The organism is uncultured Chloroflexus sp., assembly GCF_937951745.1.
Classification (GTDB): Bacteria; Chloroflexota; Chloroflexia; order Chloroflexales; family Chloroflexaceae; genus Chloroflexus.
Window position 1 is genome coordinate 1 of sequence record NZ_CALFBQ010000038.1, and the last position, 57,671, is coordinate 57,671.

44 protein-coding genes (1 of these 44 running past the window's edge) are annotated in these 57,671 nt (G+C 58.6%); 23 read left to right on the forward strand and 21 right to left on the reverse strand.

The genetic code is table 11. The features are described from left to right. Positions 1–181: 181 nt before the first annotated feature. Positions 182–793, reverse strand: coding sequence for a LysE family transporter (locus Q1A59_RS09590; protein WP_366144868.1), 612 nt, complete (start codon positions 791–793; stop codon positions 182–184). Positions 794–905: 112 nt separating this feature from the next. Here Q1A59_RS09590 and glgA point away from each other — a divergent pair, with 112 nt between their 5' ends. Beyond that, positions 906–2,120 carry a glycogen synthase gene (gene glgA, locus Q1A59_RS09595; RefSeq protein ID WP_298407035.1) on the forward strand — a complete coding sequence of 405 codons (1,215 nt, stop codon included), beginning with the start codon at positions 906–908 and terminating at the stop codon, positions 2,118–2,120. A 39-nt stretch (positions 2,121–2,159) separates the two neighbouring features. Here the strand turns inward: glgA and Q1A59_RS09600 are convergent, their stop codons facing one another. The 4 genes from Q1A59_RS09600 to Q1A59_RS09615 form a co-directional block, all read right to left on the reverse strand. Next, positions 2,160–3,146 (reverse strand): ABC transporter permease, encoded by a 987-nt coding sequence (locus Q1A59_RS09600; RefSeq protein ID WP_298407033.1) that lies wholly within the window; start codon positions 3,144–3,146, stop codon positions 2,160–2,162. 24 nt (positions 3,147–3,170) lie between these two features. Beyond that, complete coding sequence (locus Q1A59_RS09605) at positions 3,171–4,193, reverse strand: ABC transporter permease (RefSeq protein WP_298407031.1); 1,023 nt, start codon at positions 4,191–4,193, stop codon at positions 3,171–3,173. Positions 4,194–4,227: 34 nt separating this feature from the next. Continuing rightward, positions 4,228–5,727 carry an ABC transporter ATP-binding protein gene (locus Q1A59_RS09610; RefSeq protein ID WP_298407029.1) on the reverse strand — a complete coding sequence of 500 codons (1,500 nt, stop codon included), beginning with the start codon at positions 5,725–5,727 and terminating at the stop codon, positions 4,228–4,230. Between the two features lie 63 nt (positions 5,728–5,790). Next, positions 5,791–7,008 carry a BMP family protein gene (locus tag Q1A59_RS09615; RefSeq protein ID WP_299644910.1) on the reverse strand — a complete coding sequence of 406 codons (1,218 nt, stop codon included), beginning with the start codon at positions 7,006–7,008 and terminating at the stop codon, positions 5,791–5,793. Between the two features lie 423 nt (positions 7,009–7,431). Between Q1A59_RS09615 and Q1A59_RS09620 the strand changes: the two genes are divergently transcribed. From Q1A59_RS09620 to malQ, 4 genes are all read left to right on the forward strand, one after another. Further along, complete coding sequence (locus Q1A59_RS09620; RefSeq protein WP_298407025.1) at positions 7,432–7,935, forward strand: hypothetical protein; 504 nt, start codon at positions 7,432–7,434, stop codon at positions 7,933–7,935. 9 nt (positions 7,936–7,944) lie between these two features. Next, entirely contained in the window at positions 7,945–8,112 is a 168-nt protein-coding gene (locus Q1A59_RS09625; RefSeq protein ID WP_298407023.1) for a hypothetical protein, read from the forward strand. Positions 8,113–8,148: 36 nt separating this feature from the next. After that, entirely contained in the window at positions 8,149–8,364 is a 216-nt protein-coding gene (locus Q1A59_RS09630) for a hypothetical protein (RefSeq protein WP_298407021.1), read from the forward strand. Between the two features lie 69 nt (positions 8,365–8,433). Next, a complete protein-coding gene (gene malQ, locus Q1A59_RS09635) occupies positions 8,434–9,948 on the forward strand; it encodes a 4-alpha-glucanotransferase (RefSeq protein ID WP_298407019.1) in 1,515 nt (504 codons plus the stop codon). On the opposite strand, the gene recF is transcribed toward malQ, so the two are convergent. Both recF and fni read right to left on the reverse strand, forming a co-directional pair. Beyond that, entirely contained in the window at positions 9,930–11,108 is a 1,179-nt protein-coding gene (recF, locus tag Q1A59_RS09640; RefSeq protein ID WP_299644911.1) for a DNA replication/repair protein RecF, read from the reverse strand. The two genes, malQ and recF, sit on opposite strands and share 19 nt — an antisense overlap. A gap of 18 nt (positions 11,109–11,126) precedes the next feature. Next, positions 11,127–12,167 carry a type 2 isopentenyl-diphosphate Delta-isomerase gene (gene fni / locus Q1A59_RS09645; RefSeq protein WP_298407016.1) on the reverse strand — a complete coding sequence of 347 codons (1,041 nt, stop codon included), beginning with the start codon at positions 12,165–12,167 and terminating at the stop codon, positions 11,127–11,129. A gap of 236 nt (positions 12,168–12,403) precedes the next feature. Here fni and Q1A59_RS09650 point away from each other — a divergent pair, with 236 nt between their 5' ends. Then, positions 12,404–13,780 carry an FAD-binding oxidoreductase gene (locus Q1A59_RS09650; protein ID WP_298407014.1) on the forward strand — a complete coding sequence of 459 codons (1,377 nt, stop codon included), beginning with the start codon at positions 12,404–12,406 and terminating at the stop codon, positions 13,778–13,780. 405 nt (positions 13,781–14,185) lie between these two features. Here Q1A59_RS09650 and Q1A59_RS09655 read toward each other — a convergent pair whose 3' ends face one another. The 7 genes from Q1A59_RS09655 to Q1A59_RS09685 all read right to left on the reverse strand — a co-directional run bounded on the left by Q1A59_RS09655 (position 14,186) and on the right by Q1A59_RS09685 (position 23,535). Further along, positions 14,186–15,364 (reverse strand): serine hydrolase, encoded by a 1,179-nt coding sequence (locus Q1A59_RS09655; protein WP_298407011.1) that lies wholly within the window; start codon positions 15,362–15,364, stop codon positions 14,186–14,188. Between the two features lie 132 nt (positions 15,365–15,496). Beyond that, entirely contained in the window at positions 15,497–16,321 is an 825-nt protein-coding gene (locus Q1A59_RS09660; protein ID WP_299644912.1) for a lipoyl protein ligase domain-containing protein, read from the reverse strand. Continuing rightward, on the reverse strand, positions 16,312–17,427 hold the full coding sequence (locus Q1A59_RS09665) for a winged helix DNA-binding domain-containing protein (protein WP_299644913.1): 1,116 nt from the start codon (positions 17,425–17,427) through the stop codon (positions 16,312–16,314). Before Q1A59_RS09665 ends, Q1A59_RS09660 begins: the two co-directional genes overlap by 10 nt. Beyond that, complete coding sequence (locus tag Q1A59_RS09670) at positions 17,424–19,922, reverse strand: glycosyltransferase family 39 protein (RefSeq protein WP_299644914.1); 2,499 nt, start codon at positions 19,920–19,922, stop codon at positions 17,424–17,426. The genes Q1A59_RS09665 and Q1A59_RS09670 overlap by 4 nt, the downstream gene beginning before the upstream one ends. Positions 19,923–19,973: 51 nt before the next feature. Then, a complete protein-coding gene (locus Q1A59_RS09675) occupies positions 19,974–20,888 on the reverse strand; it encodes a DUF4032 domain-containing protein (RefSeq protein ID WP_298407001.1) in 915 nt (304 codons plus the stop codon). A 445-nt stretch (positions 20,889–21,333) separates the two neighbouring features. After that, positions 21,334–21,966 carry a metallophosphoesterase gene (locus Q1A59_RS09680; RefSeq protein WP_298406998.1) on the reverse strand — a complete coding sequence of 211 codons (633 nt, stop codon included), beginning with the start codon at positions 21,964–21,966 and terminating at the stop codon, positions 21,334–21,336. A 15-nt stretch (positions 21,967–21,981) separates the two neighbouring features. Further along, entirely contained in the window at positions 21,982–23,535 is a 1,554-nt protein-coding gene (locus Q1A59_RS09685; protein WP_298406995.1) for an ATP-binding protein, read from the reverse strand. A gap of 301 nt (positions 23,536–23,836) precedes the next feature. Here Q1A59_RS09685 and Q1A59_RS09690 point away from each other — a divergent pair, with 301 nt between their 5' ends. Continuing rightward, positions 23,837–24,310 carry a glutathione peroxidase gene (locus tag Q1A59_RS09690; RefSeq protein ID WP_298406992.1) on the forward strand — a complete coding sequence of 158 codons (474 nt, stop codon included), beginning with the start codon at positions 23,837–23,839 and terminating at the stop codon, positions 24,308–24,310. Positions 24,311–24,498: 188 nt separating this feature from the next. Here the strand turns inward: Q1A59_RS09690 and Q1A59_RS09695 are convergent, their stop codons facing one another. The 3 genes from Q1A59_RS09695 to hypF form a co-directional block, all read right to left on the reverse strand. Next, entirely contained in the window at positions 24,499–27,855 is a 3,357-nt protein-coding gene (locus Q1A59_RS09695) for an ExeM/NucH family extracellular endonuclease (protein WP_299644915.1), read from the reverse strand. A gap of 336 nt (positions 27,856–28,191) precedes the next feature. Then, the gene (locus Q1A59_RS09700) at positions 28,192–30,579 is read right to left on the reverse strand and encodes an Eco57I restriction-modification methylase domain-containing protein (RefSeq protein WP_299644916.1); all 2,388 of its coding nucleotides are present in this window, start codon (positions 30,577–30,579) and stop codon (positions 28,192–28,194) included. After that, the gene (gene hypF, locus Q1A59_RS09705; protein WP_299644917.1) at positions 30,579–32,906 is read right to left on the reverse strand and encodes a carbamoyltransferase HypF; all 2,328 of its coding nucleotides are present in this window, start codon (positions 32,904–32,906) and stop codon (positions 30,579–30,581) included. The genes Q1A59_RS09700 and hypF overlap by 1 nt, the downstream gene beginning before the upstream one ends. 366 nt (positions 32,907–33,272) lie before the next feature. Here hypF and Q1A59_RS09710 point away from each other — a divergent pair, with 366 nt between their 5' ends. The 16 genes from Q1A59_RS09710 (at position 33,273) to Q1A59_RS09785 (ending at position 49,588) form a co-directional block, all read left to right on the forward strand. Next, positions 33,273–34,136 carry a DUF1641 domain-containing protein gene (locus Q1A59_RS09710; protein ID WP_298406981.1) on the forward strand — a complete coding sequence of 288 codons (864 nt, stop codon included), beginning with the start codon at positions 33,273–33,275 and terminating at the stop codon, positions 34,134–34,136. 102 nt (positions 34,137–34,238) lie between these two features. Then, positions 34,239–34,583, forward strand: coding sequence for a hydrogenase maturation nickel metallochaperone HypA (gene hypA / locus Q1A59_RS09715; RefSeq protein ID WP_298406979.1), 345 nt, complete (start codon positions 34,239–34,241; stop codon positions 34,581–34,583). Next, positions 34,580–35,254 carry a hydrogenase nickel incorporation protein HypB gene (gene hypB, locus Q1A59_RS09720; protein WP_298406976.1) on the forward strand — a complete coding sequence of 225 codons (675 nt, stop codon included), beginning with the start codon at positions 34,580–34,582 and terminating at the stop codon, positions 35,252–35,254. Before hypA ends, hypB begins: the two co-directional genes overlap by 4 nt. Positions 35,255–35,376: 122 nt before the next feature. Further along, complete coding sequence (locus Q1A59_RS09725) at positions 35,377–36,348, forward strand: hydrogenase (RefSeq protein ID WP_299644918.1); 972 nt, start codon at positions 35,377–35,379, stop codon at positions 36,346–36,348. Positions 36,349–36,366: 18 nt separating this feature from the next. After that, positions 36,367–38,004: a nickel-dependent hydrogenase large subunit gene (locus Q1A59_RS09730; protein ID WP_298483039.1), complete on the forward strand. Its 1,638-nt coding sequence runs from the start codon at positions 36,367–36,369 to the stop codon at positions 38,002–38,004. Between the two features lie 311 nt (positions 38,005–38,315). After that, complete coding sequence (locus tag Q1A59_RS09735; protein WP_298408448.1) at positions 38,316–38,837, forward strand: hydrogenase maturation protease; 522 nt, start codon at positions 38,316–38,318, stop codon at positions 38,835–38,837. Next, entirely contained in the window at positions 38,818–39,129 is a 312-nt protein-coding gene (locus Q1A59_RS09740; RefSeq protein WP_298408445.1) for a hydrogenase maturation protease, read from the forward strand. The genes Q1A59_RS09735 and Q1A59_RS09740 overlap by 20 nt, the downstream gene beginning before the upstream one ends. Then, entirely contained in the window at positions 39,126–40,349 is a 1,224-nt protein-coding gene (locus tag Q1A59_RS09745; protein WP_298408443.1) for a hypothetical protein, read from the forward strand. The genes Q1A59_RS09740 and Q1A59_RS09745 overlap by 4 nt, the downstream gene beginning before the upstream one ends. Positions 40,350–40,533: 184 nt before the next feature. Beyond that, positions 40,534–40,896 (forward strand): hypothetical protein, encoded by a 363-nt coding sequence (locus tag Q1A59_RS09750; RefSeq protein WP_298408441.1) that lies wholly within the window; start codon positions 40,534–40,536, stop codon positions 40,894–40,896. Between the two features lie 61 nt (positions 40,897–40,957). Next, on the forward strand, positions 40,958–41,815 hold the full coding sequence (locus Q1A59_RS09755; RefSeq protein ID WP_298408438.1) for a NifU family protein: 858 nt from the start codon (positions 40,958–40,960) through the stop codon (positions 41,813–41,815). Further along, positions 41,812–42,915 (forward strand): NHL repeat-containing protein, encoded by a 1,104-nt coding sequence (locus Q1A59_RS09760; RefSeq protein ID WP_298408435.1) that lies wholly within the window; start codon positions 41,812–41,814, stop codon positions 42,913–42,915. The genes Q1A59_RS09755 and Q1A59_RS09760 overlap by 4 nt, the downstream gene beginning before the upstream one ends. Positions 42,916–43,080: 165 nt before the next feature. Next, entirely contained in the window at positions 43,081–43,347 is a 267-nt protein-coding gene (locus tag Q1A59_RS09765; protein WP_298408433.1) for a HypC/HybG/HupF family hydrogenase formation chaperone, read from the forward strand. 168 nt (positions 43,348–43,515) lie between these two features. Beyond that, entirely contained in the window at positions 43,516–44,637 is a 1,122-nt protein-coding gene (hypD, locus tag Q1A59_RS09770; protein ID WP_298408430.1) for a hydrogenase formation protein HypD, read from the forward strand. 38 nt (positions 44,638–44,675) lie between these two features. After that, positions 44,676–45,731, forward strand: a complete 1,056-nt coding sequence (gene hypE, locus Q1A59_RS09775; protein WP_298408422.1) for a hydrogenase expression/formation protein HypE — start codon at positions 44,676–44,678, stop codon at positions 45,729–45,731. A 322-nt stretch (positions 45,732–46,053) separates the two neighbouring features. Continuing rightward, positions 46,054–49,056 (forward strand): leucine--tRNA ligase, encoded by a 3,003-nt coding sequence (locus Q1A59_RS09780; RefSeq protein ID WP_298408419.1) that lies wholly within the window; start codon positions 46,054–46,056, stop codon positions 49,054–49,056. Positions 49,057–49,162: 106 nt separating this feature from the next. Beyond that, on the forward strand, positions 49,163–49,588 hold the full coding sequence (locus tag Q1A59_RS09785) for a hypothetical protein (protein WP_299644919.1): 426 nt from the start codon (positions 49,163–49,165) through the stop codon (positions 49,586–49,588). Here Q1A59_RS09785 and Q1A59_RS09790 read toward each other — a convergent pair. The 4 genes from Q1A59_RS09790 to Q1A59_RS09805 all read right to left on the reverse strand — a co-directional run. Continuing rightward, on the reverse strand, positions 49,585–51,132 hold the full coding sequence (locus tag Q1A59_RS09790; RefSeq protein WP_299644920.1) for a Calx-beta domain-containing protein: 1,548 nt from the start codon (positions 51,130–51,132) through the stop codon (positions 49,585–49,587). The two genes, Q1A59_RS09785 and Q1A59_RS09790, sit on opposite strands and share 4 nt — an antisense overlap. Next, positions 51,113–53,845 (reverse strand): ATP-binding protein, encoded by a 2,733-nt coding sequence (locus Q1A59_RS09795; RefSeq protein ID WP_298483045.1) that lies wholly within the window; start codon positions 53,843–53,845, stop codon positions 51,113–51,115. Before Q1A59_RS09795 ends, Q1A59_RS09790 begins: the two co-directional genes overlap by 20 nt. Positions 53,846–53,984: 139 nt before the next feature. After that, on the reverse strand, positions 53,985–56,156 hold the full coding sequence (locus Q1A59_RS09800) for a GAF domain-containing protein (RefSeq protein ID WP_299644921.1): 2,172 nt from the start codon (positions 56,154–56,156) through the stop codon (positions 53,985–53,987). A 5-nt stretch (positions 56,157–56,161) separates the two neighbouring features. Continuing rightward, positions 56,162–57,671, reverse strand: partial view of a GAF domain-containing protein gene (locus Q1A59_RS09805; RefSeq protein WP_299644922.1) — the 3' portion only. The gene runs 476 nt beyond the window's last position; the window shows 1,510 of its 1,986 coding nt (coding positions 477–1,986); the start codon falls outside the window, past its right edge; its stop codon occupies positions 56,162–56,164.

Genomic DNA, 57,671 nt, shown 5'->3' on the forward strand with positions numbered 1-57,671 from the left:
CCATCAGCAGCGATCAGCCGCTCGGCAGCCGCTAGCTGATGCCGGTATGGCGATAGATCAAGCCCCGGCGCATTGGCTACGATCACAACGTACATCATGCTCAACCTTACATCGTCCGGGTGTAGCGGCGCTGCGCCCCCCGCATGATGCGAAGTGTACAATACAGTACTGCTGTGCCCCCTTATTTGACAAGCAAAGCTGCCACCCCAAACCCGCCAATCACCACTCCCGATACCACATTGATCACCCGCAACATCGGTGGCGTAACACGTCCACGCACCAAACCTACCCCGCCGCTCAGGATCGTCCACCAGAGCGCAGAGCCAAGCGCAACCCCTGCCACCAACGCCCATCCGGCCAAGCCGCCGGCGCCGGTGCTCAGACCGAGACCAGCGAAGATCACCGTAAAAATCAAGATCGTCGCCGGGTTGGTAAGGGTCAAGCAGAGGGTAGACACATACGCACCAAGGAGTCCACGGCGCGACGGTTCCGGTTGGGCAACGATCGGCTGCGGTCGCGCCAGCATCGTGCTCAGACCGATCCAGAGCAACACCACACCACCTACCATACGTAGGATTGGACTAATGCCGAGTAACCACAGACTGAGCGCCTGCAACCCCAACGCCGCGATCGAACCATAGAGGGCATCAGCCGTTGCTGCACCCAACCCGCTGACAAAGCCGGCGACTCGACCATCAGCAATCGTCCGTCGAATGCACAGTACGCCAATGGGGCCAACCGGCGCTGCAATCGTCAACCCAAACAGCACACCGCGAATGAACAGCTCGATCATCATCTTCCCTTCTTTTCGGCGCATTATACGCGATCTCGTCTGATTTGCGCTCGACAAAAGGATGTATACTGAAGATATTGGTTCACCGTTGCACTAGTTCAAGAGGCTCACTATGCCTGAACTACGCCGCGTGGCGATCTTTACCAACGAATACCCGCCGTACATCTACGGCGGGGCCGGAGTGCATGTCGAATATCTGAGCCGAGCGCTCTCACGGATTGTACCTGTCGAAGTACGTTGTTTTGGCGATCAGCGGGTTGATGATCCGAATCTGACCGTACACGGCTATCCGCGTTGGGAAGAGGCGGGCCAGAACACAGACCCGCGTTTTGCCAGTGCGGTTGATGCGGTGGCCCGCTCGTTGGCGATGGCGAAAGACAATCTCGATGCTAGTGTGGTGCATTGCCACACGTGGTACACCGATCTGGCCGGTCTCTTCGCCAGCAAGCTGTGGGGTATTCCGTATGTGTTGACGATTCACTCGCTCGAACCATTGCGACCGTGGAAGATTGAGCAATTGGGCAACGCCTACCACCTCAGCTCGTGGATCGAACGCACTGCAATCGAGCAGGCCAACGCGGTGGTGGCCGTCTCGCAAGAGACGCGGAATGATATTCTGCGGCTGTTTAACATCGATCCGGCCCGCGTACATGTCATCTACAACGGGATTGATCTGAACGAATACCGTAAAACGAGCGCGACCGATGCGCTCGAACGGTACGGAGTTGATCCTAGTCGGCCCTTTGTGTTGTTTGTCGGGCGGATTACCCGTCAAAAGGGAATTATCCATCTGGTCAATGCCATTCCACAGATCGATCCATCAGCGCAGGTGGTGCTCTGTGCCGGTGCTCCCGACACGAAAGAGATTGGCATCGAGATGGAAGATCGAGTGGCGGCAGTGAGCGCGCAGCGGTCCGGCGTGATCTGGATTCGTGAGATGCTACCGCGCCAAGACGTGATCCAGTTCTATTCGCACGCCGCCGTCTTCTGCTGCCCCAGCGTGTACGAGCCGTTTGGCATTATCAATCTGGAAGCGATGGCCTGCGAGACGGCAGTGGTCGCTTCAGCGGTGGGCGGGATCAAAGAGGTCGTCGTGCCTGAAGAGACCGGTCTCCTAGTTGATCCCAACCTCAAACCGGGCAGTTTCGATCCGGTCGATCCGGCAGCGTTTTCGGCAGAATTAGCCGCGGCGATCAACCGGTTGCTGGCCGATCCCGCGCTGCGCGAACGATTCGGCCAAGCGGGCCGGCGGCGGGTCGAGCAGGTGTTCAGTTGGGATGCCATTGCACAACAGACGGTAGCCCTGTACCGGTCGTTGTTATCGTAGAGCCGTGCTAAAGGGCACAGCGGTGCTGTGCCCGTACTTTTATGGCCGTTCGAATGGCTGACCGAGGGCGGCGGGTGCGGTGGCGCGCAGGCGGTTAATCGCGCCGAGCAACGGCCGTTGCCAAATCTGCGGCAACGTTGCCGCCCGGCGCATTGCCGCCGGTGATGAAGCCAAATTGACCAAAGCCAGCACAAAGATCATCAGTACAAATGGAGCAACCTGTATGATCTGGGTAGGAAAGTTCGGTAATGCGCTCTGCGAGCGGGTGGCGACAATCTCGAGCACAGCGAAGAGATAGCATCCCAACGCAACCCGCCACGGTCGCCAGCCGCCAAAGATCACGATCGCCAGCACAATCCAGCCGGCACCGAAGGTATGGCGATAGCTCCAGCCTTGCTTGAGATCGAGCGAAAAAGCGGCGCCGGCAATGCCAACCAATGCGCCACCGGTGATCAGCATCGCGTAACGCCAGCGGATGACATCAATGCCACGGGCATACACCGCCGCCGGACGCTCGCCGAGCGCACGCACAATCAAGCCAAGCCGGGTACCGTAGAGCAGATACGCCGTAGCCGGAATGATCAGAAAACTCGCGTAGATCACCGGGTCGTGACGAAAAAAGAGCGTCCCCAACACCGGCACATCGGCCAGCGCGGGAATCGGCGTAAAGGGTACCGCCGGGCCGGGCACCCGCACAAAGGGCGCGCCAAGAAACGACGAGAGATCGGTGCAGAGCAGCGCCAACACAAAACCAACTGCGGTCTGTGATTGGCCGAGGGTGAGGCTGAATAGGCCGAGCACCGCAGCAATCGCTGCGCCGACCAGCGCTGCCGCAGCAAAACCCAACAGCAGATTGCCGGTGGTCAACGCCACTGCAAAGCCAGTCATCGCCGCTAACAGCATCGTCCCATCGAGCGAAAGGTTAATCACGCCAGCCCGCTCGCTGAGCGTCTCACCCATCGCGGCGATCACCAGCGGCGCAGCAGCGGCCAGCACAGCGGCGAGATCGATCCAGAGTTGATCCATAGCAAACTCACGATGATGTGACGGCTAACGCACCCGCGCGCGAGCGACCAACGCAAACAGCACCAGCGCCCCCTGTAAGACCCCGGCAATTGCGCTATCGATCCCCAACGTCAACGGTAATTGAATACTGCCAACGGTAAAGGAAGCAAATGCTACCGCAATCGGCAATAGCCAGCGCGGATCGGCCCGCGCCAACAACGCCACCAGCAATCCCAACAACCCAATCCCGCTCGAAATATTGGGGATCAACGCGTGATGCACTGCCACCACCTGCAACATCCCAGCAATACCGGCCAACGCGCCGCATGCTGCGAGCGTTTCAGCCATCCGGCGCGCGGCAGCCACGCCCAACCTCCCAGCCGCCGCCGGATTGAGACCAACTGCGCGCACCTCTAACCCCCAGCGCGTTTTGGTCAATGCCCACCAAACAACTGCTAATGCAAGCAACGCGATCAACGGCGCGGCGGGAGCCAAGCGCAGCCGGTCGATCGTCGGCAGCCAGAGATCGCGCGGCAACAGATCGGTGCCCGATAGCGAAGCCGAAGTCTGCCGCCGCCACGGTCCCAGCACCATATAGAGCGCCAGTCCGCTGGCGAGAAAATTCATGCCCAAGCCGGCGAAGATCTCGCTGACGTTGGCATACTGACGTAAAGCGCCGATCAGCAAGGCCCACACCACGCCACCGGTAGCACCGCTCAGTCCAGACAGCAGCCAAAGCAGGAGCGGCGGCCAATCTGGCCAGAGGCGCAACGGCACCATCGCCGCAATCGCGCCGGCGATCATCTGGCCCTCGACGCCGAGATTGTACAGCCCGCCGGCAAAGGTAATACTCAAGCCTACCGCGCACAACAACAGCGGCGCGGCCAGCATAATCATATCGCTCAACCGCACCGGGGTGCTGAACGCGCCGAACAGCACGAGACGGTATGCCTCCAATGGCGAGACACCGGTGCTGAGCAGGGCCAGCGTGGTGAGCGCAAAAGCGGCAACCAAAGCTAACACGGGCCGAGTGAGGCTGGCCACTAATTTCAACCGATCTGTACGCATCCCATCCATCCGTGGCAACTATCCGTGACCGCCATTATCGCGCCACATTAACCAGCGCATCAAAGCCAACCCCGCCGATCAACTCGGCCAAGCGGCTAGCCGAGAGCAATGCGCGCGGTATCGGCGGCCCGATCCGTCCGGCAAAACAGACGATTACCTCGTCGCTGTATTCCATGATTTCATCGAGATCGGGCGAGGAGAAGATAATACAACACCCATCATCACGGCGCGCTTGCAACCGGCTCCAGATCGCGCGCGCCGAGGCGACATCAAGACCACGGGTCGGTTGTTCGGCCAAAATGCCGCACGCAGTAGGTGGAATGAGGGCGAGCATCGCTCGCTGCTGATTGCCGCCAGAGAGTGAGGCAATCGGTGTCACCGGCGTTGCCTTGATCTGATAATCGGCAATCGCCTGCCGGGCTAGCTCTTCGGCGCGGCGGCGATCGACCAACAACCCATCGCGTTGGAGCAACGCAAAGTGATCGGCCAACGACAACGCGCCAATCATGCCATCGTGCAATCGGTCAGCCGGCAGATATTCCACCCCGGCTTGGCGAAACGCAAGCGCTCCTGCGCCGGTCAAATCACGTCCATTCACCAACACCTGCCCGCGATCAGGCGCTTGCTGGCCGGCGAGCAGGCGCAACAAGACTTGCTGGCCGCTACCATCGAGGCCGGCTAAGCCGATAATCCGCCCAGCAGGAAAGCGGTGGTTCAGCTCAACCAAGTGCAATGCCCCACTGCGCACGGTAATATTGCGCAGTTCCCAGACTGGCGGCGCATCAATAGCCGGCAAGGGGCGATAGATCGGCGGCGCAGCGCCGGACTCGCCAAACATCAATACCAGCAGATACTCTTGGGGTTGCGGCATAGGCAACTGGCCGGGAGGCACGACTTGGCCGTTGCGCAAAACGGTCACGGTATGGCAGAGCTCAGCTACCTCTTCCAGCTTATGCGACACAAACAGCACGGTGCGGCCTTCGGCGGCAATCTGGCGCAACGCCGCAAACAAAGCCCGCGCCTGTGCGGCAGTAATGCCAGTCGTTGGTTCGTCGAGGATGAGTACCTGCGCGCCGCACAATAGCAGGCGCATAATCTCAACTTGTTGGCGCTGTCCAATGGTCAACTGGTCGAGCCGCGCCGCCGGATCAACCGGAAAACCCAACCGTCCGGCCAGCTCAAGCAGCGCCGTCTGTGCGGCACGGCGCGAACGAAATATCCCCGGTGGGGCCGCGCAAAGCAGATTTTCCAGCACGGTAAACGCCGGAATATCGAGTGGCTCTTGCTGCACCATTCCCACGCCAGCAGCCAACGCATCACCCGGCCCGCGCAGACGACGGGGCATATCATTAAACACAATCCGCCCTTCGTCAGGCTGAATGTAGCCGGACAACAGCTTCATCAGCGTGCTCTTGCCGGCGCCATTCTCGCCCAGCACGCCGTGGATTTGGCCGGCGGCAAAGGAAACCGTCAACCGGTCGTTTGCGCAAACCGAGCCAAACCGTTTGGTCAGATGTTCAACCGCGATGTGCATGATTCCATAAAAAATTAAGAATGTAGAGACGGACGAACGTCCGTCTCTACATTATTTTATTGATTACGGTGCGCTTTGGCCCTCGATGCCGGCCAACAACTGCTGGGTATACCAAATCGTCTTGTCGTCGGCAACCTGCCCTTCCGGCACGAACACGGTGCCGTCCTGATAAAACAGTGGACCGGTGAACAGGTTCAGGCTGCCGTCGGCCAGCTTGGCGATAAACTCATCAAGCTTGGCCGCATTCTCGGCGCTGAGGGCAGGGCCTTTGACAAAACCGATCATGCTGGTGTCAGGATCGTTGAGATTGCTCCAATTCGGCCCCGTCCACTCCCATGCCGGTTCCCACTTGCCGGCGCGGGCCAGCTCCACCAGCCGCTTGTAGTCAGGCCCCCAGTTGAAGTAAGGCACACCGAGACACACTGCCTCACCCTGCGCGCACGCACCCTTAAAATCGTAAGGCACGGCAAATACCCGCTTGCCAGCTTGGGTTGCCTTATTCGCTTCAACAATCCCCTCGGTAGTGTCAATGCCAGAGAGAATCACATTGTACCCCTCATTGATGAAGTCGTTCGCCACCTTAGTCGGGTCGAGGGTCACGCCGGGAATGTTGAACCAGAAACCGATCCACGTCACCTTAAAAGCTAGCTCGCTGGCTGGGCGGCCACGGTAGGTTTCCCAGCAATAGCGCGCGCCGAGGTAGGTTGAGTTGACCAAGCGGCGAGTTTCGGGGTCGATCAAGGGACCGAGGTAGGCCAGCTTGCCGGCTTCGGTAGTCAAGGCAGCCGCGCAACCGGCAATCATCTTGCCGTACTCCATGCGGCCCATCAGATTGCGCACGTTCGGCGGCGCTTCGCCGGTCAGCACCTTATCGCCGGAGGCGTGGATAGAGAACACATCAGGATGCGCCGCCGCCGCGATATTCGTGCCATCAGCAAACTCAGCCGAGTTGGTGATGATCAAACGCGCCCCTTGGCCAATCAGTTCTTCGATCGCCTGTTCAACCTTCACATTCGGACGATCGGCAGGATTGACCTTGTCGATGTAGATGAACTTGACGCCGGGTACTTTTTCGACCACATATTGGGCGCCTTCGTAGTGAGCCTGATTCCAACCACCATCATTGATCGGCCCCACTAGCACCATGCCGAAGGTAAACGCTTCGGCAGGCGCAGCCGGAGTAGCGGTTGGCTCGGCAGCTGGCTGCGTGCCACATGCCGTCAGGATCAGGCTGAGCAGCGTGAGGGCCAACACCAGCCAACGAACAGAACGGTTTCTCATCGGTCGTCTCCTTGGTAGCATCTGCAAACCTTGCACCATAACAACGAAGCGGCGCAACCGATGACGACAATGGTCATCGCTGCGCCGAGACGGTTTTGCGCAGATTCGCACCTCTGACGGGGAGGGCTCCCTGCCGGCTACATTGCCGATCAGGACGCTATCTGGAGCGCCCGATTACGGGTCGAGTATAGCCGAGATAGAAGTGACTGTCAATTGCGCAGGGAGGGCGGGGAAGGGAAGTGCCAGCCGGGCATCTTTAGGCGAACCGTTAAGCCTGTGCTATACTAGCGGTGCGACTTCAACCGGAAAGGGCCGCTTATGAATAGTCACTTGTTGCCTCTTGCGGTCCTGCTGTGCATCTTTCTCGCCCCCTCAACTCTATACATACAGCCGGTCCAATTTGTTTCGAGGACGTTGCGGAGTGTGTCGACGCATCCTTTGCCGATTTTTGGCAGCGCACCGACCGCGACGCGATCGGTGGCAGAGTGGGAACGCCCTTCGTCTCTTTGGCTACCCGGGTCGGCGCGGAGCGAGACAGTTGGTGGTACCGCCGTCTTGACCCAACCCTTCGAGCGCGTCATGATGCAGCAGCCGTTAGGCAACACCGATCCGGCCAACATCACACTCCAAATGACCGGCTGGGAACGGCTCACCCAGCTTAACCGCACCCTCACCCTGCCAGCTAAGCCGCCGGCGAGCGTACCGCCGGATTGCCGGCTCTTTGCTGAGACCGGTTTCACCCTCTGCGGCGAGTTTCGGAATTTTTGGGAAAGCAATGGTCTTAACCTCGACAACGAACGTGAATACACTGATGCCGAGCGGATTGCATTCTTCGGGTTGCCAATCAGCGCTGTTAGTCGTGAGCAGGTAGCTGAAGGCAGCAATAACTGCTACCTTACCCAGTGGTTCGAGCGCGCCCGCTTGTAGATCGCCGGTATGACCAGACAAATCGTTGTGACGCTATTAGACCGTGATGTGACGAGTAATCGCGCCAACCCGCCACCGTTGCCGCGCAATATGGGGGTGATGGTCATCAATCCTACCACGCTCACCGCCGGAAGCGCGCTTGCTGCGCGCGGTAGCGGCTACAGCCACGACCGCTAAGTCAGCCTCACTACGTTTCGAGCTGACGGCAGTAGGGTGCCGGTTGCTAAGCGGGTTAATCTGACGAGCGGCAGCTTTACCGAGACCTACTGTCACCTCATACCAGCCGATGCACTTCCCGCCACTTGGGCGATTACCTTTGACAGCGTTGATAGCGGGCAGCGCACGATAGGCTTTTTCCGCGTGGTGGCAACCGGTGAACCAAACCGCGCCTGCCTTAAGATCATCGCGCCCTTGCCGCGGAGCCGGTGATATTGATTGCATCTGCAACGGTATGCTACAATACCGGCTAGTTCGTTCTTTAGGCATTGGGGTACCGTTATGCAACTGCCACGCGCAAGCGGCATTTTGCTCCATCCCTCATCGCTCCCCGGCCCATGGGGTATTGGCGATCTGGGACCGATGGCGTACCGGTTTGTCGATTTTTTGGCGGCAGCAGGGCAAACACTCTGGCAGGTGTTACCCCTCGGTCCAACCGGTTACGGAGATTCGCCTTATCAGTGTTTTTCGGCTTTTGCCGGTAATCCGTTATTGATTAACATTGATGATCTGATCGATCACGGTTTGCTGACTTCAGCCGAAGCGCGGGCGACGCTCGGCAGCTTGCCGAGCGATCGGGTGGATTTTGGCGCGCTTATCCCGGCCAAACAAGCGTTGTTGCGCAGCAGCTTTGAGCGGTTCCGCAGCGGGCACGGCACCCGGTTCCACCAAGCATATACCGCCTTTTGCGCCGCGAATGCTGAATGGTTGGCCGATTACGCCTTATTCATGGCTATCAAAGAGGCGCAGGGCGGCGGAAGCTGGCACGACTGGCAACCCGAACTGCGCGACCGGCAGCCGGCGGCGCTGGAGTGTATGCGCCGCGAGTTGGCCGGCGCGATTGAGTATCACCAGTACGTGCAGTTTCTCTTCTTCCGCCAATGGCAGGCCTTGAAAGAGTATGCCAATCAGCGCGGCGTGTTGATCATCGGCGATGCACCGATCTTCGTCGCCGATGATAGCGCTGACGTATGGGCCAACCGCGACCTCTTTTTTGTCGATAGCAGCGGGATGCCGACAGTGGTGGCCGGCGTGCCACCGGATTATTTCAGCGCCACCGGCCAACGGTGGGGTAATCCGCTCTATCGCTGGGATAAGATGGCTGAAACCGGCTACCGCTGGTGGGTAGCGCGGATGCGGCAGGCGTTCACGCTGTATGACGTGCTGCGCCTTGACCATTTCCGCGGCTTTGAAGCCTACTGGGAAGTACCGGCCAGCGCGCCGACGGCGGTCGATGGCCGCTGGGTGCAAGGGCCGGGGGCTGATTTGTTCAAGACATTACAGGCTGAGTTGGGTGATCTGCCGATCATTGCCGAAGACCTTGGCCTGATTACGCCGGAAGTTGAGGCGCTGCGGTGCGCGTTTGACCTGCCCGGCATGAAGGTCTTACAGTTTGCGTTCGGCGATGACGCAGCCAATCCGTACTTGCCGCACAACTACACCGCAAATTATGTCGTCTATACCGGCACGCACGATAACGACACGAGTGTGGGGTGGTTTGCAACGCTCGATGTCAACACCCGCGCCGCCGTGCTAACCTACCTTGGCCGCGATGAGCAGACGGTTGACATTGCGTGGGATCTGATGCGGCTGGGGTTGATGTCGGTTGCGAATTACGCGATTACGCCACTACAAGATGTGTTGCGACTGGGTTCAGAGGCGCGCATGAATACCCCCGGCCGGTTAGGCGGCAATTGGGCATGGCGCTGTGCGGCAGCGGCATTAAGCGAGGAGTTGGCGCACCAATTACGCAGCCTCACCCGCGCCTACGGGCGGCTTCAACCGGCAAAGACCTGACCGTCTTCGATGCGAAAGCGGCGGGCAGCAGTCAGAAAATCGGCACTGAAATCGCTGAGATCGGTGGCGGTGAGCAGCGTCTGCTGGCCGGGACGCTGGATAAGGTCGAGCAGGTGCGCGCGGCGTTGGGCATCGAGTTCACTCAACACATCATCGAGTAGCAACACCGGTGCATCACCGCCGCGCTGGCGCATCAACTCGGCCTCGCCAATTTTGAGCGCCAGAGCAATCGCGCGTTGCTGGCCGCGCGAGCCGTATCGGCCCAGATCGACCCCGGCCACCCGGAAGATCAGGTCATCGCGGTGCGGCCCGCAGAGCGTCTGACCACGTGCCAATTCATCGGCGCGCTGTGCCTCGAATGCTTGTCGTAGCCGATAAGCCAAGCTACCGGCGTCGTGGTCTTGGCCGAGATCGACACTTGCTGCATACTCAATCTGCACCTCGTGCTCGCCACCGCTGATCGCGCGATAGAGCGGGCCGGCCAAGGCGCCTAATTCAACCACGGCCCGCAACCGCTCGGCCAACAGATAGCCGCCGGCAGCGGCCAGTTCCTGATCCCAAAAAGCTAATTCGGTATTGACATTGCGCGGCAACCGGCGCTGTTCGCGCCACGCGCGCAGCAGGCTGTTGCGCTGAAGTAACAGCTTTTGGTAGTGGGCCAAGGTGCGTACATAGTGCGGATCGAGCTGCGAGAGCGTAATGTCAAGGTAGCGCCGCCGTTCGGCGGGCGGACCGTCCACTAGCATGAGGTCGGTCGGCATAAACAGCACCACCCGCAACTGACCAATCAGATCAATTGCCCGTGCCGGTCGCTTATCGATCCGCACCAGTTTCTGAGCGCCATTGATCAACTGACCGTCATCATCAGTACGACGCTGCACCAGCACCTCGAGCTGTACCGCCCCGATTCGACGCTCGACATCAGCAGCGATACGAGCAAAAGGTGGCGTTCCTGCTTCACCAACTGCCTCCCATCGCACCAACTCGCGATCACTGCTGAGACGGGGCGAACGAGTTGTAGCAAGGTAAAAGATCGCTTCGAGCAGGCTCGTCTTACCGGCAGCGTTGGGGCCGTACAAGAGGATCGTTGCCGGCGGCAAAGCTAGATCTTGCCGCCGATAATTGCGGAAATCGCGCAAGGTAAGGTGATGAACGAACATACACTGGTGCGATGCGGGCTAACCGCGTTCGCCGAGGCGCAGATTGCGCAAGGCGCGCAAGTTCGCACAGCCGCTACAGAACATCGCCACCCGCAGCTCGCGAATAAAAGCACTTAGCCCCTCGATCACCGCCTCAGCGCCACGTTCATTAATCGCATCAAACAGAGCCGGACGGGCCGTACCGGCAAGATCGGCGCCAAGCGCGATCGCTTTCGCGACATCAACCCCACTCCGTATCCCGCCCGACGCAATTAACGTCACGTCGGGTAATGCCGCCCGCACTTCACGTATACACTCGGTCGTCGGCAAGCCCCAATCGGCAAACGCGCTGGCCACCCGGCGGCCAGTATCGTTGGGTTGGCGGAAGCGTTCCACCTCGCTCCAACTGGTGCCGCCGGCGCCGGCCACATCGATAATCCGCACGCCGACCTCGTAGAGCCGGATCGCGTCGGCAGCGCCGATCCCATTGCCGACTTCCTTGACAATCACCGGCACTTCGAGTCGGTGGCACACCTCTTCGATCTTATTCAGCAATCCCTTGAAATTGACATCGCCTTCGGGTTGCACGGCCTCTTGCAGCGGGTTGAGATGCAAAATCAGCGCGTCAGCCTCGATCATCTCAACCGCGCGGCGGCAATGATCGACGGTAAAACCATAGTTGAGCTGCACCGCGCCGACATTGGCCAGCAACGGAACACGCGGCGCAACTCGACGCACCTGATAGGTGCTGGCGAGGCGCGGATCCATCACTGCGGCCCGTTGCGAGCCGACCCCCATCGGCAGGCCGAGATACTCAGCAGCTTCGGCTAAAGCAAGATTAATCCGCTCGGCACTGGACGTACCACCCGTCATCGAGCTAATCAGCAACGGTGCAGCTATCGACTTTCCAAGAAACGTAGTGCGGGTGTCAACCTCGTTAAGATCGAGTTCGGGCAACGCGCGGTGGGGCAGACGGTAAGCGGCGAAACCGGTGACGACACCCTTGGCAGCGACATCTTCGTTTAGCACAATCCGAATATGATCAACTTTGCGCGATTCGGTTTTGTCATCACCGGGCATAGGGAACTCCTGAGGCAAACAAGGGGGAAGGAAACCGGCAATTTCACCCCTTTAGAGCGATCATACCAACAAAAGAGAGGTGAGTCAAACGAGGGGGTGAGAAGTAGGGAGTGGGGAATAGGCAATAGGGTACGGATTGGCACGGTTTAGGTGAAGATGCTCAGGTAGGCCATTGCGTTATTTCGGCTACAATAGCCTTAGTGTCCGCATCGTGGCGTAATGATCGTGAGGCGAATATGGCGTCTACAGCCACCGTTGTCATCTGTGGAGCGGGGATTGCCGGGGTTGCGCTGGCCCATCAATTAGCGGTTACGCATGGGTGGCGCAGAGTGGTGCTGGTTGAAGCCGGTGATCCGCTGGCGCTAACCAGCGATAAATCAACCGAATGTTACCGCAACTGGTGGCCCGATGCAGCGATGGTAGCGTTGATGAACCGCAGCATTGACCACTTGGAAGCGTTGGCACTTGCGAGCGCGAATCGGATTCGGCTTAACCGACGCGGTTACCTCTACGCAACGGCTGATCGACAACGGGCCGAGCAGTGGCAGACACAGGCAGCAATGATTGCACGCAACGGGGCCGGTCCACTGCGGATTCACAACCGAATCGATGCCGATTACCAGCCCTACACCGGTCACGACTGGCGGGATGCACCGGATGGGGCCGATCTCTTGCTCGACCCTGATCTTATTCGGCGACACTTCCCCGCCCTCAGTCCAGCGACAGTAGCAGTACTGCATCCTCGTCGCTGCGGCTGGTTGAGCGCGCAACAACTAGGAGCGCTGCTGCTAGAAGAAGCCCGCAACGCCGGGGTGTTGCTCATTCGCGGGCAAGTAACCGCAGTAGCGCAAACTGGCGGCCGTGTGAGCGGAGTTGCAGTGGCTACTCCCGGCGGTACCCAACTGATCGCTACGCCGCGTTTCGTCAATGCTGCCGGCCCGCATCTCGCGGCAATCGGCGACCTGCTTGGCATTGAGCTGCCAGTACACAACCAGCTCCACCTCAAAGCCGCCTTTAGCGACTCACTTGGTGTTGTGCCACGAACTGCGCCGTTACTGATTTGGAGTGATCCAATTCAGCTTGACTGGAATGAAGCAGAGCGACACGAGCTGCGGGCCGATCCGGCCACGGCATGGCTAGCTAACCCGCTACCGGCAGGTGTACACTGCCGACCCGAAGGCGAGGGCAATAGCCAGCAGGTACTCTTGCTGTGGGATTATCATCCACACGACCACTATACGCGAACAGCGCACTTTCCCGTGCCGCTTGATGATACCTTCTTTGAGATTGCGCTGCGCGGCATGACGGTGATGCTGCCTAGCTTGCGCGCCTATCGTGACCGCCTCCCCCGTGCCTACCTCGATGGCGGCTACTACACCTGCACACCGGAAAACCGGCCTCTGATCGGGCCGCTACCGCTTGAAGGCGCGTTCGTTATTGGTGCTCTGGCCGGTTACGGCATTATGGCCGCCGTAGCGGCCGCCGAACTGCTCGCCGCTCATATTGTCGGTGGGCCGTTACCGGCATACGCTGCCGACTTTCATCCGGCCCGCTACGCTGACCCGGCCTATCGGGAGCAACTGGCGCACTGGAGCGAGACCGGACAGTTGTGAGGGGGGATGCGCTGGGGCGGTGTTCGCTTGGCATTGCGCGGGCGCGCTGCGCCGGCAGCAAGCACCTGCTCAAGCAGGAGCCATCGCTCAGAATCCATCTCCCGCTCTTGCGGGGGATTGCTTTGTCACCTTTGGCGGCTCGCGATGACAATGGCTCGGCTTGATGAGACCCATTCCATTGACAAATAAATATAGCATTTTTCCGGCTATCATGCACTGGCAATGCCTATTAGCCGGAAATGTCACATCTACGCCCCGCACGCTCGAAGTGTATCTGCGGTAGCCAGCCAACCCTTGCCGGTGGTTTTGCAGACTGGGGCACGACAGGTGGGCCAGACAACGCCGCTGCGTCACGGGATCCAGCCTGATCGTGGGCATGTACCTCTTTGAGACCGTTGCCTTACCTCACGGTAGCATCGCGCCGATGGTCGCGGCAATCGCGTCGGCATTGGTGCGTTCCATGTTGCTCAGGACGATCACCACGCTCTGCGTGTCGGGGTAGTAGGCGAGATGGGTGACAGCCCCTGACATAAAGCCGGGGTGGTAGATCACCCTGCGCCCGTTGCGATCTTCGATCTTCCAGCCATAGCCGTAGTTGTTGCGCACTGGTGTATACATCTGCGCCAGTTCGGTAGCAGGTAGCAACTGCCCACTGTTGAGCGCAGTCACAAATCGGTAGAGGTCTTCGACGGACGAGTAGAGGCCGCCGGCACTGTAGAGATTGCTGGTATCAATTGGGATGGCCCGTTCCGCCCCCGGCCCGATATAGCCAACCGTACCGTTGAGGGCCGAGGCGTCGCCGCTGTCATAGCCGCTGTCGGCCATGGCCGCTGGCACGAAGATGTTGGCGCGGATATAGTCGGCGTAGGATTGGCCGCTAACCGCTTCGATCACCAACCCCAGCACAACGTAGTTGGAATTGCCGTAGCGAAAGGCACTGCCCGGTGCGAAGTCGAGCGGTAGATTACGAAAGCGAGCAACGAGCTGGGTGGGTGTGACCGGTGAGCGTTCGAGTTGCTCGAAGTCGCGGAAGTCGGTGTAGTTGGGGATGCCGGCAGTGTGGGTGAGCAGATGGTGGAGCGTGATCGGTTGCCATACCGGCGGGCAGTCGGGCAGGTAACGGCACACCGATTCGTTGACGTTAAGTTTGCCCGCCACTTGCAATTGCATAATCGCCAGCGCCGTGAACGGCTTGGTGATCGAAGCGATGCGGAAGCGGCTCTGGGCCGTATTGGGCAAATCGCGCTCGACGTTGGCCTGCCCGTAGCCACGCGCCACCAAGATGCGCCCCTGTGTGGCTGCCAGCACCGACCCGCGGAATTGGCCTTTTTCGGTCAGATCGCGCAAGTAGAGGTCAATGTGGGTGGCAATATCAACCAAGCTCGGGGTGGGAGTCGGGCGCACCGGTTCCATCACCGCCACTAACGGCGTGCTGGCAGGCAGTGGACGGTCAGGAGTGACGCTGGGCAAGATGGTCGGCTGTGGCCCAACCGGTGCCCATGCCGAGATAACCGGATCGCGCTGACCGCAGGCGGTCAGTGCGATGATGGCGAGCAGAGATAGCGCGATGGTCAAGCAGCGCATAGACATACCAAGACGCAAAGCTCGCAAAGCCGCAGAGTCGTCAAACGCAACGGCGTGAAGCGCGTAAAGGGGCGCAAAGGATGGGATCCACTTCCGCGCACCTACGGCCTCAGCGGGAAATCCTTCCCCACTTCACCCGCCCAACGGCGCAAACCGGGTCTGCGCCGCCGCCATCACTGCCAATTCCGCTGCCGTCCAAGCGGAGGGCGCGATAGTTACATCGTACCGCTGATGGAGCGCGGCGGCAAATGCGTTAGCCAAGGATGCTAGACCGGGCGGGTTGGCGCAGACAGACGCCAAATCGGTCACGCGGTCCGCCAGCCGCTCCGTCAAGCGGCGGCGTTCAGGCTCAGAGATAGCCAACAGCGCCACCAATTGCGCTCCCGGCCAATGGGTGTAGAGGCCAACTTGAAACAGCATCCCTTCGCGCCGGCGGATCTGAGCGAAGCCAACCAGTTTGCGTCCGCCTACCAGCAATTCGTAAGGCGATTGGCCGCCAAAACACGCGCGCGCCACCAGCGGATCGAGTGTCGCCCGGTCAGCGCGGGCGGCAGCGATCTCGATCACGGTTGTTGCTACGCCAAACTGGGCCAAGGTCGCTTGCCACACCTCACCCAACCAGCGGTACGACTCGCTCACGTCGAGGTGGGCAAGTGGATGTGTCACCGGGAGTACGATGTCTTGCATCAAAAAACCGGGCACAAAAAGCACAGCCGTGCCGCCGCTCGCTCGCCGGTGGAGCGTGATACCGGCTTGCGCCAATGCTGCTCGATCAATATCGCTCAATTTCTGACCAGAACCGATCACCAGCGCTGGGTTGGCAGCGGCTGCGTACCAGCGAATGGCCGGTTGCTGCGTTGTGACCAACCCGGCCAGCATCGCGGCACTGGCGGCTAATTCACTGGCCGGATCGCCCTGCGCCGGCGGTAACAAACGCCACTCATTCATCACACCCATACCCATTCCCTTAATGGTGCGGCGAAATGGGCGGCAACAGCAGCCGCCAACATCTCGATCTGCGTCCGTACCGCTGGCGGCAGAGGAGCGAACGGACGGAGCGTCACAACCATCGCCGCTCCACGCCAATCGTACCGCCATGTTCCGGCAATTCGCCCCGCGAGGAGAATGGTTGCCTCAACGTGACCGGCTGGCCGCCAAACCTGTTTGTAGTCAACCGCATCGACCAACCAACTTCGATCGCGGGTTGCGAGCAAGAGTGGATCGAACCGACCAAGCAGATGCGGCGGCAATTCAGCCGGCTCCGGCAATTCATGCAGACGAGCCAGTTGGCTCTGTAACCACCACGCCGGCTTACCGGCAACCGTCATCTTCACCACCTCATCACCCAACAGTGCCAACCAACGCTTGATCTCGGCCTGCGTGCGCCCACGCCAGCAAGTCATATCGGCCAGCGTTGCCGGCCCAAATGCAGCCAGATAGCGGCGCATCAACTCGGCATTGGCCGTCTCGGTTGCCGGCGGATCCCAGCGAAGATCAGGCCGCCAGCGCAGTCGGTGAGCCATACGGGCTTCACCACCAGTTGGTGCAGCGTTACAAGCTAGACCACGCCGCGTGAGAATCGCAAAGATGCCGCCCCAGCCTGATAAATGGCGATCATCAATCTCGGGGACGAGACGGCGCAAATCGCTGCGCCCCATCGTCTCGTGCTCGGCCAACCAGCGCGCAACGCGTTCGATAAACGCCTCATACTCTGCCGCATCCCAGCCATCGCGCAGCGCCTCTTGCTCCCAATAGGTGGCGCGGCCCGCCTGCGCCGCGTAAATCAGCGGCCAATCAGTCGCCGCGTAGAGATGCAACGTCCCACGCTGGCCCCACAACCGCACCAGTAAACGTTCGTGGTAGAGCAGATGATCCAGTTGAGCCGCCGTGAACGCCGGCACGCGATTCCATAGCGCCAACCCAGCGGCAGGCAACATCTGGGCCTGCACCCCAGCGAGGTGGATAGCGGCAGCTTCCGGGCTGATAAACGGTGTCAGCAAGCCATTGTTCACAAACCGGGCCACTGTTGCTTGGGCAACACGCAGATCAACCGCCGCTTTCATGGCGACCTCATCACAGCACGGGCGGCCGCACCGCGAGCAAAGACGCGCACCAGCGGTTCGGCGTTGGCGGGAATGGTAGGGGTTGGCACAATCTCGACGGCGGTTGGGCCAAGTGCGCTCAAGACTGCAGCAACTTCATCAGGATTGGCAAAAGCAGGCAAGATGACCAGCGCATCGCTGTCAGGATCAAGCGTGCCGCGCCAAATTCGTGGCCGTTGTTCTAGCGGTAAATGTGCTGTCAGAAACCGCACAGTATCGCTGAGCGCCCACTCGCGCGGCAGATAGACGGGCACGGTCTGAGCGGCATCATGAGGCGCAGCAGCGCGACGCACAAGCTGGGCCATCACCGTCTCGGCTCGATCAAACTTGCCATACACTCGTGGGTCGTGCGGCATCTGACCGAAGTAGACCCACAGGTTCACGGCCAAACTTGCCGCCAGCGCGGCGGGGATTAACCAGTGCCGCCACTGCGCACCGGCTGCCAACCGGCTCAGCCCCCACCCGGCCAGCGCGCAGGCCGGTGCGAGGGTGCCGAGCGAGCGCATCGCATGCGGCGCGTTGAAACTCAACAAGCCCGGCAGGTAATACAGCAGCCACAGCGCCAGCAATACAACTGCCGACGTGCGCCGCGCGCGCCACGCCAAGCCCACGCCGATTAGCAAGAGCAGGCCAACCACCGGATCAACCATCGGCACCAGCGGCAAATGGTGGCGACCATTGGCTTCACCCTGCACGTGCCACATCAAGCCGTAGCGAACAATGTTCTCGGCAAGAAAATCAAGTGGACGGTGACGGTAAAGATCACTCGCTTGGAAAATTGAGACTATGCCAACGCGCTGATTAAAACCGGTGCTGTCATTGAGAATGTACCAGACGAGGGGTGCAATGACGAGTGCCCCCAACAGCGCTGCCAGCACCAACCGCGACCAGACCAGCCGCCAGCGTGTTGGATCGCGGCCCAACCGAATGAGCACCACGACTATCAATGCCACCGGTGCAAGCCGTCCGGTGTGATAGGTATAAACAGCCAGCCCCCCTAACGCCGCTGCACCGGCTACGTACCACCACCAACCGCGCCGCACCGGATCAAGGCCACGCCACAGTAATCCAGCCGCCGTCAGCACCAGCAGATGATCGAGCGTGGCAGGGAAGGCCCAGCGGCTCATACTTAATGACCACGAGGCCCAAGCCAGCAAGGCTGCACCCAACATTGCCGCTCGCCGGCCAATCAATGGCGCAGCAAACCAGTAGAGTGCCAGCGGTGTCAAGGCGCCGGCAACTGCGCTCACTAGGCGCACACTCCACATATTTGGTCCCAGCATCCCCACCACCGGCGCCATCAGATAAAAGAGCAGCGCTGGTAGATCGGCGAAACCCGGCACATAAATCGGACGAAAGGTTGGCTCTGTCCAAATCTGCAAAGCGAGCAGCCCATGACGTGCTTCATCACGCCACAACGCCAGTGGCATTTGCTCGAGCCCTACTAGTCGTGTTGCTAAGGCAATACCAGTGATAACAACCAGTAACTTACCAATCGGCCATGAAGACACATCCTCCTGATTGGTGAAGAGCGGCCATGCCACACCGACACCGACGATGGCAAGCGGTAGGAACAGCCATACAGATGCGCCAGCGCGTAAGACTAGGATACTCGCAAAGGCGATTGCCAGCCCACTCCAGCCTACTAACGGTCGAGACGCAACCCATAGATGAACAGGACGCCACATCAAATACCAACCACCAGTAAGCACAGGCCACATCACCAATACCAGCAATGGAACCACTGGCCACCACGGCCACGGTAACATTGGCAACCAATACTCAGCCGTAACCGGCCACCACGCTAACCCAACTGCTGGCAACAGGGCTAAACATGCAGCACAATCGCGCCAATAAGGTGGCCAACGCCAAGCAATACCTACCATCCATGCCAGCAATGGCAGAATACTCCAAGTAATCGTCTGAGCACTGAGCGGGGGACGATCAGCCAAGGGTACCTGACTCACACTGCTTAATACCACGCCCAACTCACGTACATCAGGCAACGCAACGTATGGTTGAGTTTCCCAGCGCAGGGTGGTCTCGCCAATAGGATTGGTCGGAACGAGGAAATGATAGCGCCGCCAATACGGTGCTACTGTCGTAATGCCTAATGGCCCATCTTGAGACGAAAAGGTTACCTGTTCGTGAGAAACACCCGGCTGGCGCGGCGCAGCCAAGCGCAACTCGACCAGTGCCGGCACGCCGCGATAGCCGTAGAGAAATAATGCAGCCCGCGGTTGCGACCAACGAAAAAGGTCAGTCTCATTCTGCTCGTTGGTATAAAAACCAACAAGCACCGGCTCGTGATCTTCACCAACGCGCCAAGCGTGTGAGGTACGAATAGGCGAGAAGCATAACAAACCAATGGCGATGAGCGTCAACGCCACTGGCAACAACAAGGCTGGTTGGAACGAAAAGGTTGGGCGTGCAAGCGTTCTAATCACGCTGCGCATTATAGCTTCCTATCGGAAACGGCGCAACCGCGGCTGCGAGAGATTAATCGCTTAGATTGCACCGGCAGCCTTCCCCCGCAACGCACCCAACAGCCAATCGGTAATCGCCGCCAAACTGCGCCGGCCAAAAAGCCGTACATAATCCGACGCTGCCACCAACGGCCCCGGATCGGCGCCGCCGTTGCGTTCACGCAGATACCAGCGGTGATCCATGATCCAGCGGTAGAGGTCGGCCTCGGTGCGACCGGGGAAGTAGCGTAGCGCATTCTGCGCCCGGATAACCTCAATCACCGGCATGTAGACGTTATCGTACCAACTCGCCACCGCCTCCTCGCGCGATATTGGCCGCCCCAACTCTTGGCCCAGATAGTAGCGATGGGCATTAATATGGCGCACCAAATCGAGATAACCACCGGGTTCGCTAAACTCGATCCGCTGATCGGGGCGCAAATTGGCTAGACCAGTCCACTCTAGAAAGTCGCTATACTCCTCTTTCAAGAGCAAATCGCGCAAGCTGAGATTGGGATCGAGCGGCACATCAACCACCAGCTCGGTGACAATCGCGTCAATCTCGCGCTGGCCTTGAAAGCGCGCCACCGAGATACGGTGATGGCCGTCTTTTACAAAATAAATATCACCCAATTTATACAGTTCGACTGACGGCAACGGTGTTCCTTCGTGATGAGCACGATCGATGCTCATCCAGCGGAATCGATTAGCATTATGTCGAGGCGCAAACTGACGGTCGAAATCGCTGTACCGGCCCTCGCTGCCGATGATCTTATCGAGCGGCACCGTCTGATGACCAAGGTAGTGTTGGCCACGGACATTTAGCCGCGCTCGCACCTCATCGAACGGCAACAGCTCGTTGGGACGGCGCGTAATCAGCGCCAGCAGCTCGCGCAGCATCTGGTCGCGGCGAATGCGGGTGAATTCGTCGTGAACGATCGCTTGAATGGCTGACATTGGCCACTCCTTTCGGTCTCATGATAACCCTATTAGGTGATCGACCGACAGCGTCGGCGGCCGTTGTCACGGGTAGCGTACCATGGGATGGATGTGATTGCAACATAGAAGGTTGCTCAGAAAACTGTCTTGGTAAGGTAGGGACGGATTGCAAACCCATCCCTACGGTGTCCACGCCCTACCAAAAACACCATTCCCCTCTCCCCCTGCGGGAAGAGGGGGGAGGGGCAGAGTAAACACCACCCTGCGGAAATAAGTTGCCCTAATTGGAGGGCGGCATTTATGCCGCCATATGATAGATAAGTTACTCTAACTGTAGGGCGGCATTTACTCCGCACTCTATAATATAATGGATGGAACAAATGCCGCCCTACGCCGTGCGCTCTGCTCGCGAGGGTATTCGATAGGCATACTGACAATCACCCCTACGATACCCTGCTCAACTTCACACCACAATATCGAGTACCCGATAGCCGGCCGTATTGATGACCAGCGTATCTCCATACTTCGTTTCAGTCGTGTGACCAAACCCGTAGGAAAGATGGATGTGACCATGGATGAGGTAGCGGGGACGGAACCACTGCATCATGAACAACAATGCCCGAAAGCCGCGATGGGGATAATCGGGGCCGTTGTGAATACCGAGTGGAGGGGCATGGGTGAGCAGGATGTCGAGATAGCGACCGTAGCGCAGCCGGTTGAGCAATAAGCGCGGCACCATTTGCCATACCCGCAGCATCATCTGCGTTTCAGTGTATTGGTGATGACCATCGGGCTTGTAGCGGATCGAACCGCCCAAACCGCCGATCAACAGTCCTTGATGGTAGACTACCCGATCTTCCACGCAGAGTGCACCGCGCGCATAACTGACAACTTGTCCATCAGCCTGCACTTCTGGCGAGTCGTGATTACCCCAGACGTAGAAGCAAGGCTGGCCGAGCATTGTCACCACAAACTCGAGATAGTAGATCGGTAGATCACCGCAGGCCAGCACGAGTTGGACATCAGCGAAGCGTTGTTTGATATTCAGACTATAGACAGCAGGGACGACTTCGTCGCTAATCGTAAGCGTGCGCATGCCGCCTATTGTACTCTATTCTGCGCCAGACAACGCAACCGGATCGGGCAACGGCAAATAGATGGCGAACGTGCTGCCGCGCCCCACTTCGCTCGCCACTGTCACATAGCCACCGTGCGCTTCGGCGACCCACTTCACGATCGACAACCCCAACCCGGCCCCGCCGCTATGGCGCGAACGCGAGCGATCAACCCGGTAGAAGCGGTCAAAAATATGGGTAAGTTCAGCTTCGCTGATGCCAACACCGGTATCGGCTACGCTCAGACAGGCAAACTGCTCGTAGCGTTCGAGACCTAACACCACCAACCCTCCCGGTGGGGTGTATTGCAACGCATTCACCCCTAAATTCAACAACGCCTGCTTAATCCGATCACGATCGCCATAGACCAATATCTGATCCTCAGCGCCGATCCGTAACCGCACTTGACCGGCTAGCGGGCGCAGCTCGCGAAACACCTCAAGCAGCAAGGTGTCAAGCTCAACCGGCTCGTGGCGCAACGCGACATGCGTCTCGCTTTGGGCGAGCAGCAACAGATCATTCACCATGCGGATTAAACGTGCTGTTTCGCGCCGCATATCGCCGATCACCTCTTTGAGCAAAGCCGGATCATCGCCGGCACCACGATCGAGCACTTCGAGATTGCCCTGCATCACCGTCAAGGGTGTGCGTAACTCGTGGCTAACGTCGGCCACAAACCGCTGCTGCGTGGAAAAGAGCTGTTCAAGACGCGATAACAACTCGTTAATTGTCACGGTCAATTGGTGAAGCTCATCGCGTTGGGCCGGTTCGGGAATCCGGCGACCGAGATCCTCGGCCCGCACAATGCTCTGCGCGGTCAAAGTGATCTGCTCAATTGGGCGTAACGCTCGCTTCGACAGATACATCGCTCCAATACCCGTTACGATCAAGGCAATCATCCCGCCGCCAAGCAGAATTTGCTGCAAGAGCGTCAACGTATCAGCTACATCATCAAGCGGGCGGGAGACTTGCAAGAAACCGAGCAATTGCCCATCACGTAAGACAACCGGAGTAATCAGTGATTTGACCGGTACGCCGTTGACATCGCGCACAATGGTGATCCCGTTCGTATCGGTTGAGGTTAATTGCAACGCTTCCGGCGGCAACGGCAGCATATATGGTTCGAGATTCGGAGTGTTGCTCACCAACGTACCATCAGGCCGAAAAAATTGCGCGCCGATATTGCGATTAGTAAAAAGCTGAATGAAATCCCGATCGAGAAAGAGTTGCAACTGGCCACTCGGGGTGCGAATGCTTTGCAACCCAACTGCGTTAAGGATTGCTCGCACTTGTTGGGTCGCCGACGTGAGATCACGTTGGACGCCGGAGTAGAGTGCTTGCGCCACCGCAAAATGCACACCAATCCCAATCACAAGCAGCGCAAGTGAGAAGAGACTGGTGTAGAGCAACGTCAACCGCACCCGAAACGGGACAGCGACCAAGCTCTGTCGCAAACGCTGCCACGGCAGCCAGCGCACTGGCACCGCCGGAGATTGGTCGGGGGTAGAGGCAAGGGTAGTTGGGGCAAGTTTGTCGTTGATATCAGTCATACACCTACGATACGAAATTTAAGTAAATTGATAAGAGTTTTTTAGGCTGTCTGTACAGAATTTCTCGTTTGTTATTGCATGAAAAGATTGCTGCGGGATCAATCCTCGTCGCTCATCACTTATCCTCACGAGCCGCCGCCGGCGGCGAAGCCATCACCCTCGACAGCGGGAGCGATGCCTGTACCGATTGCCATCAGCATACCACATTGCCCGCCGGTATGACGGGTTGACAATTCGGCGAAATCCGATCATACTATTTAGGGTTCATTTTTGAAATTTCAAATATTTAAAGCCATCGCTGATGAGCATCTACGAATTCTCAGCCTACACTAGCGACGGTGATCTGCTCGCCCTTTCGGTTTATCGCGGCAAAGTATTGTTGATCGTCAATGTTGCCAGCCACTGCGGTCTTACCCCCCAATACGGTGATCTCGAATCGCTCTACCGGCGCTATCGCGAGCGCGGGTTGGTAGTGCTTGGGTTTCCGAGCAACGATTTCAATCAAGAACCTGATGATGAAGCGACGATCAAATCCTTTTGCGCCCGCAATTATGCAGTAACGTTTCCGCTCTTTGCGAAGATCCACGTGAATGGGCCAGACACCCATCCGCTCTTTGCTTATCTCAAAGAGCAGCAGCCGGGGTTGTTCGGCAGCACTGCCATCAAGTGGAATTTCACGAAGTTTCTGATTGACCGTAACGGTCGTGTGGTGCGCCGCTTTGCGCCGACCGATACTGTTGGCGTGGTTGAGCGCGAGATGGTAGAGTTACTATGATGAAATGATGGGATCTTGGCGGTTGCTCATGTGGCATGCGGCAGCCAAGCTGCCGCATGCCATTTTCACATCCCGTCTCTATTCTCTCGCTAGTGGCACTGCCGCACTACATACCGAGATGTTGTGTTCCGCTAGATTGCGTTGTGGAATGCGGCAGTTTGACTGCCGCACTCCATATTGTTCCAACCTTATGGCACGAGATCGCCGCCGCCGAAGTCATCAAATCCGGCGCCGCCGCTGTTGTAGAACCAGACGCCGATCCGGCCACCAGTGCCTACGTAACGGTTACCGGCAGCAGGTCGGGTATCAGCCACACCGATCCGTGCACAGCGCACAAAAACCTCAACGGTGCCATCGGCCCGTGCCCGCGCACCGAGAGTGTCACCGTTAGCAACAGTTGCAGCAAAGGTGGCAACAGTCACGAAACCCTGTCCCGGTACGAAGGCCTCGACGACCACGTGTTGGTTGACCGCATCGTAACTCACCAACAGCGCGCCATTCCGTCCGCCACTCCCGCGCACCTTCAGGGCCAGCGTGTGGTGCTGACCATTCGGGTCGATCGCCGTCAACCGCATGAAGGCTTCTTGATCTGGCCCAAACATAGTTGGCCGCCACAACGCAAGCCCGCCCTTCTCGACTGTCACCGCATTGCCATCAATCCGGTACTGGTCAAGCTGGGTTGCGCCACTCCAGTTCGATCCCAAGCGACCGTTGGCCCGGTCGAACGTATCAAGGGTAGGTGAACCCGGAAAGGGACGCACCTCCACTGTAACGGTTTGTACTGGTTCAACATTCCCGGCTCCATCGCGGGCAAAGAACTCGACCGTGTAGGTACCCTCGCCGCTGAGCGTGAACGGATCGGTGTAGGGCTGGAACGTACCACCATTCACGCGGTAGGTGATCGCAGCCACACCTGACCGATCATCGGTCGCACTCAGCGTGATTGTGACGTTACCAGCGTAGCAGTTGGCCGGGCAGAGCGGATTCGTTGGGCCGTTGATGCTAGCCGCCGTGACCGGCGGTGTACCATCAAGGTTGAGACCAACAACCACTGGATCGTGATCCGAGGTGCGGTAAAAGTCGGGTGCATAGAGCGTGTTGATCTGGTTGGCCGATTTGAAGTTCGTGTTGTAATCGAGGACCGACGGCTCATCGGCATTGATATGCCATTCAGCTACACCGCTCACTTGGGCGCTCAGGCTGGCGTTTGCCAGTGCGTAGTCGAGATAGCCCCACTGACCGTTGAAGACATACGAATACGCATTTGGCCCGCCGAAGCGCTCGATCACATTTTCGTAGCCTTGCGCCTCCAGCGCCCGGATGGGATCCTCTTTGGCATAGCTGTTGAGATCGCCGATGATCAACACGTCTGGATCGTTCACCCCGGTTGGGTCAGTTGCCAACCATGCTGCCAGCTCGTTGGCCGCATTGGTGCGCACGATGTTGCAGTTACCTTGCCCATCACCGGCATCAGGGGTATCGCAGGCGCTGCCCTTGCTCTTGAAGTGGTTGACCGTGACTACAAACCGTGCGCCACTGGCATTCTCGGCAAATGCTTGCGCCAGCGCCGCCCGATTGCGTGGTGCGCTGTCGCCGCCGGTGATAAATGCCGGCGTGTTGAGCGCCGCCGTCTGGCCAACCGGCGTGACTAGCGCTGGCTGGTAGATGATACCGACCTTGATCGCATCGTTCCCCAACGCATCAACCTGCCCGGTTGCTGCGTCCACATCAATAAACGCATACGTCCCCGGCGCAGTCACTGCATTGAGCCGGTTGACCAGATCGGCGATGGCGCTATTCGGGCCATAGCCGTCATTCTCTATCTCTATCACACCTAGCACAGTAGGGTTGAGTGCAACAATGGCCGCGACAGTCTTGTTTGTCTGGCGGGCAAACTCAGTAGCATTCTCGGCTCCGCGGCAACCGGTTGGACTACCGGTCAGCCCATTGGTGCAGCCGCTGAAGGTATTGAAGTAGTTGAGGAGGTTCATACCGACGACGGTGATGCTACCGCCAACGCTGGGAGGTGCAGTCGGTCGCGGATTATCGGCGGCAAAAGCCGGCACGCCACCCCCCGGCCACAGATCGCTTAGATCGCCGACCGGCCGTACTCGGTAGGCATTACCGCTCGCCGCATTGCCCGACCACGTATAGGTCATCACCCCGATGAGACCGGTCACACTATCACCGCCGCGTAGCGTATTGCTCGCGCTGAGCGGATTACCGCCGCGACCAAACAGGATCGGGTCGGGGTTCTGGTTTTGGAGATTGTCATCGACAATGATCCGGTTCAAGTCGTTAGCCGCTTGCACTGCCGCTGCCAACGGCCCCGGCGGGTAAAGGCTGGTCGGCTGGTAGAGGCGTGCTTCCGCTGACATCACCACCTGCCCAAACCGACCAAGCTGGAAATGCTCAGTAACGACCAACTTCATCGGGAAGCGCACCAGCATGCCCTCGTAGCGTTCGAGATAATCGGCGCTGGGGAAAGGCATCGTTACATCAACGGGATCGACGGTACCGGTGCCGACGACGGTGATCTGCGTGGCGCTGATCTGGGTTTGGCCCTGAAATTCGCTGACTGTGCCACGTACCCGCACCAGATCGCCGAGGTTCACGTTATTGTTGTTGTCGTTGAAGACAAAGATACCCTCTGACGTCAGTGGGTCAGCGTCCCAATCGGCAACCTCTTCTTGCACGTAAAAGCCGCGCAGATTGGGTGATGGCCCTTCAAAGTCACCGACCACGACGCCTTCAACCAGTACCTCTTCACTCACACAGGGCGAAATGTCGATCGTGCCCTGAATCTGGCTGATCAGGCTCACATTCGGCACATCGGGACAATTGCCCGTCATCGGCGGCGGAGGCGGTGGCACGCTACACGGATTGGCCGGACTACTGGTATTGCGCGGATTGGGTGGCCCGGCGCTGAAATCGCTCGCGTTGTTATCGGTCTCGACACAACCATTGCCGTTGCGCAGCGCAGCCGTGGTATTGCTTAGCGTTGGCGCAGGCGCACCTTCAAAAAAGTTCGCATTGCCGTAACCGACTAGATCGATAATCAGCGCCAACTGCGCCGGCGTACATGGCGTTGAACCGCCGTTGCAGGCAAGGCCGCTGGTGCTATTGACGAGCGCAAACTTGCCAGCGCTCGCGCTTGCATTGATTGCACCAGTCGCATTGGGCGTCGGCAGCGGTGCGCCCGCCGCACCACCGGCCAATTGTACGAGATAGTATTGGCCGGGAGCGAGCGACCCGCTTAAAAGCACGACCGGATTGTTGCCAAAATTGCCGGTGCCGGTGGCACTGGCGTATTGAATCGATAACCCACTCAGCGAGACGGTTGTTGTACCACGGTTGAAGAGTTCAACAAAGTCGTTTGTGTACGGCGCACCACTATTGCCACCGCCGCCATACACTTGGCTAATGACCAAATCGGCGCTTACTGCGCGCACGACCGGTAGCCCAACCCCGAACGGTACGAACACAAACGCGATTACGAGCAATAACCCGACCCAGCGGCGGATTCCGCCAAATGCAGCATGCATACCCTGCACCTCGTTGAATGACAGGCGAACATACTACCCAGCAGCGACACGGCCATGCGGCGGGTTTGCGAGGGGATGCAGACAAGGTACACCACGTCGCAATGGTTGAATAATCAAGCGTAGCAATGATAGCAGTAAACCTTGAAATCAGTGTTAAGGAATTGTTGGGATCGATAAACGATTTCATGACATTTTTGTCATTGTCATGATGAACAAAACGTCACGTGCAGTGCTGTGCAGAAGAGGTATAACGCTAAGACGCGAAGACCGCAAAGATACAGAGCATGATTGCGTTCCCCTTGCGCCTCTGCGGTTACCTCCTTTGTGCCCTTTACCTTAATCGATCGTTCGCCCCATTCGGTATTTGATGTCGTAATTGAGAATAAAATCGACTGCTTCGGCGTTAAAACCGTAATCTCGACCAAGCTGACGGTCGATCCGGTCGAGGATCGGTTTGGCCGGTTTAGCGTCGAAGTTGATTTCACCGGTGTTGATCCTCTCGCCACGACGGATGCGGTGACAGCGGTGAGCCGCGTAGACCGCGAGTAGTTCGCGTTCAAGGGTGCAGTACGGTTCCACATCCACCAGATTCAGATCAAAAACCGGAAGTTCCAAAACTTCACGAGCGACAACATCCATGCAGTTGGAATTAACAATCCAATACCAGTAAAAGAGTTGGCTATTGAGCAAGGCGAATACGATCGGTCGCAGATGGACGGGTACCGTGATAGGTTTATAGTGGGATGAGAGTTTTTCGGGCAAGGCTTTGCGCCAATAACGACCGCCAGAATGGTAGTAGATCGGTGTGCCGTGTTCGACAATGAAGTCTTTGAGTTTTTTCCGGTGTTGATGCATAGTGGTTAGGATGGCAATCTCAATCGGTGAGCCGATCTTGGGGAGTGGGTTGGCATGGGTAGTGATACCATCCCAACGGCAGTAGCTCAGCTTGGCGAAGAGAAACGGTCGGTCGCTCGGTGGGCGATTGAACCAACGGTGGTAGGTAGTGCTGTACACGCGCGCTTCACCGTCCGACTGATGTAAGAGCGTGATGGTGAGGTTCATATCAACACCGGCAAAGAGCTTTCCCGGTCGCACTGCATAGTGACTATGCCACTGAGTATAGCTGCGGTAGAGCTGTTGCAGCGGCCGCATCCTCTCGGTTGAGACCGACGCGATCGGGACGATCATGCCAAATCTGCCGTGCGGCTTAAGCAACTGCAATGCGCGTTCGATGACAAAGGCGTAGAGGTTGCCACTGCCTGCCGTCTGATACTCTACCATGCGGTAGTTGTGTTTGACGTTACGGTAGGGAAGGTAGGGCGGGTTACCGACAATCACGTCAAACCCGCCATTGGCAAGAATTGTAGGGAACGCCTCATGCCAATTGAAGGTTTGGGTGTGGTGATATTGAGCAGGCGACGGGTGCGCCTCGATAGAGCCGTTTCCCTCTCCCACCAGCGCGTTACCTAGCCGGATAGTGTGGTCGAGGTTGGGCAACGGTGTGCGCAGGCCCACGTTAGCATATTCGGCAATAAGCACAAGCAGGAGGCGCAATTTGCAGACCTCAATCGCTTCTGGCATGAGATCAACGCCGTACAGATTATGTGCCACAATCCATTTGATAATCTGGTCGCTGCGATGAGCGTCAGCGCCTATTTCGTGTGATGCAAGCCAATCTGGTTGAATAGTGGCTATCCGTCCAAGCACAGCATGGTAGATCGGTGTCAGTACACGCAGGGCGGCGAGCAAGAATGCGCCTGAGCCAACCGTTGGATCAAGCACGCTGAGCGGAGGGTACCCGCCGTGCGGATCGCCGACGAGTGCGGTGAAGAGGGCCAAGAGGCGATGCGGATCGAGCTGCGAGATCAGATCGGCCATGAGCGCGGTAAGGTCAAGGTTGGCGGTGATCGCATCGTTGATCGTGACAAGCTGGCCGCTGGTTGCCGCCGCGACAATGGCCGCTACTTGGGAATGCCGCGCAGCTTGTTCACGGTCAGTTTCGGTTGGTAAGGGGACGGCTTGCTGCATCGCTGGGTAGATGTAGCGGCGGATGTTCTGCGCTAAGGCGAGCGGTGCTAACGACAGCCCGGCCTTATCGAACAGCGCCGGGATGATAGTGGCGCGACAAATGTAGGCGCTAACGTCGTCGTGTGTATAATAGGCGCCTAGCTCCTTTTGGTTGATGGCTTGTTCGAGTGCGTAACCCACAATCTCAGGATCGATCTCGCGTTCGTGCCGCCCCGGTCGGCCATGCACATACCAGCACCACTGACCAAAAAAGGTGAAAAGCTGCTCGAACACACTGTCTGGAATGGTGATTGTATCGCCATGCTGCACTTCGAGTGGATGCGGAACAAAGAGGTTGCTCCCAAGGTAAGGAACATCACCGAGCAGACGGTTGGTCGCCGCGTCGCGCTCATCACGCACGCGGCCCAGCCCATCGAACCAGAGCGCGCGTAACACATCACGGTAATAACGATCCGGGCCGAAGTGGGTACGACTCCACGCTAGCTGCTCAGGCAGATACGCCGGGTTGCGGTCAAGCCAGCCTTGGGTTTGGATGAACCAGAGCACAATCAGCCGTGACAGCAGCACCGTCGCATACCAGCGCCGCTCGTGTTCACACGCAATGCCCTGTATGCGAGCGTGTAAGCTGACGTAAGACGGTTGCAGTTCGGTGTAGAAATGGGCAGCGATTCGTTCGGAAGTGAGACAATGTTCCATCACGCACACCTCAACCGCGCCCCAGCCACTGCCACCTGCCCCAACGCCAAGCCACCATCGTTCGGCGGGGCAAGGCGCGGGATCAGTACAGTAAAGCCATCGGCGCGCAACGCATCGGCCAGCGTCTCCAGAAGTAAGACATTTTGCAACACGCCGCCGCTGAGGGCAACAGTCGTGAGACCGCGCTCATCGCGCACCCGCCGGCAAGCCGCCAAGAGCGCCTGCGCAACCCCGTGATGCACCCGACCGGCGATTGCCGCCGGTGCAACCCCGGCCTGCAGATCATCAACCAGCGCCGCCAGCAGCGCTAATCCATCAAGTATAAACGGCCCGCCAATAATAGCCGGTTCGCGGAGTGGCATTGGATAAGGCGGCTGTTGTGGATCGGCGATCTGCTCGAAGAGAATAGCCAGCTCGCCTTCGTAACGGGCAATCTGGCCCATGCCGGCCAGTGCGGCGGCAGCGTCGAAGAGCCGCCCAAGGCTTGAAGTGCGCGGGCTATTGAGGCTCCGTTCAATCATACGGGCCAACACCTGCCACGCCGCTTGATCGAGCTGCCGGGTAAACGGTAGCGCAAGTCGCCAGAAATCAGGGCCGTAGAGCTGAGCCAGCGCCGCTGCTGCCACCCGCCACGGCTGGCGCACCGCCTGCTCACCACCGGGCAAGGTCAGCGGCCTAAGATGACCGACACGCTCATACTCGGCACAGGTCGCTACCAGCACCTCACCCCCCCACACTGTTCCGTCCGGCCCATAGCCGCTGCCATCGGCGGCAATCCCGATTACCGGCCCGGTGTGACCGTATTCGGCCAGCACAGCGGCAATATGGGCGTGGTGATGTTGCACGCCAATCTTACGTTCAATTGGCATTGCGAGTGCCGCTTGGGTAGCTAGATAGCCGGGGTGCAGATCGAAAGCCACTACCTCGGGCACAATCTCAAACAACCGTTGAAAGTGAGCAATCCCCTCGTGGAACGAGCGCAGCGTAGGCAGATTTTCGAGATCGCCAATGTGATGACTCAGAAAGACCTCGCGCCCGCGAGCGAGAGCGAAGGTGTTCTTGAGATGGCCGCCGCAGGCGAGGATCGGGCAGGGCAGTTCGTGAGCCAGCGTGATCGGCGCGGGCGCATACCCGCGCGAGCGACGGATGAGGAGCGGCCCGCCGGCGGCTACGCGCGCCACACTATCGTCGCAGCGCATGTGGATCGGGCGGTTGTGGGTCAGGAAGGCATCAGCGATTGCACCCAACCGCTGCGCTGCATCCTCATCTTCATACGCAATCGGCTCATCACTCAGATTGCCGCTGGTTAGCACAATCGCCGCCACCCGCTGCGAACCAATGACCGCAGCATAATCGGCCAACAGAAGATAGTGCAACGGCGTGTAGGGCAACATCACCCCTAACGTCTGCATCCCCGGCGCAACCGACGGCGCAACCGGCGCGTCAGGCCGGCGCGGCATCAGCACAATCGGGCGGGCCGGACTCGTCAGCAAGGCATGTGATTGCGGATCGATCACGCAGAGCCGTGCGGTCATTTCCACATCACACGCCATCACTGCCAACGGTCGTGCCTCACGTTGCTTACGCTGGCGCAACCGGCGCACCGCCGCCTCGTCATCGGCGGCGCAGGCCAGATGGTAGCCGCCCAACCCCTTGATCGCCACGATCTGACCGTGCGCAAGCGCGGTCGCCGCCGCGATCAGCGGATCGGAATGCGAATCCATCTCTACCCCGCTTGCACCCCTGAAAAACCGCACCTGCGGCCCACACACCGGACACGCCGTTGGCTGAGCGTGAAATCGGCGGTCACGCGGGTCTTCGTACTCGGCTCGGCACCGCGCGCAGAGCGGGAAGCTACGCATCGTCGTGTTGGCGCGGTCGTAGGGCACATCGAGCACGATGGTAAAACGCGGGCCGCAGTTAGTGCAGTTGGTAAACGCATAGCGATAGCGGCGATCAGTTGGATCGGTAATCTCGCGCAGGCAATCGGCGCAGGTAGCGGTATCGGGCGCGATCAGCGTGCGGCGTTGGGCCTGCGTTTGGCTGGCCGCGATCACAAACTCGCGCTCGCCCAATAACGCCAGCGGCTCAACGCTCACCTGCTCGATGCGGGCGAGAGGCGGCGCTTCGCGTTGCAGCGCCATTACAAACTCGTGCAACAAGCCCTCCTCACCCTCGATTTCAATCGTCACGCCGGCGCTATCGTTGCGCACAAAACCGGCCAGCCCCCAACGTTCAGCCAAGCCAAACACAAAGGGCCGGAAGCCGACGCCTTGCACGATGCCGCGCACACTGATCCGCCAGCGCCGCTGCTGATAATTGATCATTGCTGGTTCCATACGATGGATGATAAACGCAAAGGCGCGAGGGTGCAAAGCGTGGAAGGAGAGGAAGTCAGAATGGACTATTATCCCAACATCTCTATGCAACGCTGACTTATGGTTTTGCACACCATACCTACGAACAAATGCACCGCTGTCGTAACCTATGGTTATGAAGCTGCTACTTGACGTTAACAGTTCGCGACGATTATAATTTGTGCTAATAGTCACGTTCTACACTCTACAAATTGGCTATGCCGCCACTCGCCAAGATGCGCTGAATCTGGAACAGAGACGCGAAGGAGGTACAGACTTCTAAGCGTCAACCAATTGTTGGTACTCGCCATCAATCACTGTTGTAAGAGGAACACCATGAGCAGCAATGGCGCCGCCACGTATGCCGACCGTCCGCTGAACGCCGCCGCCTTACTCGACCGGCTGAACGAACCGCAGACGGCTGCTGCCCTTCACCGCTTACTCGACCACGCCGAATTGCTTGCTTTTTCAGCAGGTGCAGTTGATAGTCTCTTGCAACGCGGTGAAGTGATCGCCGATAATGTGGCGGCTAGTATGCAAGAGTTGCGCGCGGCGCTGCCGGCGGAGAGTGGCGAGATCGCCGGCCAACTGGTGCGGCTGGCGCGCACGTTGCCGCAGTTGACCGATACGGTTGAGCAACTCGCAACGCTCACTAGCCAACCGGCCTTTCAGCGCTTGCTCGTCACGCTTAGCAAACCACAAACCCTCGCGGCACTCGACCGATTGCTCAGCCAGAGCGAGTTACTCGCCTTCCTTGTGAGCGCACTTGATCACCTGCTTGCCCGTGGTGATGAGCTGACCGAGAATATCCGTAGTTCGGTCGAAGAATTGCGTGTTGTGCTGAGCAATAGCGCGATCACGCCTGATAAGCTGATAGATGCCTTTATCGCCTTCTTGCCGTACTTCCCGCGACTTGTGGCAGTTGCCCCTAACTTTATCGAGGTGATTGAGAAGATCGAGCCGTTCATTGCCTCTGCCGAATTCGATGCCCTACTCGATTCGGGGGTGTTCCACCCAGACACGGTGAAACTGGTCGGCGAAGCCGGCGACGCCTTCGTTGCCAGCCGCGAGACGTTGCGCCAGTCACCAAAACCCGTCGGTCTATTCGGGCTACTCCGCGCTTTGCGCGACCCCGATGTACAACGCGCCGCTGGCCTGATCGTCGAATTTGGTCGCCGCTTTGGCAGTTCGTTGAAGTGAAGGAGCGCCAAGACGCTAAGGACGCCAACGCAAAGGCGGGAAGAGTACTGCTATGCTTAAGCTGTGTCCTTTGCGCACGTTGCGCCTTTACATTCAAAACCTATGCACGAATTATCTATCGCCTACAACATCGTGAAGATTGCCAGCGCCGCCGCTGCCGAAGCTGGCGCAGATGAGATCAGCGCCGTTCATTTACGAATAGGCGCACTGGCCGGCGTGGTCGCCGATGCGCTGCGCTTCAGTTTTGCCATCGCCGCCGAAGGCACGCCTCTGGCCAACGCCGAATTGATGATCGAAGAGGTGCCAGTAACAGTCTTTTGCCCCACCTGCAACACCGAAGTGACCTTACCGAACCCGCGCTTGTTTCGTTGCCCGCAGTGCAACCAACCCTCCGGCCAGATCGTTCACGGGCGCGAATTGGAATTAGTGGCATTGGAGACGCCATGAGTTACGAAGCCAAACGGTTGATCGAGATTCGACAGGGTGTGTTGAGCAAGAATGACCAACTCGCCGCCGAGCTGCGCAGCCGCTTTCACGCCGCTGGTGTGTTTGTAGTCAACCTGCTCTCTAGCCCCGGCGCCGGCAAGACCAGCCTGCTCGAAGCGACGATGCGCGCGCTGCTGGCCGAATACCGGGTAGCGGCACTGGTTGGCGATCTCGCCACCGATAACGACGCCCGCCGATTAGCCCGGAGTGGCGGTTTGGTGCGTCAAATTCAGACCGGTGATATGTGTCATCTTGAGGCAGACATCGTTGCGCGCCACCTTGAAGGTTGGGATTTGAACGAGCTTGATCTACTGTTTATCGAGAACGTTGGTAATCTGGTTTGCCCATCAGGATATGACCTCGGTGAAGCAACCCGAGTCGTGCTGCTTTCGACAACCGAGGGCGAAGATAAACCTTTGAAGTACCCTTCAACCTTCGCTACTGCCGATGCAGTGTTGTTGACCAAGATGGATTTAGCTGAGCCGGTGGGATTTGATCGCGCAATGGCCGAAGAGAATATTCGCGCTGTTAACCCGCTCGCGCCGATCATTGCGACATCTGCCCGTCACGAAGGTGGTCTCGACGAGTGGCTGGTATGGCTTCGCGAGCGTTTCAAGGCGCAAAGGGGTTAACGCAAAGGCGCAAAGCGTACCAAAGGTTTTGATAGTCGGATAAGTAAGTTTGTGGTTCTTACTATCATCGCGATGTAGCTTTTGGTTCCGGGTTGTAGTTGTGATGACAAGGAGACGGTTGAATGGCGACACTGCTTTGGCTGCAGGGCGGCGCTTGTAGCGGCAACACGATGTCGTTCCTCAACGCCGAGGAGCCCAGCGCCTGCGATTTGGTGACCGATTTCGGTATCGAGATTCTCTGGCACCCGTCGCTTGGGATGGAGTTGGGCAAAAACGCAAAGCGGATTTTCCACGATTGCACCAGCGGCGCGCGCCCGCTCGATATCTTTGTCTTTGAAGGATCGGTGATACAGGCGCCAAACGGCACTGGCCGCTACAACATGTTCGCCGATCGCCCGATGCAAGAATGGGTACGCGAGTTGGCTGCACAGGCCGGCATTGTGGTTGCAATCGGCGATTGCGCCTGCTGGGGTGGCATCCCGGCGATGGCCCCCAACCCCAGCCAGTCTACTGGTCTCCAATTCCACAAGCGTGAACTCGGTGGCTTTCTTGGCCCCAACTGGCGCTCGAAGGCTGGCTTGCCGGTGATTAACATCCCCGGCTGCCCTGCCCACCCCGATTGGGTGACGCAGATTCTGGTCGCCGTCGCCAGTGGCCGCGCTGCCGACATCGCGCTCGATGATTTGCAACGCCCACAGACCTTCTTTACCAGCTTCACCCAAACCGGCTGCACCCGTGTGCAGTTCTTCGAGTACAAGCAATCGACGCTCGAATTTGGGCAGGGCACCCGCACTGGCTGTCTCTTCTACGAGTTTGGCTGCCGCGGCCCGATGACCCGCTCGCCCTGCAACCGCATCCTCTGGAATCGCCAGTCGTCGAAGACTCGCGCCGGTATGCCCTGCACCGGCTGCACCGAGCCAGAGTTCCCCTTCTTTGATCTGGCCCCCGGCACCGTCTTCAAGACCCAGAAGATCAGTGGCGCGATTCCGAAGGAAGTGCCAACCGGCACCGATCCGGTCAGCTATATGGCCCTCGCAGCGGCGGCGCGAGTGGCAGCGCCGAAGTGGGCAAAAGAGGATATGTTTGTTGTATAAGCTAGGAAGAAGCTGGCAATGGTCAATATTACCGAGAATCCGGCAACGATCACCGGGCGCGATCTGCGCATTAGCCCGCTTGGCCGCGTCGAGGGTGACCTCGACCTGCGCGTCACAATCCGCGATGGGGTTGTGACCGGTGCATGGACTGAGGCCTCGATGTTTCGCGGCTTTGAGATTATTTTGAAGGGCAAAGATCCGCAGGCCGGCTTGATCGTCACGCCGCGCATCTGTGGCATCTGCGGCGGCAGCCACTTGACAAAAGCGGCCTACGCGCTCGATACGGCATGGCAAACTGAGTTGCCGCCCAATGCGACCCTGATTCGCAATATCGCGCAAGCTTGCGAGACACTGCAAAGCATTCCACGCTGGTTCTATGCGCTATTCGCTATCGACCTGACCAACAAGAAGTACGCCCACCTACCCGAATACGATGAGGCGGTGCGCCGGTTCGCTCCCTTTGTCGGCACGAGCTATGAGCACGGCGTGACCCTTTCAAATAAGCCGGTCGAGATTTACGCCATCTTTGGCGGCCAGTGGCCCCACTCTAGCTTCATGATCCCCGGCGGTGTGATGTGCGCGCCGACGCTGGCCGATGTCACCCGTGCGATCGCTATTCTCGAATACTGGAAGGATGAGTGGCTGGAGAAGAAGTGGCTCGGCTGCTCAGTCGATCGCTGGATGCAGAACAAGAGCTGGGCCGATGTGATGGAGTGGATGCACGAGAACGAGCGTCATTACAACTCCGACTGCGGCTTCTTCATTCGCTTTGCGATGGCCGCCGGTCTCGATACGTATGGCGCTGGCTGGAATAACTACATCGCTACCGGCACCTATTTCCATCCCGAACACTACGCCCGCCCGACGATCGAGGGGCGCAACGCGGCGCTGATCGCGCGCTCAGGTGTCTATGTCAACGGCCAGTTCTACGATTTTGATCAGGCCAACGTGCGCGAAGACGTGACCCACTCGTTTTACGAAGGCAGCTATGCGCTGCACCCATTTGAAGGGCGCACCGAGCCGATTGATCCCGAAGTTGGCCGCCGGCAGGGCAAGTACACGTGGGCCAAAGCGCCCCGCTATCTCATCCCCGGTGTCGGCAGCCATCCGGTCGAGGCCGGCCCACTGGCCCGGCAGGTGATTGCTGGCCGCCCCGGCGCCGCCGATTGGCAAGACTACGACCCACTCTTCCTCGATGCAGTGACAACGGTCGGGCCGAGTGTGTTGGTGCGGGTGATGGCTCGCATGCACGAAGCGCCCAAGTATTACAAGCTGGTGCGCAAGTGGCTTGACCAGATCAATCTGCACGAGAAGTTTTATATCAAGCCGAAGGAGCTGCCCGAAGGGCGGGGGTTCGGTTCGACCGAAGCCGCTCGCGGTAGTCTCTCGGACTGGATCGTGCTCAAGGATGGCAAGATCGAGAATTATCAGGTGGTAACACCAACGGCGTGGAACATCGGGCCACGCGATGGCCGTGATGTCAATGGGCCGATGGAACAAGCCTTCCTCGGCGCGCCGATTGCCGATCCTAACGATCCGGTCGAACTCGGCCATGTGGCGCGGAGCTACGACTCGTGCCTCGTCTGTACGGTACATGCCTACGACGAAAAGACCGGCAAAGAGTTGGCGCAGTTCCGCATTGGTGAAGGCGCGTAGCAGGGGCAAGCGCGCAAGGACGTTTGCGCCGGTAGTGAGTTGTCATTACCGGCGCAGACGGACACCGGCTGCTCAGGCTGGAGTGATATGTGGCATTGCGAGCCGCGCGGAGGGTCAGGCGGTGCTCTACCCGACACGCGGCAACGAAATCCCCCGCGATAGCGGGAACGATCCGCTCGGGGTGTCAGTCGCGGAAGAGGGAGATTACTGCGGTCGAGCGGCATCCAGCGTGGCTAGACGCTGCCGCTCCCTCGCAATGACCAGCGAGCGTGGCGTGGAAATACCTTGACTTATCGCTAGATCATTATGTCATGCATGAACAACTCCTGATTATCGGCTGTGGCAACCTCTTACGCGGCGACGACGCGGTTGGGCCGGTGTTGGTGCGGCGCTTGCTTGAACTCGGCCTGCCGCCCGGCGTTGGCGTTGCCGACGCCGGCACGAGCGGGATGGATGTCACGTTTCGCATGCGCGGAATCGATAACGTGATTTTGGTTGACGCCGCCCGCACCGGCACCGAACCCGGCACCATTTACGCAGTGCCGGGTTCGGTTGTTGAGCACTTGCCGCCGCTGACCGGCATCAATCTGCACGCTTTCCGCTGGGATCATGCGCTGGCATTTGGCCGCTGGTTGCTTAAGGATGCGTACCCGCGCTCGGTGCAGGTGTATCTGATTGAAGGGGCTGATTTCACTATCGGTGCGCCGCTTAGTCCAGCAGTTGCCGCCCGGATGGAGGATTTGGCCCAGCACCTGAGCCGTAACCCGTGGCAACCGTATCTTGGTCATCACATCGTTGATGAAGACCGAAACAATGGAGAGCTGGCTGCTTGAATTGACAGCGCAAGGCTATTTGCATCTACCAGCGATGCTGGCCCAACGCTACTTTCCTGCTGATTTGCTAGTGGCGCTGCCGCGAGATGGCGAGATTTGGTTGGCGCCGCTGCGCGGGCCGGCAGCCGGTGGTTTGTTGTTGAAGCAACGCAATGCCCGCGGCGACCGTAGTGTCTTGATTTGGGAAGTTTTGCCGCCGGCAACGCCGCCCGGCCCGCGCCGCGCCGTGTGGGATGACGATCACGGCGTGTTGCGTATGGCATTGTCGCCAGAACCGGAGCATCCTTTATGAATCATCTTGCTGTGCGTCCGCAACCGTTGGGCGTATTCGCTCTTCCTACCGGATATTTAGTCTTGCCGCCGAGTGACAAGCCCACTGCCGGCCCGGCATTAGCCGCCCTGCTGCGCGGCGAACTCCCGGCTGAATGGCCGCCGGAATGGCAGTTCTACGCGCACGCGCTGGCCGGCGAGGTCTCAGCGGCGCTGGCAGCATTACCACCGGCTAATGATCTCGTCACCCGCTACAACCGCTATGTGTTGGCCGGCGCTCCTGCCGATGACTTGACGCTCCACACGCTGCTTGAGGGCGAATTGGCATGCTTGCAAGGGGTCGCAGCGTTTACCATGGGCCATCGCCGCGAACCGCCACCGCTCGCTGGCGCGACTGGCGAGGTGCGTGCGCTGGCGTTGGTGGCCCACGCGGCGGCAGCGATTGAGCAGGGTGACATTCCTGCCGCTGACCGGCACTTTGCCGAGGCGATTGCGGCTGCTGCCCCCGTCTCGCCCGTGCTGGCCGGTCAGATCGCGCTCAACCGGGCCGAGCTGGCGATGCAGCATGGCGGTGAGCTGACGCTGATTACGCGCTGGTTGCAGCAAGCAATTGACTACACTCCACCTAAAAGCCTCTTAGAAGTGCGCGCTCGCGCGGCGGCACAACTAGGCCAACTGCTGCAAGAGCATGCCAATGGCCAGCGCGGGCCGTTGCAGGCTGCTGTGCGCTGCTACCAAGAGGCGCTTCGCTTCTACCGGCGCGAGACCTACCCGCTCGAGTTCGCCCTCATCCAAAACAATCTGGCGCTGGCTTACCTTGCGATGCCAATGACCGAAGCCGGCGACCGGTTGCGCGGCGCGATTGCAGTGCAGGCGCTGCGTGCGGCGCTCAGCGTCTACGATCCCGACCAGCATCCGCACGAGTGGACGAGCGCTCGCCTCAATTTGGCTAACGCGCTGCAATATGTTCACTCGGCACACCCGGCTGAGCATCTGCTCGAAGCAGTGGCGATTTATGAAGACCTGTTGCAGCGGCGCGATCCGATTGCTGATCCGGCTGGCTATGCCCGCATTCTAGCCAATTTGGGCAATGCTCTCGCCCATCTTGGCATCTTCGCCGAAGCCCGCGAACGGTTGCTGCAAGCCGCGCAACTCTTTGCCCAGATCGGCGATGAGCCGGCGATGATGACGGTGCGCGAGTTGCTGGCGAATATCGAACAGCACGAGGCGGTCGGAAAGTAGTGCCGGTCGTCCGGCTCCTAACGACGTAGGAATGATAAACGCAAAGGCGCAAACAACGCGAAGAGCACGAAGATTTTTTGCCATAAGCCATCCTTATTGACCAACACCCAAGCCAAACACTTTGCAATGTTGCGTTCACGATCTCCGCACCTTTGCTCGCCGTGCGTCTCTCTGTGAAAAGAGGATGGAAGCATACCAACGCCAACAATTTGATCTGCTGCTGCTGATGGCAACCGAACGCTTTATCGAACGAATCGTCGAGCGTTGTGCTGGTCCTGAAGCGGCATTGAACCGCTTGCGCGCCGATCCGCACGGCGAGGGTATCTGGCTTGATCGGTTTGTCGCGGCGATCTTTCAAGATTTTTTGCTCGATAATCCGGCGGGAGCATGTTTCGTCCTGCAAGCGTTGAGCGGACGCCCGCTGCCTTCACCGCCGGCAGGCAAGATTGAAGTGATGCTGCAAACGATGGCGCGTCAAGTGTTCGCCGAGCTGTTGGCCCTGCGCAGCGAAGAGGTGCTTGAGCAAATGATCGGGTATGGTGGCTAGCAATCGGGTTAAAGATGCCTCCGCGCTCGCTGCGGCTAAATAACAAACTATCGAGATGCTTATGTCCCAATCGCTCACTACTGCTGACGAACTCGAACAAGCCGCTGCGCGGGTTGATGCCGCGATGGCTGCTGTCGCCAAGCTCGAACCGGCGGCGCAGACCACCGCTGCCGAGTTGAAACAGGCCATCGAGGCGTTTCACAAACTGGCCCTCACCACGATCGTTCGCCGTCTCAAGCAAGACCCGCGCGGCAAAGAGCTGCTGCTCGAACTGGTCGAAGACCCCGCCGTTTACGCGCTGCTGGTGATGCACGGCATTGTGCGCGCTGATCCGCTCACTCGCGCCCGCCGCGTGCTCGACGGCGCACGCCCCTATATGCAATCGCACGGCGGCGATGCCGAATTGGTTAATGTGCGCGACGGCGTGGCTTACGTGCGCTTGCATGGCTCGTGTAACGGCTGTTCGCTCTCGGCTGTTACCTTGCGCAAACACGTCGAAGAGGCGCTGTTGCGCGAGGTGCCGGAAATTGCTCGCCTTGAGGTGGTGAATGATCAAGCGACGCCGGCGATTCTCCGCGTCGAAGCGCAGGAAGCACCGGCAGTCGAAAAGGGATGGGTATGTGGTCCTGCCATCACCGAGGTGCCGCCCGGCCAGATGGTGAGCTTCGCCACCGAACGCGTTAGCGTGCTGATCGTCAATCTAGCCAACCGGCTGAGCGCCTACCGTAACGCTTGCGCCCATCAGGGTCGCCCGCTCGATGGCGGAATGTTTGATCCTGACGCTGGCACGCTTACCTGTCCATGGCATGGTTTCTGTTTCGATGTGCAGAGCGGCGAATGCCTCACTGCGCCGCAAGCGCAGCTTGAGCCGTTCCCACTTCAGGTTGTTGATGGCATGATTTGGGTACGACCGCAATGATTGCAAACAAGACAGTTCGTTGGTTGGGCGCGCCGGCGCCGGGTGGCTTGGCGCTGCCGGCGGCCGATGCAACACCGGCCCATCTCTATGCGCCGCGCGGTGTCTATCTCGACGACGAGCGGCTGATCGTCGTTGATTCCGGCAATCATCGCGTCTTACTATGGCACGGGTTTCCGTTCCAAGACCACCAACCAGCTGACCTTGTGCTTGGTCAGCCCGATTTCTTCCATGAAGGGCCACGCGCTGCCGGTCATAGCCCCGCCAATGGGTTCCACCTGCCAACCGGCATTGCGGTAGCTGAAGGCCGGCTCTACCTTGCCGATGCGTGGCATCATCGTGTATTATGTTGGCATCGCATACCAGATCGATCCGGCGCGCCGCCTGATAGCGTGATCGGGCAAGATTCGTTGCTCGATATCGAACCAAACCGTGGCGGCGCGGTTGGCTCACAGACGCTCTACTGGCCGTATGGCGTGGCATGGATCAACGGCTGGTTTTATATTGCTGATACTGGCAACCGGCGGGTGCTAGGATGGCATGGGTTGCCAGAGAACAGCCAGCCGCCAGACCTGATTCTCGGCCAGCCCGATCCGTGCAGCAACGCTGAAAATCGCGGCGGCCCGCCGGCAGCCAACAGTTTTCGTTGGCCACACGCCGTCGCCGGCGATGGCAAGACGTTGTATGTCGCCGATGCCGGCAACCATCGCGTGGTAGGGTGGACGCCGCCGCCAACGACTGATCGACCCGCCGATCTGGTGTTGGGGCAGCAAAATATGCAGAGCGCGTTTGAACAACCGCACGTGCCGCAGGGAGCGCACCGGCTCCGCTTTCCGTATGCGGTAGCCTGCGCCAACGACCGGTTGTTTGTAGCTGATACTGCCAACAATCGCGTGCTGCTGTGGCAACCCATCCCGCGCGCCGGAGCCGGTCTGCCGGCGCAAGCGGTCTACGGCCAGTACAATTTTGCCGATAGCGGCGAAAACCGCTGGCAAGCGGTTGGCCTCGATACGCTCTGCTGGCCTTACGGTCTCTGCGCGCATCGCCAGTGGCTGGCGATCGCCGACTCTGGTAATAATCGGGTCTTGATCTGGGAGGTGTAGGGGACGCAACCGCACAGCCGCCAAAACGCAAAGGGCGCTGAAGTTGACCCAGCATACGATTCTCACCATAAAAACCCTTGCAATCCTTGCGTTCTCTGCGCCTTTGCGTTAACACCTTTGCGCCTATGCTTACTCTGCGCCTTGACGTTAGGAAAGGAAGCGCGTATGTGTCTCGGTATTCCCGGTCGCATCGTCGAAATCTACGACAACGGCCTCACCCGGATGGGTAAGGTTGATTTCAACGGCATTGTCAAAGAAGTGTGTCTCGCTTACCTACCCGATCTGCAAGTTGGTGATTACACAATCGTGCATGTAGGTTTTGCGATTACTCGCCTCGATGAGGAATCGGCGCGCGAAACGCTCGCCCTCTTCCAATCACTCGGTGTGCTTGAAGAGGAGCTTCATCCCGATGAATCGCCCGAATCCGTCTGAGGCGAAGGCGCAAAGATTCTACACGCAAAGGTGCAAAGGCGCTAAGATGCTATAAGGTGAGTCTGTCACTACGCTTGTACCACCGTACAAAAAACGTAGTGTTCTTTGCGCCTTTGTGGTAAACCCTTTGCATCTACGCATTGATACGCATTGAATAGAGAGCACGTGATGAAATATCTTGACGAGTTTCGCGATCCTGAGCTGGCCCGCCGCCTGTTCGATCAGATCCGGCGCATTACGACCCGCCACTGGGCAATTATGGAAGTCTGCGGCGGTCAGACGCACTCGATCATTCGTAACGGAATTGACCAGTTACTGCCGCCCGAAATCGAGCTAATCCACGGCCCCGGCTGCCCAGTCTGCGTTACGCCGCTCGAAATTATCGACAAGGCACTCGCTATCGCCGCTCAACCCGGCGTGATCTTCTGCTCGTTTGGCGATATGCTGCGTGTCCCCGGCAGCCGTAAAGACCTCTTTCGCATTAAGAGTGAAGGCGGCGATGTGCGGATTGTCTATTCGCCGCTCGACGCGGTCAAGCTGGCTCAGCAACACCCTGACCGCCAAGTCGTCTTCTTCGCCATCGGCTTCGAGACCACCGCTCCCGCCAACGCAATGGCGGTCTATCAGGCGGCCCGTCTCGGCCTCAAGAACTTCTCGATGCTGGTTTCGCACGTACTGGTGCCGCCGGCTATCAGCGCGATTATGGAGTCGCCTACCAACCGCGTCCAAGGCTTCTTGGCCGCCGGCCATGTCTGTAGCGTGATGGGGACCGACGAGTACCGCCCGCTAGTCGAGAGATACCGCGTGCCCATCGTCGTCACCGGCTTCGAGCCGCTTGACGTACTCGAAGGCATTCGCCGCGTCATTCTCCAGCTTGAGCAGGGTCGCGCCGAACTCGACAACGCCTACGAACGAGCGGTTCGCCCCGAAGGCAATGTTGCCGCCAAACAGATGCTGGCCGATGTCTTCACCGTCACCGACCGGGCATGGCGCGGGATCGGCGTCATTCCGCACAGCGGCTGGCGACTAAGCGACCGCTACGCCGAGTTTGACGCCGAGCGTCGCTTTGACGTGCGCGACATCCAGACCGCTGAGTCGACTCTCTGCCGCAGCGGCGAGGTGTTGCAAGGTCTGCTCAAACCCAACCAATGCCCGGCTTTCGGCAAAGAATGCACCCCGCGCACTCCGCTCGGCGCAACGATGGTGTCGAGCGAAGGCGCATGCGCAGCGTATTATCAGTATGGCCGGTTTGTGCCGGCAAACACGATTGGCGTGGCATCGCCTCATTAAGACGCAAAGCAAGCAATGTATGTTAAGAATGACACCCTATGACCGCACCACTCGACTTTAGCAACTGGGTCTGTCCGGCGCCATTGCGCGACTATCCGGCCATCGTGATGGGTCACGGCGCCGGCGGCAAGCTCTCGGCTGAACTGATTAACCATCTCTTCCTGCCTGCGTTCGGCGGCCCGCGCGGCCCCCTCGCCGACGCTGCCCGCATCGAGATCGGCAGCGCGCGGCTGGCCATCTCTACCGATAGCTTCGTCGTGCGTCCGCTCTTCTTCCCCGGCGGCAATATTGGCGAACTGGCCGTCAACGGCACCATCAACGATATTGCCATGATGGGAGCACAGCCGCTCGGGTTGACCGCCAGCTTCATTCTCGAAGAGGGTATGCCGCTCGACCAACTCGGTGTGATTGCCGAGAGCATGGGTCGCGCTGCCCAGCAGGCCGGCGTCACCCTCATCGCTGGCGACACCAAGGTGGTTGATCGCGGTCACGGTGATGGCGTGTTCATTACCACCACTGGCTTTGGCCTGATCCCGGCAGGCGTGAATATCGGCCCTGAGCAAGCCCACCCCGGCGACGCGATTATCGTCAGCGGGCCGATTGGCCTGCACGGTGTCGCCATCCTCAGCGTGCGCGAAGGGATCGAATTCGGCGCGCCGGTCGTCTCTGACACTGCCGCGCTGCATGGCCTCGTCAGCGCAATGCTTGCCAGCGGCGCCCGCATCCACACCCTACGCGACCCCACTCGTGGCGGCGTCGCCGCTGCACTCAACGAGATCGCTGCCGATGCCCAGATCGGCATCGAAATCGTCGAGCGTGATGTTCCAGTGCCACCTACTGTCCAAGCCGCTTGCGAACTGCTCGGCATGGATCCGCTCCACATCGCCAACGAAGGCAAACTCATTGCCTTCGTCGAGCGCGACGACGCCGATCGCTTGCTAGCCGCCATGCGCTCCCACCCGCTAGGCCGCGATGCCGCCCTGATCGGCTACGCCACCGCCGATCACCCCGGCGTGGTCGTGGCTCGCACTAGCATTGGTGGGATGCGCGTGGTTGACACCCTTGTCGGCGAACAATTGCCGCGTATTTGTTAAAGACGCAAAGAGGCAAAGGTCGCGAAGGTCGCAGAGATGGGAGTGAATGGTGGGGCAAGCGCGCTTATTGGCCTCCCCACAAAAACCTTCGCGCCTTTGCGTTTACCCAACCCTTGCGTTCCTCGCAGAGCCAGACAGCCGTCCAGCTCTGCGTCTCTGCCCTCTCTGCGCCTTTTTTTGCTATAATGCAGCAAGATGCTTCGCTTTTGCACCGTGAAAGGAGGTGAGCGCATGGCCGACCCTAGCCTCGATGGCCTTAGTGATGGCCCAATTGACGATTTGATCCGTTTTCGCATGCTCACCTCAAGAGGTATTGAATCGTATGAGCGACACCAAAACCGACAAGACTCAGATTGAACGCTACGATCCCGCCGCGATCGAGGCCAAGTGGCAGACCAAGTGGGCCGCCGACCAGCTCTACCGCACCCCGCCGATCGATCCCGCCAAACCAAAGTATTACGTGCTCGATTTCTACCCCTACCCCAGCGGCGATGGCCTCAGCGTTGGCCACTGTCGTAATTATGTGCCCACCGATGTAGTGGCTCGCTACTATCGCATGCGCGGCTACAATGTGCTGCACCCAATGGGGTGGGATGCCTTCGGCTTGCCGACCGAGAATGCGGCGATTAAGACCAAAACCAACCCCGCCGTACTCACCCGCCGCTACAGCGCCAATTACAAGCGCCAGATGAATATGCTCGGCCTGAGCTACGATTGGGATCGCGAGATTACCTCCTCTGAACCCGATTATTACCACTGGACGCAGTGGATTTTCTTGCGCCTGTACCAGTCGTGGTATGACCGCCGAATCGACAAAGCTCGTCCGATCAGCGAGCTGGAAGTGGAATTGGCCGAGTATGGCACTAGCCGGCTCGATCTGGCCTTGACCGATCCGCAGGTGACGGCAGAGGAGTGGCGCAATGCGACACCGCTGCAACGCCAAGAGATTTTGCGCCGTTTTCGCTTGGCCTATCGCGGCGAAGCGGTGGTGAATTGGGATCCGGTCGATAAGACGGTGCTCGCCAACGAAGAGGTACTGCCCGATGGCACCGCGTGGCGGAGTGGCGCAAAAGTTGAACGCAAGGTGCTCAAGCAGTGGTTCTTCCGCATCACCGCTTACGCTGACCGACTCGACCGCGATCTGGATACGGTTGATTGGCCGGAACGCATCGTCACTATGCAGCGGAACTGGATCGGGCGCTCACGCGGCGCCGAGGTCGTCTTCCACACCGAGGCCGGCGATCCGATTATCGTCTTCACCACTCGCCCCGACACGCTGTGGGGAGCAACCTTCATGGTGCTCTCGCCTGAGCACCCGCTAGTAGCGAAGGTGACAACCACAGCGCAACGCGCGCAGGTTGAGGCGTATGTCGAACAGGCTCGCCAACGTCCGACCACGACCGCTGTCGCCGAAGAAAAGGAGAAGACTGGCGTCTGGACAGGTGGCTATGCGATTAATCCGGTCAACGGTGCGCGGATTCCGATCTGGATTGCTGATTATGTCTTGATGGGGTACGGTACCGGTGCGATTATGGCAGTGCCCGCTCACGACGAGCGTGACTTCGCTTTTGCGCTGAAGTACGATCTGCCGATCATTCCGGTTATTAGCCGTCCCGATAACGCTGCTCGCTCGCTATTGCGCGCCGAAACCGTAGCTGCCGATACGGCTGATGCTTTGCGCGCCGCTAATTTTACTGTCACGACCCAAGATGATGGTGATCTGTTGGTTGAGCTGTCCGGCGATCGAGCGCGTGAGTACGCCGCCATTGTGCAGCCACGTTTGAGCAATGGCTGGACGGAAGTAGCCGGGTCGGGTTGGCTGTTTATCTTCCCCGATGCAGTGTTCGAGCTTGACTCAATCGCTGCCGATGAGCATATTACGACGCGCCTGCGTGCCGCAACCGGCAACGCTGAGATTCCGTCGGCCATGGCCTATCTGCACTCGATTCCCGTCTATCGCGACCTGATCTACCACGATGATCTCGGCACGCCGATCCACTCTGGCCCGATCAACGGCATATCCGCCGATCAAGCTATCGAGCAGACGATTGCCTATCTCGAACAGCAGGGCATTGGCAAAGGCCGCACCAACTACAAGATGCGCGACTGGTTGATCAGCCGCCAGCGCTATTGGGGCACGCCGATCCCGATTATCCACCGCGAAGACGGGTTGGAAATCGCGCTCAGCGATGATGAGTTGCCGCTCACGTTACCCAACGTCGAGAGCTATGAACCGACGGCGACCGGCGAGTCGCCGCTGGCCTTGATCGATGACTGGGTGAATGTGACCCTGCCCGACGGCAGCCGGGGCCGGCGCGAGACCGATACCATGGGTACGTTCGCCTGTTCATCGTGGTACTTCCTGCGCTTCGCCGACAACCACAACGACAAGGCACTAGCCAGCCCTGAAGCGCTCGACTATTGGTTACCGGTTGATATGTACGTTGGCGGAGCTGAGCACGCCGTCATGCACCTGCTCTACGCCCGCTTCTGGACGAAAGTGCTCTACGATCTGGGAGTGGTCAAGTTCTTTGAACCATTCACCTGCTTGCGCAATCAGGGCCTCATTCTGGCCCCGGCGCGCGAGGTCAATGGCCAGATCATCATCGAGAAGATGTCGAAGTCAAAGGGCAATGTTATTACTCCCGACGAAGTAGTGGCCGAGCACGGTGCTGATGCGCTGCGCGGCTACGAGGCCTTCATCTCTGACTTCGAGCTGTCGGTGCCGTGGAACACTGACGGCGTGCCCGGTGTCAAGCGCTGGCTCGACCGGGTGTGGCGGATTGCGCTCTATCCCTCCGCGGAACGCGGCCAGAGTAACGCTACGATGAGCGAGCGCCAGTTGCGGCGCGTCGCCCACCAGACCATCCAGCGCGTCGAGAATGACATCTTGAACTTTAAGTTCAACACTATGGTCGCTGCGCTGATGGAGTTTACCAATGCGCTTTACCGCGCGCGCGACGCTGGCTTGGCCGGCACCCCGGCATGGAATGAGGCAATCGAGATCCTACTCTTGCTGATGGCGCCAATCACGCCACACATTGCTGAAGAGTTGTGGGCACGGCTCGGCAAACCCTACAGCATCCATCAGCAGCACTGGCCGGTCGCCGATCCCGCCGCCGCTGCCGAGGAAGAGGTCGAAATCGTCTTTCAAGTCAATGGCAAGGTACGTGGGAAATTGACCGTGCCGGTTGAGATTGACGAAGCGCAGTTGCGTGAATTGGCGCTGAAGAACGAGCGGGTACAGCAGTTTATCAACGGTAAACCGATCCGGAATGTTGTTGTGGTACCCGGTCGGTTGGTCAATGTGGTCGTTGGCTCGTGACGGTAGAGAGTTATCACTTGCCTGAGATCGTAGGGACGGGGTTTCAAACCCGTCCCTATAATGACTGGTGTAAACCGAATTATTTGTCACAACCACATCAAATACCATGCGTATCCCGCCAATCCTAACCCACCGTCTCATCCGCGCCTACCTCGTTATTGCGCTTGGCGCAGTGCTCTTTGCTCTCCGCCGGGTCTTTTTGCCGACATTCTTTGAATTGCAAGGGGTCATGTTTGATATTGCCGTGCCGTCGGCGCTCAACAGTTGCCACAACCGTCCGGCACTCAATACGTGCAGCGATGCGGTGATTGTGGTACTCACAGTGTTTGGTGTCATAGCAGCGGTCGGCTGGGGCAATCTGGCCATGACCGTCTTCGCCCTAATTCTCGCTATCCCGCCGCTCGCGCTCTACTTTGCGCTCAGCCCAATCTGGCCGCCACTGATTGCCTTGGCCTTCATCCCGATTGCGCTTGAGCTTGGATTGTGGTTCCTCTTCCCGCGCCAACCCGATCAGCCGCCCGATCAAGGTTAATCATCATTGCGAATAATCCCAATTGCCCGCACCGTACTGCCCAAGGCGCCACCGATTACCTCATCGAGAATCATCTCAAGAAACTCGTCCGGTTCAGGTGTGTCATCACCGATCACTGTCACAATAATGACCGGGTCGGGATCATCTGGCGGAATGATAACCTCACTCGACGTCATAACAACATAATCCTCACCGGGTGTGGCCGAGATTGGCAACACCCGATAACGTATGCGCAGCGTCCGTTCTCGCTGGGTATTGCTATTGCTTAGGCTGAGACGAAATTCGAGTTGGGTCGTTGTGCCTACTGGCCCTTCCTGCACTTCAGCCGGGCTAATACTCACACTCGTCACATCGTCATCAATAATCGTCAACACGCGCTCACTTTGTCCGGGAAACAACTCGCCACCACGAATACTCGTAAGACGGAAGATGATCGTCTCATCCTCTTCATCAATCGTATCACCGATAATCTCAATCGCAACCGTGCGCGTTGTACCGGCCGGCGACCCGGCAGGGAAGACCAATATGCCGGTTGCACCCGCCGGTAAACGATAGTCGCGATCAGGCGTTGCCGGATAGGTTGCGCCCGGTACAACTTCATAGGTCACGACCACCTCATTGTTGGCAGCTTCGCGCAACTCAACGACGACTTCACGGCTAGTAATCGTTGGCGGATTTCCCTCAATTACTGGTTGGATGACTTGCACCGACACTATCGCGACCGGCGTAGGCGTGGGTGTTGCCGTCGGTTCTGATGTGGGCACTGGCGTCACCGTGGGGGTGACGGTCGCCGTGGGGGTGACGGTCGCCGTGGGGGTGACGGTCGCCGTGGGCGCGAGCGTTGCCGTGGGGGTGACGGTCGCCGTGGGGGTGACGGTCGCCGTGGGCGCGAGCGTCGCCGTGGGGGTGACGGTCGCTGTCGGTAAGGGTATTGCCATCGCTGATGGCGATGATTGCACTGTTACCGTTGTCGCCAGTGTTGTAAGCGTCAAGCTAGGCCGCACTGCTGGTGCGGCTGTCGTCACTGTTGGTATCGTCGCCGGTGTTGCCGTTGCGGGTATTGCCGGACTAGGCAGCCCACCAATACCGCTTGCCGTTGGTGTGGGTGTTGGAGTAAGCCGCGGCAAACTTCCGCCAGCCGGAGGTGGTGTCAAAATAGCAGTGGGCACAAGTGTCGGCGTCACGGTTGGCGACTCCGGATCGATCCGTCCCAGTGGCGGCGGTACTTCAACAATTGGCGCTGGTGAAAACCGGGTCGCTTGGCTCGTTGGTATCTGCGTGCGGCGCGCAATCTCGGTGGCAACCAGATTGGGCAAATCGCTGGCCGGCGGTGCAAAGCTGAGATCCGCCGGAAATGGTTCGTAGGCGCTAAATGCACGCGCCGCGCTAATGCTCTTAAACGGCTCATTCGTTGGGGTGAGGAACCAAAAGACGAGTTGCACCACGCAAATCATCGGCAGCAGCGCGCATAACAACGCTACCACGACCATCCAGCGCAAATAATCGCGTTTAGCCGGCCACTGGTTATTGCTCAGCGACTGCACGGCTCTGCTCCTGTGCGCAACGGAGCTGGATGGTAAACGTGCTCCCCTGACCGGGAATGCTCGTCACAGCGATCGTTCCTCCCTGCAGCTCTATCAATTGGCGCGCGATCGCGAGGCCAAGCCCGCCGCCGCGTTGGGCGGAGTTATTTCCGTCAACCCGTTGAAACCGAGTGAACAGCCGCCCAATCACATCTTCGGGAATACCGGGGCCGGTATCACTGACTGCCACCCAAACGTCACAGCCCGCAAGGCCGGCGCTAATCAACACGCGGCCTTGCGTCACATAGCGCCGAGCATTGTCAAGTAATTGAGCCAGCGCTTGCTTCAACAGTTCTCGATCTGCCAGCACCAATGGCAGATCTTCCGGCAAAGCAAGGGTAACTTGCACGCCGCGCTCGCGAAACGCGGCATACAACGGGCGCAGCACCGATTCAACGATTGGCGCTAGTTCAATCGCCTGTAGGTTAGTCTCGATTTGACCCGAATCAAGATTGGCCACCATTATCGCATTATTGACCAGATGGGTCATTTGGACGGCGCTTTGCCGGATCTGTTCTAACATCTCGCGCTGCTCGGCATCAAATGCCGGGATTGCTTGCCGCAACAAGAGATCGGTATAACCGCGCACGACGGTGAGCGGGGTGCGTAGTTCGTGGGAAATGGTCGCGATAAAATCGGTCTTCGCCCGATCGATCTGGATCGAAGCCGTGATATCGTGTAAAACGATTACTTCGCCTGACGATCTACCATCGGCGAGGCAAACTGGTGATCGGCTGACCGTCAGAAAGCGATCGCCTATTTTGATCACTTGATCTGGCCGGCCAAACAATTCTGAGCGAACTTCGCTCCTATTGAGCGGTAATTGACGCAGGTGCAACTCACCGTTGACTGGCAACGCCGGCTGCAACATCTGCTGAGCGGTAGGATTGAGCAGCACAATCCGGCCCCGCGCATCACTCACAATCACCCCATCACTGATCGAAGCGAGTATGGCCCGTCGTTGTTCAGCGTCGTACTGCGCCGCTTCATATAACAGCGCATTCACCAATGCCACTGCGGTCATATTGGCGATCACCTGCAAATGGGGTAATACTGATGTTGGGAAAGCGGCGGGTTCGGGATGGGCAAAGATAAGCCCCCCGATCGTTTGCTGATCTTGCTGCAAAGGGATTGCCAACGCACTGGCTACACCAATAGCTGCAAGGTGTGAGTCGACGTAGGGCGTCAATTGCGCTTCACCCGGCATCGCCAATGCGGTGAGACAGTGGCTGGTTAGCGCCGCATAGCTAAGCGGCGCATCAGGCCGCAATCGGAATTGCCACCCATCAGGTGCCGGCACGACCGCGATCGCTTCCATCTGAGGCAGCAGATCGGCGGCGCTAGCGGCAGCAATCTGCAAGATCGACTCGATGCGCAGTTCGCGACTGAGCTGGCGGCTCGTTTGATACAAATGCAACAGGTGGGCAGTCATTTGGTTAAAGGCCAACGACAGCCGTCCCAATTCATTCTCTTCGGTAATGACGCTCCGGCGGTCGAGCTGGCCAGCACTCACCGCATCAGCTACCGCCACCAATTCATGAAGCGGGCGGGTAATGCGACGCGCCACCCAATATCCGACCAATACTGCGGCTAACGCTAATGTTGCTGTCACTCCCAATACCGCGTTGCGGCTACTGGCCCACGCGCTCAAAATAAAATCGCGTGATAGGCCGACGGCAAAATAGCCGCTCTGCGCGCCGCGGATGATCAGCGGCGCATACACCAGTTGGTATTCATAATCGCCCACACGGGCCGTCGTAAGCAACGAACAAGCCGGCACGTTGACTCGTTCAACCGGCGTCACTACGCGACCGCTCAGACTGCCAATGTCAAGACACGTCCCACGTTCATTAACTTCGGTCAAGAGCGCGAGTTGGGTTGGGTCAAGCGGTAACACCGGCAGAAAGCTCGTGGGGGCAGTCGTTGCTAACAGCGTGCCATCGCTCTTCAACAAAGCCGTTAGCGCGGCTTGACTACGTTCTTGGAGGAAGGCCAAGGTGCGATCGAGCCGTTGCGCTACCAACAAACCACCGAGCAACTGTGGCGGTTCGTTATCACCAGCGCGCGCATAGAGCGGGGCAACAGTAAAAAAATGGAGCACATCGCTGCCATCAGACTGGCGAAATGCAATCAATCCGCTGTATTTGTCACCGAGCACGTCACCATCGCCAATCGGCGTCTGCACACCGCGCAGCACATTCTCGATCAGCGGCGAGCCAGCAAGGTTCGTGCCCACATAACGGATGGGAACGTCGCTGCTTGGCGCACGTTCCCAATCGAGCAACGCTAAGCCAGTGGGATCAAAGATGACGAGACGATCCGGGGCAACGTTCTCATTGCTCTGACCAAGCGTCCACAAGCCGCGCAACGCCAAAGCCAGCCCATCTTCATCACGCTGCGCGATCGCATCAACTACAGCCGGCGCACCGGTATCAGCATTGGCAGTGGTAAAGGCAATCTGGCCGAGGTAGGCAATATTGCTAATTTCGCGCAACGCGAATGTTTCGGCAAAGTTACGCGCAACCTGCCCAAGCTGGTTATTGAATCGCTCTTGCCAGCTACCGGCCACTAATGTCATAGCAATGCCTGATCCTACCAGCATCACGATGATCATCAGCAATAGGTAGGGCAGGATGATCGTATATTGAAGGCGTGAGCGTAGGATACGTATCATTTGCCGCACGGCGTCACCCCCCTGTTGAGCCATTGATTAGGTGTGCGGCGACGACTCGTTGCCAGTATAGCCGATGATGGTCACAGGCAAGAGGGGGTCTTGTTAACAGTTTTGTCATCTCGCGTAGGATCAAGCGAGATCACTGCGCAACCGGCACTACAAACGCAAACGTGCTGCCGCTTCCCTCACGGCTACACAACCAAATCTGACCATGGTGCGCCTCAACCGCTAGTTTGCAGAAGGTAAGGCCAAGCCCGGTACCACGCGCTTTCTGCTGCTGCACTTGACCAAACTTCTCGAAAATGCGGGCGTGGTATTGTGGCGGAATACCCGGCCCTTCATCACTCACCCAATAGATCAGCCACGAACCAGCCGGCAGAGCTGGCAGTGACAACGGAATATCAGGATGCATCCCGTCGTTAGTAGCAGCAGGCAGCAGAAGGTGACGCGCGCCAATAGTGACGTTACCGCCACTCGGTGAGAACTTAATTGCGTTATCGATCAGATTTTGCAAGACGCGGACAATTTTCTCGCGGTCAGCTTCGATCAGGGGCAAGCCAACTGCTAAGTCTTGGACCAATGTAATCTGGCACTGCTGCGCGTATGCTTGCAAGCGTTCGATCGCTTCATCAACCACCGCGTAGGGTGAGAGCGGTTCAAGATTGAGCGTCATCCGTCCCTGCTCCATCTTACTAATATCGAGCAGGGTATTAACCATTTCGAGCATTGTTTGACTTCCCTGATGGGCAATGCTCAACAATTCCTGTTGTTGGGAGGAAACCGGCCCACCCAAACCGCGCTGCACCATCATAATGCCATTCATAATGGCAGTCAGTGGCGCGCGTAGATCGTGAATAAGCATACCGGTGTAATCTTCACGCAAACGGGCCAGTTCGCGCTCTTTCTCAATATTCTCAAACAGCGCCAGCCGTCCAATCTGATTCCCCGCTGCATCGAGGACCGGCAAAATAGTATGGCGCAGATATCGAATTGGCCCTTCCACCAATTCAATTTCAAGGACGCGATGCGGAGCGCCATCGTTAAGCCATGCCGGTTCTTCAACCACCTGCGCCCGCTCAAGTAATTCCGTAATCAGGTCATCAATTTGGCGTCCCACGAGCGCATCGCGAGAACAGTTATACAAACGAGCGGCAGCCACGTTGCTAGCGACAATCACCCCTCGCATGTCTGCCATCAAAATGCCGTCGCTAGCGGAATTGACAATCGCCTCGAAGCGATCACGTACCGTGCTGACCTGCTGAAACAGACGCGCATTTTCCAGCGCAATCCCAATCGTTGCCGCCATGCGGTTAAGCCGAATTGCCTCTTCCTCGGTGAAATGGCCGCTACGCTTATTCAGCAGCTCGATCACGCCAATGGTACGCCCTTTGACAACAATCGGCACACAGAGGATCGACTTCACATCATAGCCGATCCCCTCACTCACCTCACGGTAAAACCGCGGATCGTTATCAGGGTCATGCACAATCGCGTACTGCTGGGTGCGCGCCACATAGCCAGCGATCCCCAATCCCGGCGGTATACGCATCCCAACGAGCTTCTCTTGCCCTTCTTCCAATGTCATCACAAACACCAGTTCCCCCGTCTCTTCGTCGAGCATCAGCAATGAACCGGCATCGACCCGGAAGAACTGGTTTATTTTTTCCATCACTAAATGGTAAATATCACGCGGATCGAGCAAAGAGTTGACCGCCGCCGCAATATCATTCAGGGTCGCCAACTCGGCGTTGCGATGTTCCGCTTCCTCGATGGTGCGGAAAGCCGTGATAGCTGCTGCCAATTGGCTACTCATTAGGCGCGCAATGCTCACCTCTTGCTCGTTAAACCGGCGCGATTGCCGCAGGGTCGCGAAGGCTAATGCGCCAATTACCCGATCTTGGGCCACTAACGGAATGATCAGGAGTGAGCGCACCTGCGCTTCAAGCAGCGTCTGCAGCAAGTTGATAGCAGTTGGCGAGCGATTCCCCTGCTGTAATATTTCAGCAATATCCACAATCTGCAACGACTGGCGCTGTTGCAAGGAATTCTGCACTAGTGGCAAATCGCGCAGCGGAATTGGCGGCGGCAACGAAACGCGCGGCGGAAAGGTGCTGATCAGCGCGATAGTCTCGCCGCTAGCATCAAGCTGCAATACGCCGCAGAGCGATACGCCTAGCCTTTGCACAAACTCGTTCAGCGCAAGCATCAGCAACTCATCAAGAGTCGCCGCTATCTCAATCGCGGTTGCGATACGTAGCAGACCTTGGGTACTTGACTCTGATTGACCAATGGCAGGTAATCGCTCGCTCATAGTGATTACGAATAACTGGCCAGCCGGTAGATATCCATCGGCTCATCACCGTTCTGCAAACTGACCGGCGTTAATGGGTCAAGGGTAAATTGATCAGCCTGCGTTGTTTTCAAAACAGCCGCAGTTACGACAATCTCATCGTTACGCGCCAATTGGCACAACCGGCGCGCTTCGCGCATTGCCGCGCCCGTCCATGCCATTGTGACCGGTTGATCGCCACCGAGCACACCTACGGCAAGTTGACCGGTGGTGACGCCACCGGCTATCGCGAGATCGGCGCCAAACTGCTGGCGCCACCGCCCACGCAGGCGTGCGATAGCGACCTGTACCTGCTGCGCGGTCTGCAACGCTCTTGGCGCATCGTCAAACTGCGGTTGTGGAAAGCCAAAGACAGCACAAAAACTCCGTTCATCGATGGCGACATACGCGCCTTGCTGCTGATAGACAATGGCCCGGCATTCGGTGTGGAACGGGTTGGCAATATGTTCAACCAATTGATGCACCGTCACATCGGTGAGGCGATCCACCCCGCGCAGACAAGCGTAGAGCAGGGTTGCAGTGATGACCTGTGGTTGCAGCGCCTGCATGGCTTTCGCTTGATGAGCAAGCAGATCACGGATCACATCCGGCGCAAGGTACATACCCAGTAACTGGCGTGCCTGAGTGATTTCCGGCGGCTCAATAATCCCTGCATAACGATGGTGAACCATCATCGTCACGGCATAGGCCGCGAGGGCAGCAACAAGGGCTAAGGCGCGCTGGCTGTAGCGATATGGAGTTGGGTCAGCCAGAGTCAACACTCCTAACGGACGATCGCCGTGAAATAGCGGCATTGCCAACGCCGAGCGCATCAATTCTAACCCCGGCGTGGGGATCCAACGCGTATCACGCTCAATATCATCAATAATCGCACCGCGGCGCGTGCGCAAGACCCAACCGGCCAACCCATGTTTGAGAATCGGTGCCGCTGCGAGATTCAGCGGCAACACATCACCGCCGCTCAAAGTGATGCGGGTACGGATGGTGAACGACTCGGCATCGATCAGCAGCAACGTGCCATGGCTAGAGTCGGTCACATCGGCGGCGATCCGTAACAATTGCACCAATGCCCGTTCGAGGTCAGGCTGTTCGATCACGCTGGTCATCACCTGCTCGAACGCGGACAAGCGGCGTTGCTCGCGATCGAACCATTGCCGGTAGACGGAGGTCTGAAGATGAACGGTAAACAACGCCGCCGCTTGCTCGATCAACTGCTGTTGCGCTTCATTCAGGCGCACATCAGCGCCGGCGATTATCAGACACAATGCGCCAAGCGGTGTCTGTTGTACCCATAACGGCCAGCTCGTAACGGTCAACGCTTGTGATGATGTTGCGGCGAGCAGGCTACGCATCTGCACGCTTGAAAAGCTCACGGCGCGGCGCTCGCGCACGGCGCGCCCGACCGCGCTGCCATCTATATCAAAGGTAACGGCCCGGTTCACGCTAGCCAGCCCCCAACCCGCCGAAGGGATCAAA

Coding starts and splice junctions, on each gene's coding strand:
- Q1A59_RS09590 (WP_366144868.1), bottom strand. CDS start 793: ATGATCGAGCTGTTCATTCGCGGTGTGCTGTTTGGGTTGACGATTGCA.
- Q1A59_RS09665 (WP_299644913.1), bottom strand. CDS start 17,427: ATGAAAGCGGCGGTTGATCTGCGTGTTGCCCAAGCAACAGTGGCCCGG.
- Q1A59_RS09760 (WP_298408435.1), top strand. CDS start 41,812: ATGATTGCAAACAAGACAGTTCGTTGGTTGGGCGCGCCGGCGCCGGGT.
- Q1A59_RS09600 (WP_298407033.1), bottom strand. CDS start 3,146: ATGGATCAACTCTGGATCGATCTCGCCGCTGTGCTGGCCGCTGCTGCG.
- Q1A59_RS09625 (WP_298407023.1), top strand. CDS start 7,945: ATGACCAGACAAATCGTTGTGACGCTATTAGACCGTGATGTGACGAGT.
- Q1A59_RS09795 (WP_298483045.1), bottom strand. CDS start 53,845: ATGATACGTATCCTACGCTCACGCCTTCAATATACGATCATCCTGCCC.
- Q1A59_RS09765 (WP_298408433.1), top strand. CDS start 43,081: ATGTGTCTCGGTATTCCCGGTCGCATCGTCGAAATCTACGACAACGGC.
- hypE (WP_298408422.1), top strand. CDS start 44,676: ATGACCGCACCACTCGACTTTAGCAACTGGGTCTGTCCGGCGCCATTG.
- Q1A59_RS09680 (WP_298406998.1), bottom strand. CDS start 21,966: ATGCGCACGCTTACGATTAGCGACGAAGTCGTCCCTGCTGTCTATAGT.
- Q1A59_RS09655 (WP_298407011.1), bottom strand. CDS start 15,364: ATGCGCTGCTTGACCATCGCGCTATCTCTGCTCGCCATCATCGCACTG.
- Q1A59_RS09670 (WP_299644914.1), bottom strand. CDS start 19,922: ATGCGCAGCGTGATTAGAACGCTTGCACGCCCAACCTTTTCGTTCCAA.
- Q1A59_RS09755 (WP_298408438.1), top strand. CDS start 40,958: ATGTCCCAATCGCTCACTACTGCTGACGAACTCGAACAAGCCGCTGCG.
- Q1A59_RS09685 (WP_298406995.1), bottom strand. CDS start 23,535: ATGACTGATATCAACGACAAACTTGCCCCAACTACCCTTGCCTCTACC.
- recF (WP_299644911.1), bottom strand. CDS start 11,108: ATGTTCGTTCATCACCTTACCTTGCGCGATTTCCGCAATTATCGGCGG.
- Q1A59_RS09650 (WP_298407014.1), top strand. CDS start 12,404: ATGGCGTCTACAGCCACCGTTGTCATCTGTGGAGCGGGGATTGCCGGG.
- Q1A59_RS09610 (WP_298407029.1), bottom strand. CDS start 5,727: ATGCACATCGCGGTTGAACATCTGACCAAACGGTTTGGCTCGGTTTGC.
- Q1A59_RS09675 (WP_298407001.1), bottom strand. CDS start 20,888: ATGTCAGCCATTCAAGCGATCGTTCACGACGAATTCACCCGCATTCGC.
- Q1A59_RS09690 (WP_298406992.1), top strand. CDS start 23,837: ATGAGCATCTACGAATTCTCAGCCTACACTAGCGACGGTGATCTGCTC.
- Q1A59_RS09615 (WP_299644910.1), bottom strand. CDS start 7,008: ATGAGAAACCGTTCTGTTCGTTGGCTGGTGTTGGCCCTCACGCTGCTC.
- Q1A59_RS09730 (WP_298483039.1), top strand. CDS start 36,367: ATGGTCAATATTACCGAGAATCCGGCAACGATCACCGGGCGCGATCTG.
- hypD (WP_298408430.1), top strand. CDS start 43,516: ATGAAATATCTTGACGAGTTTCGCGATCCTGAGCTGGCCCGCCGCCTG.
- fni (WP_298407016.1), bottom strand. CDS start 12,167: ATGCCCGGTGATGACAAAACCGAATCGCGCAAAGTTGATCATATTCGG.
- Q1A59_RS09745 (WP_298408443.1), top strand. CDS start 39,126: ATGAATCATCTTGCTGTGCGTCCGCAACCGTTGGGCGTATTCGCTCTT.
- Q1A59_RS09750 (WP_298408441.1), top strand. CDS start 40,534: ATGGAAGCATACCAACGCCAACAATTTGATCTGCTGCTGCTGATGGCA.
- Q1A59_RS09740 (WP_298408445.1), top strand. CDS start 38,818: ATGGAGAGCTGGCTGCTTGAATTGACAGCGCAAGGCTATTTGCATCTA.
- Q1A59_RS09695 (WP_299644915.1), bottom strand. CDS start 27,855: ATGCATGCTGCATTTGGCGGAATCCGCCGCTGGGTCGGGTTATTGCTC.
- hypA (WP_298406979.1), top strand. CDS start 34,239: ATGCACGAATTATCTATCGCCTACAACATCGTGAAGATTGCCAGCGCC.
- Q1A59_RS09700 (WP_299644916.1), bottom strand. CDS start 30,579: ATGGAACATTGTCTCACTTCCGAACGAATCGCTGCCCATTTCTACACC.
- Q1A59_RS09710 (WP_298406981.1), top strand. CDS start 33,273: ATGAGCAGCAATGGCGCCGCCACGTATGCCGACCGTCCGCTGAACGCC.
- Q1A59_RS09735 (WP_298408448.1), top strand. CDS start 38,316: ATGCATGAACAACTCCTGATTATCGGCTGTGGCAACCTCTTACGCGGC.
- Q1A59_RS09660 (WP_299644912.1), bottom strand. CDS start 16,321: ATGGGTGTGATGAATGAGTGGCGTTTGTTACCGCCGGCGCAGGGCGAT.
- Q1A59_RS09800 (WP_299644921.1), bottom strand. CDS start 56,156: ATGAGCGAGCGATTACCTGCCATTGGTCAATCAGAGTCAAGTACCCAA.
- Q1A59_RS09725 (WP_299644918.1), top strand. CDS start 35,377: ATGGCGACACTGCTTTGGCTGCAGGGCGGCGCTTGTAGCGGCAACACG.
- Q1A59_RS09785 (WP_299644919.1), top strand. CDS start 49,163: ATGCGTATCCCGCCAATCCTAACCCACCGTCTCATCCGCGCCTACCTC.
- Q1A59_RS09605 (WP_298407031.1), bottom strand. CDS start 4,193: ATGCGTACAGATCGGTTGAAATTAGTGGCCAGCCTCACTCGGCCCGTG.
- glgA (WP_298407035.1), top strand. CDS start 906: ATGCCTGAACTACGCCGCGTGGCGATCTTTACCAACGAATACCCGCCG.
- hypF (WP_299644917.1), bottom strand. CDS start 32,906: ATGATCAATTATCAGCAGCGGCGCTGGCGGATCAGTGTGCGCGGCATC.
- hypB (WP_298406976.1), top strand. CDS start 34,580: ATGAGTTACGAAGCCAAACGGTTGATCGAGATTCGACAGGGTGTGTTG.
- malQ (WP_298407019.1), top strand. CDS start 8,434: ATGCAACTGCCACGCGCAAGCGGCATTTTGCTCCATCCCTCATCGCTC.
- Q1A59_RS09780 (WP_298408419.1), top strand. CDS start 46,054: ATGAGCGACACCAAAACCGACAAGACTCAGATTGAACGCTACGATCCC.